We start from the raw sequence: 57,671 nt of genomic DNA on the forward strand, positions 1-57,671 counted from the left end.
GGCCAGCAGAAGATGAACAGCGACTACGCCAGCGTGACCGAACAGACCGGCATCCGCGCCGGCGACGGCGGCTTCCAGCTCGACGTCGGCGGCCATACCGGGCTGAAGGGCGGGATCATCGCCTCAACCGGGCAAGCAGTGCAGGACGGCGCAAACCGGCTGACCACCGGCACGCTGTCGTACAGCGATATCCGCAACCACGCCAGCTACAGCGCCAGCAGCGTCAGCCTCGGCGGCGGCTACAGCAGCAAGGACTTCAGTCTGAAGCCGATGGGCGGCGGCGGCGACAGCGCCGCCCCGTCCAGTGGCGTTGGTACCAGCCAGGACGGTGCGGCCACGACCGGCGGCGACAAGGTGCCGGGCAGCGAACTGCCGGCCTACAACGGCTGGAGTGCTACGCCGCCCATCGCCATGATGGCCAAGGGCAGCGGCAGCAGCACTACGCGCAGCGGCATCAGCGGCGGCACCCTCATCCTGACCGACGGTGACCCGCAGAGCCTTGCCGGACTGAACCGGAACGTGTCGACCGAGCGGGACAGCAGCAATACGCTGAAACCGATCTTCGACAAGGACAAGATCGAGGCCGGGTTTGCGATCGTCGAGGCGCTGCAGCGGGAGACCGGGACGTTCCTTAATAACCGGGCGAAGGAAGCGGACCGGCTGGAACAGGCCCTGCAGAAGGAAACCGACCCTGAGCGCAAAGCGGCACTCGCCCAGCAGTACGAAGACGCGAAGAAATGGGCGCCCGGTGGCGACTACAGCCGGGCCATGATCGTCCTGTCTGCGGCCGCAGGCGGGAACGTGACCGGCAGCAGTGCCGAGTTCCTGAAGTCAGCCGTGGTCAACACCCTGCAAAGCCTCGGTGCGCAGCAAATCAAGACTCTGGCCGATTCGCTGGATTCAGAAACCGCACGCGCTGCGTTGCAGGGTGTACTCGCCTGCGCAGGCGCCGCCGCTCAGGGAGCAAGTTGCGGCGCTGGCGCCCTCGGTGCTTCGGGTGCTGTTGTGCTGAACACGCTGCTGGACAAGGTGCTGGCGGAAGACGGTCGCCTGCAGAGCGGAGAAGAAAAACGCGCCCGCGAAGCCCTGGTCACCACGGTGCTGACGGGCATCAGCGCCACGGTGGGCTCAGGCTCCGACGCTGCCACTGTCCTGGCCGCTGCGCAAATCGAGATCGCCAACAACAAGGACACCCCGCAGGCCCAGCGCCGCATCCTCGAACAAGCCAGACAGCAACAAAAAGACCGGCTGCAGCGGATGGCGAAAACTCTGTGCGCAGGGATGAGCGCGCAGCAGTGCGCGAGCCGCCTGAACGAGCAGGAACGCAAGGAACTGTTTGAAGTTGGCATCATGGTGGCGACAATGGCACCGGGTGTTGGTGAAGCAGAAGCGGTGAAAATCCTGTTCAGCGGAACGGATTTGACCGGTGAAGAAGCAAACCGGTTGTGGGGCGTGCTTGGCATCGTGACCGGGGGCTATGGACAAAAGGCCCGCTTGTTCTCTAAGGTGAGCAAGGAGGTTGTTGAGGCAGGGGCGGCTGCGGGGCGGGCGGAGAGTCTCGCCTTCGTAAAAAATAAGAACCCACTGGTTGAGGCTGAAAAGGCAGCTTTAGAACGGATTGCACAGAATCCGAAAGGACCTGATCTTTCGAAAAAAGCCTCTAATACGATCCTCAATACACTAGCCATTGATGGATTAAAGGCAGGTAAATTGCCAGGAACCCCTATTGGTGGGCCAGGAACTCCCAGAGAAATGCCCGCAAGCAATAGCCCGAATGCCACGGCAGAGGATTTTGTAAACAAATTATTCAGGAACTCTCCAATTAAAAAGGATCCCATATCTGGGTGTGAAGGTTGCTGGCGGGCCCAAACCTCTGATAAAGCATGGGTCACTTATCGTCCAGCAGGGCAAGCAAGCTCGGCGACTTCGCCAACAACTGCCACAGTGGAAATAAATAGCCCTGCGATAAAAGAATTGAATGCAAACGCCAAAGGAATTGGGCAACAATTGAAGTTAAAATTTCCTGAGAAGAGTGAAGTGGTACGCAAATGAAAATGTCCCGCGAAGATGCAGAGAAAATGCAGTTCTATTTATATTTATTAACCTTAGATGATTACTCTCCTCATGGAATTCTGGGAGGGGAAGAAAAAAGTGATTGGAAATATGCTATTAACCTGACATACAGATGCTTGGCAAGTGGCTTATGGAAAATATGGAATACTACTTGGCTTAGTGAGCATGGTATAAATAATTACTATACTTTTTGCAGAAAGCTTTCGGAGCTTGACCCTTTTTCTCTGTCTTCTCAGGGGGAAGAATTCTGGCTGGAACCTTTTATGTGCAGCACAGAGCTAAGCATTAATTTAATTAAAAAATTTGATATTAATGGCGAAAGGGAAGATTTATGCACTATTTTTGTTGAAGAAATTGAAAAAATATTTGAGGCTGCTGGTGTCCCTTGGTGTGCAGGAGATATTTTTAAAATCCACAATTGATTTTTTAAAAAGCGAGATCAGGTGGTCAGCATCAATTCAAACGACGCAGCATGGCGCGTGACACCGCCGGCAGCGGCGACCTGAGCATCGAAAGCCTGCAGGACACCAGCAAGTACAAGAGCAAACAGCAATCGGCCAGCGCCAGCGTCACGGTCGGGGTCGGCTTCTCGGGCAGCGTCAGCGTCGGCCAGCAGAAGATGAACAGCGACTACGCCAGCGTGACCGAACAGACCGGCATCCGCGCCGGCGACGGCGGCTTCCAGCTCGACGTCGGCGGCCATACCGGGCTGAAGGGCGGAATCATCGCCTCGACCGCGCAGGCGGTGCAGGACGGCGCAAACCGGCTGACCACCGGCACGCTGTCGTACAGCGACATCCGCAACCACGCCAACTACAGCGCCAGCAGCGTCAGCCTCGGCGGCGGCTACAGCAGCAAGGACTTCAGTCTGAAGCCGATGGGCGGCGGCGGCGACAGCGCCGCCCCGTCCAGTTGCGTTGGTACCAGCCAGGATGGCACGGCCACGACCGGCGGCGACAAGGTGCCGGGCAGCGAACTGCCGGCCTACAACGGCTGGAGTGCTACGCCGCCCATCGCCATGATGGCCAAGGGCAGCGGCAGCAGCACTACGCGCAGCGGCATCAGCGGCGGCACCCTCATCCTGACCGACGGTGACCCGCAGAGCCTTGCCGGACTGAACCGGAACGTGTCGACCGAGCGGGACAGCAGCAATACGCTGAAACCGATCTTCGACAAGGACAAGATCGAGGCCGGGTTTGCGATCGTCGAGGCGCTGCAGCGGGAGACCGGGACCTTCCTGAGTAACCGGGCGAAGGAAACGACGCAGGCGAAAGCGGATCTGGACAAGGAACTCGCCAAGCCGGAAAGCGAACGGGACAGCCAGAAACTGGCCACGCTCACCCAGCAGATCCAGGACAACACGACCTGGGAAATGGGCGGAAGCGGCCGGCTGGTACTGACCGCCCTGACGGCAGGCGCCGGTGCCAACGTGACGGGGGGCGCGGTGGACATGCTGCAGGGGGCGGCAGCCAACTACCTGCAGGGACTGGCGACGCAGCAGGTCAAGGAGATCGCCGACAAGCTGGACAGCGAAGTGGCCCGTGCCGCGCTGCAGGGGCTGGTGGCCTGCGCAGGCGCCGCTGCCCAGGGTGGCAGTTGTGGTGCAGGGGCCAGCGGTGCCGCGGCCAGCGTGGTGTTGAACAACCTGCTGGATGGCCTGAACGGCAAGGCGGTTGGCAGCCTGACACAGGAAGAAAAGGAAGCCCGATCCAACCTCATCAGCAGCATTGTGGCCGGCACGACGGCTGCCACGGGAGGCGAGACGGCTGTCGCCGCCATTGCGGCAAAGCTGGAGACGGAAAACAATGCGCTGGCGCTCCCGTTTCTCTTGCCAGGTATCCCGGGCAAGCCTCAGGTCACGCCGCTACCGGGCTTGCCGGGATACGACAAGACCGAGCGTGAGCTCGGGCTGGAGCCAAGGGGGTTTGCTGAGCAGCTTGCCGAACTGATGGGCAAGGGGCTTGAGGGGATCCCGCTGACGCCGGCAAGCTGGGCACAGCATATTATTGTGGGCATTGGTGGGGCTGTTAGGGTTTATGATCCAAACAGCTACTCTGTTTCAGGAAAAGAAGTAAAAGAGGTTGTAGGTGGGAAGCCTATAGAGTTCGATGGGCAGTTCTACGCAGTTGACGGGCTGAAATTCAGTAAGAGTTACTATGAGAAGCTGTGGAAAAATGGCAGACCTGCTCCCTTTATTCAAGCGAAGGAAGTTCTGGCCAGTAACCCCAAGATCACTCCTGATCCCAGAGGTGCTGCAGGCTACTTCCGCTACGAAGGAGCCGGTTTGGAGATGGTTTACAATCCGTCAACAGGGCAGATTGGCCACATCCAACAAATAAGGTCTAAATAATGGACATTTGGGAAGTGTTGCAGGATGAGTTAGAACGTTACAGAAATAGTGTTCTCTCTGTTCGACATTGCATGAACGCTTATGAGGCTAAATGTGTGGCGCTAATTAAAGAAATTTCAAATAAACCCTTGGATGAATCTCAAGTATATTTTGATGAGCTTTATGATATACAGAGTAAGTTAGCAACTGCCAAGTATAAATATGAATTCAAGCTCGCCGATAGACTTGATGAATTTGTATATTGCTTCGAGAGGGATGATCTTTGCTCGAGGGAGTACTGGCATAAGAAATTTAGAGAAGGTGTGGAATGGCCGCGGGACGAATAGCCCCCCCCCGCCTCTGCCGGGGGCACCATGGATCTGACTCTGATTTTTCAAATGCCAGTAAATTTCCATAAGATGCATTTTTGAAATATTTCTCGAGTCGTGTTGATAATGCACTTAGGTGTGGGGGAATATTTTAATGACCCTGTGGGGGTATATTGTGGAGTGCAATGTCGGAAAGGCCATTAATGAAAACGCTTTAGGGAAAACTGCTTTCAAATAGGATAACTCTAATAGCTAATATAGGCTGTAATTATTAAATTTTATATGCCTCCCAAAAAATGGCCCCGTCTTTACTGGCCAGCCTGCCATCGCTAATGATGACGCCGGCTGTGCCGGCCCCCGTTACAAAGGTGTACTTCCTTAATGCTGTGTAGCTGTCCCAAACCTGTCCACCTGGCTATCGTGCTGGGTGGGCTGGTCTCTGCCTTGCCGTCGTTTGCGGCGATTCCCGCCATTCCCGGTGTTCCCGCCGTTGATCAGGCGCTGATCCGCCAGCAGGAACGCGAACGCGCGCAGCAGGAGCAGCGACAGCCGGTGGCGCCTGATGTGCGGCTGGAACTGCCGCGAGCCGCGGAGGCCGGGCGTTTGCCTGACGGGGAAAGTCCGTGTTTCGTGATCCGGCGGATTGTGCTGGATGGAGAGATGGCCGGGGCATTTCGCCGGGCGCTGGCGGCGGCCGACCCGGCTGCCGACCCGGCGAGCGGGCGCTGTCTGGGGGATGCCGGGATCAATCTGGTGATGAAGCGGGTTCAGGATGCCATTGTCGCGCAAGGCTATGTGACGACACAGGTGCGGGTTGCACAGCAGGATCTGGGCAGTGGCACGCTGGCGCTGACCGTGGTGCCGGGGCGGGTGCGGGCGATCCGCTTCAGTGAAGACAGCAGTCCGCGCGCCACGCGCTGGAATGCATTGCCGGTTCGTGCCGGAGACGTGCTCAATCTGCGCGATATCGAACAGGGGCTGGAGAATTTCAAGCGGGTGCCAACGGCGGACGCCGACATCCGCATCGAGCCGGTCGACGAAATCGGCGCCGCGCCCGGCGATAGCGATCTGCTGATTTCGTGGCGGCAGGACATGCCGTTCCGGGTCGGCCTGTCCGTCGATGATTCGGGCAGCAGGAGCACCGGCAGGTACCAGGGCAGTGCAACGGTGTCTTACGACCACTGGTGGACGCTGAACGATCTGTTCTATGCCAGTTTCAACCATGATCTTGGCGGGGGTGAAGCCGGACAGCGTGGCTCCCGTGGCTACACGGTGCATTACGAACTGCCATTTGATTACTGGTTGCTGGGGCTGACCTCCAGCAGCTACGACTATCATCAGGCCGTCGCCGGGGCCAACCAGACTTATCGGTACAGCGGCGACAGTCACAATAATGAAATCCGCCTGTCCCGGCTGCTGTATCGCGATGCAGTACGCAAGACGGGTGTCTGGCTGCGTGGCTGGACACGCGAGTCGAAGAACTTCATCGACGATACCGAAGTCGGGGTCCAGCGCCGCAGCATGGCTGGCTGGGAGGCAGGGCTGAACCAGCGGGTGTTTATCGGACCGGCAACGCTGGACGCCAGCCTCGGTTATCGGCGCGGGACCGGCGCAATGGGGGCGATACCGGCGCCGGAGGAAGGCTTCGGTGAAGGCACGTCGCGGCTGGCACTGATCAGTGCCGATGCCCAGCTCACGCTGCCTTTCACGGCCGGCCCGCTGTCATTGCGCTATGGCGGAACCTGGCGGGGGCAATGGAACCGCACGCCACTGGTACCGCAGGACCGGTTTTCCATTGGTGGCCGCTACAGCGTGCGGGGTTTCGATGGCGAGATGTCGCTGAGCGCCGAGCGCGGCTGGCTGTTGCGCAATGATCTGGGCGTCATGCTCGGGCAGAGCGGGCAGGAGTTGTATCTCGGGCTCGACTACGGCCGGGTGGGCGGACCGTCGACGCGGCAACTGGTCGGCACGTCGCTGGCCGGTGCCGTGCTCGGTCTGCGCGGCGCCTTTTACCGGCTGAACTACGACCTGTTCGCCGGGCAGGCATTGCGGCAGCCGGACGGCTTTCTGACCGCGCAGACCACCGCCGGCTTCAATCTGACCCTGGCGTACTGAAGCGGGGGGCGGCAAGCTGCCCCTGTTACGACTCCCCCTCCAGAACCTGCACGTTAATGCCGGCTTCTCGAAGCCAGCGCCAGACCGGCGATGATGGCGGCAATGCCGGCCAGGTGATACAGGTGCAGGGACTCGTCCAGGAACAGGACGGCCAGCAGCACGCCGAACAGCGGGATCAGGTGGATCGAGTACCCGGCCCGTGCGGCGCCGACCCGGGCCACGCCGATGTTGTACAGCAGGTAGGCGACCACGGACGGGAAGAGGCCGAGATAGGCCAGTGCCGATACCGACTGCAGGTTCCAGTGCGCCTGCAGGCCTGAGGCGCGCTCCCACAGATACAGCGGCGTCAGGATGACCAGCGCGATGGCGATTTGCGCGCCCATCAGGCCGATGCGGTTGATGTCCGCCGGAATGCCGCGCAGCCACAGGGTATACAGCGCCCAGGCAATCATGGCGCAGAAAACGATCAGGTCACCGCGGGCAAAGGCCAGGGCCGCCAGTCGCGACCCGTCGCCGTGCAGGATGATGGTCAGTACCCCGGCAAAGGACAGGGCGAGGCCCAGCGCCTGCGTCCGCTGGAGCCGTTGCTGGTAGAACAGGGCGGCGAACAGCACGATCAGGATCGGGATGAACGAATTCAGCAGCAGGCCGTTCGAGGCCGGTGTCGATCGCAGGCCGAGGTAGACCAGCGAGTTGAACGACACGACGCCGGCCAGCGAGACGCTCACTATCCGCCAGCGATACTGCCAGTAGCGGGGGAGGTCGCGCCGCATCGGGCGCAGGGCGAACGGCAGCAGACAGACAAAGGCAATGACCCAGCGCCAGAAGGACAGCGTCAGCGGCGGGACATCCTGCCGCATGGCCCGGCCGACAATGAAGTTGCCGGCCCAGAACAGCGGGGGCGGGACCAGCAGCAGCAAGCTGGTGAGTGATGCACGGTCATCCGGCCGTCCTTTTACTGCGATTGCTGCGTCATCAGACATGTTGTTTTTGTGCTTTGTATCGGGAGTGGCGGTAGCCACACCGTGGACGGGGTTTCCACGGCAAAAGGGGGCAAGCTTAACGGCTCCGGCAGCCCGGTGTCGATGTGCGGGCGCGCCGCACCCGCCCGGCGCGGCCGGGACAGGTGCGCCACTGGTCCTGACACGCTACAGCGAGCGGGCGATGATCTCGCGCATGATCTCGCTGCTGCCGCCGTAGATGCGCATGGCGCGGGCATCGACCCAGGCGCGGCCGATCGCATACTCGCTCATGTAGCCGTAGCCGCCATGCAGCTGCAGCAGCGCGTCGAGCAGGCGGCCGTGCATTTCGGTCGCGTTGAGCTTGGCGATGGCGGCGTCGACCTCGTCGAGCTCGCCGTCCATGTGCCGTGCCAGGCAGTCGTCGAGAAACACCCGCAGCATGCGTGACTGCGAGCGGGCGTCAGCCAGCTGGAAGCGGGTGTTCTGGTAGTCGAACACCCGGCGGCCGAAGGTCTTGCGTTCGCGGGTATAGGCGACGGTTTCATCCAGCAGTGCCTCGATCGACGCGCCGGCGCGCAGCGCGATGCACAGCCGCTCCTGGGTCAGTTCGTTGGCGACGTGGCTGAAGCCCTGGTTCAGTTCGCCAAGCAGGCAGTCGGCCGGCAGCACGACTTCGTCGAAGAACAGCTCGCAAGTGTCCTGCGCATGCTGGCCGATTTTCTCCAGCACCGGGCCCTTGCTGAAACCGGGCAGTCCTTCTTCGACGCAGAACAGCGACAGGCCGCGCGCGCCGAGATCGGGCTCGGTCGACGCCAGCACCACGACCAGACCGGCATTGGCACCGTTGGTGATAAAGGTTTTCTGACCGGACAGGATATAGTGGTCGCCGTCGGGCCGGGCGCGGGTGCGGATGGCCTTCAGGTCGCTGCCGGTGCCGGGTTCGGTCATGGCGATGGCGCCAATCCGCTCGCCGGCCGCCATGGACGGCAGCCAGCGCTCGCGCTGGGCGTCGCTGCCATAACGGTGAATGTACGACGACACCATGTCCGAATGGATCGAGAAGCCGATGCCGAGGCAACTGGCGCGGGCCAGTTCCTCGATCACGATGGCGGCATGGCCGAAATCGCCACCGGCGCCAAAGGGCGTCGGCAGGGTGCAGTTCAGCAGGCCGGCGTCACCGGCCCGCTTCCACAATGCCCGGGGCGTGATGCCGTCCCGTTCCCAGGTCGCGTAGTGCGGCAGGATCTCGTCGGCGACAAAACGGCGCACTTGTTCGCGGAACAGCTCATGGTCGTCACGGAATACACTGCGTGCCGGCATCATGGCGCCTTGCCGTACGGTTCGGTGGCGCTGAGCTGGCCGCGCAATACCGGTGCTGCTGCCGTGCCGGTCAGGAACAGGCTGTAGTGGTCGCCGGGCTGGGTGGCCGGCATCGACCAGTGGGCAGCCGGGCCCTTGCCGCAGCTGGCGCTGAAGGTCGCCGCTACCGGATTGACGGTGCGGGCGGCAGCGGTCGACGGCGCGACCGCATCGAACACGGTGGCGTCGCCGCTGCCGAGCCTGAGCCGGGCGCCGGCACAAGCGCCGGCCAGGTTGTAGAAGCGCAGTTCGGACTTCAGGGCATCCTGGTTGCCGCCGCTGTCGTCAATGGCGGTCAGCGCATAGCGCCCGCCCTGCTTGCCGATCACCAGGGTATTGAACGTGTCCGGCTTGACGCTCAGCGTCGCGGCGAGCTTGCCGTCGATCCTGACCTCGAACGGGCGGTTGCCCTGGACGATGGCATAGCGGCCGGCAACCGCGCCGCGTCCCAGCGACTGTTTCGAGGCGCCAGCCACCTGGGTGGCCACGGCGGTCGGCAGCGGGTTGGCCAGGCGGACAAAGGACGAGCCGGCCGGCGGCCGGGCCGCGTACAGTTGCGCCAGGACGCCTTCGGCCGCCACCGGCAGCGAGAGACTGACCACGGCGGCGGCGATAAGCGCATGCTGCAGCTTGTTCATGTCAGGATTCCTGTTTCTTGCTCAGTCGGGCCGCCAGATACCGTTGCTCCAGTTTCTTGCGGTCGACCTTGTCGGTAGGGGTAGTCGGGAAGCCGGCGCAGGCGATCAGTTCCGACGGGATCATGTAGGTCGGCAGGCGTTCGCCAAGCACGGTCTTCCAGTCATGCATGCCGTCCGGCAGCGGGTGCAGGCCGTCGTCGGCAGGCAGCGGGGCCTCGGTCTCGATAAAGCCGACCATGCGCAGTGCCGAGCCGTCCGGCCGTTTCAGCGCGATGGTCGCACCGGCGCGCACACCGGGCAGGCGGGTCAGTGCGGCGTCGACTTCGGCCAGTTCGATGCGGTAGCCGTGCAGTTTGATCTGGTCATCGATCCGGCCGCGAAACGTGACCAGCCCGTCTGCGTCAATCTGGCCGAGGTCGCCGGTATGGTAGGCGCGCTTGCCGTTGTGCCGGAACAGCAGGGTCTGGTTCAGATCGGGGCGGTTGATATAGCCGCGCATCACATGGTCGCCGGCCACGCAGATCTCGCCATCCTGCAGGAACACTTCCGCATACGGCTTGGCGCGACCGATCGGGAACGGGTTTGGCGCTGCGCGCCGCAGGGCGTCGTCGATTTCGACCCAGGTGGTCGAGCAGGTCGCCTCGGTCGGGCCGTACGAATTGATGATGCGGATGCCGGGGAAGCGCTGCCACAGCGTCCCGGCCAGTGCCGGCGTCAGCGACTCGGCGCCGAACACGAACACGCGCAGATCGGGCAGCCCGGCCTGGTTGAAGCCGGGAGCCAGCAGTTGCTGGCGGATGAACGACGGCGTCGAGGCCCAGACGCTGACCTTGCTCCGGGCCAGATAGTCGATAAACGCTGCATGGTCGGCAATGGTCTCGCGCGCGCACAGCACGCAGCTGCCGCCGGTCACCAGGGCGCCGGCAACGTTGAACAGCGAGAAGTCGAAGCTGAACAGCATCTGGTCCATGAACGCCGGCGCCGGGCCCAGCGTCAGGCAGTCGCGGATCCAGCCGGCAAACAGCGCCAGGCTGTCAGTGCCGATCTGCACGCCCTTGGGGTCGCCGGTACTGCCGGACGTGAACATGATATAGGCGATGTCCGGCTCTGCCAGCGGTGCCGGATCGGCGCAGCCGGCGGCAAAACTGCCACTGGCGGCATCATGGATCACGGCGGCGCGGACGATGTCGACGATGCGGCGCTGGCGCTCGACCGGGTTGATTGCGTCCACCGGCACGAACGGCACGCCGAGCATCAGGCAGCCAAGCATGGCGACCAGGAATCCGGCCTCCTTGTGGCCGACGATCACCAGCGGCACGCCGGCCTGCACGCCGGCGCGTTGCGCCTGGTCGATCCAGGCGTCGACCTCGTCGTGCAATGCCTGCCAGCTCAGCGTCTGCCGGGCATCGGTCACGGCGGGGAGCGTCTGGCCGTCACCGGTGTCGATGAAACGGCGCTGGTCGAAATCGAAACGCATGGATAAACCTCCGTCAGGATGCCGGCTGCGGTCAGCTGTGCGAATGTTCGGCGATATAGGCGGCCAGCACCTTGACCGACTCCAGGTGCAGGTCGATCTCGGTCGGCGGAATCTTGCAGCCGAAGCGGCGTTCGACCGCCAGCGCCACGTCGACGGCGGACAGCGAGTCGATCAGGCCGGACTCGATCAGCAGGGCGTCGTCGTCGACGCGGGTCAGGATGATGCCTTCGATCAGGGAGGCGACTTCACGTTCGATTTCTTGGATGTCCATCAATGTGCTCCAGACGGGGTGCGTCAGTCAGAATTGGAAATACAGGAACCGGGTTTCCTTGTGCAGGTTGACCAGGCAGACAAACAGGACCAGCAGGGTCGCAGCGAGCCAGGCCAGGTTCGGGCGCCAGCGCAGCACGGCCTGCGGCGCTTCCTGGGTGCGGGCCAGTGCCGGCGAGAAACGACCGAGAATCTGGTGGGCATTCGGGGCGAGGAAGGTGAGGGCCAGCAGCAGGGCCAGCAACAGCACCTGCAGATGGTGGCCGGCCAGCAGACGCCAGGCGTCTCCCGCCGGCAGCGCGGTGGCGACCGGCCACAGCGCCGGCAGGGTCTCGACACCGCGTGCGCCGGCCATGCCGCCAAGCAGCGTCAGGGCGTCGCCGATGCCGTTGGCGCGGAAAAAGGCCTGGCCGACCAGAACGGCGACAAAGGTCAGCAGCACGCAGCCGGCATGGCGCAGCCACGGACGCTGACGCGCCGCCGGCTGACGTCCGCTGACGAAGATGCGCCAGCCATGATTGACGGCCAGATACGCGGCATGCAGCAGGCCGAACACCAGAAACTGCAGGCCGGCGCCATGCCAGACCCCGGCCAGCCCCATGGTGTAGACGGTCGGCAGCACGATCATGCCGGCAAAGCCGCCGGCGGTGGCGACGCCGGCCGCGCCGACCGGCTGGCCCCTGGCGGTGCGGCGGCGCGATACCGCCATTGCCACCGGGTAATACAGGTAGGCGGTCAGATAGCGGGTCAGCGTCATGTGCCAGCGCGCCCAGAACTCGATGATGCTGCCGGCCTTGTACGGTGAATTGAAGTTCAGCGGGAAGCGGATGCCGAACATCTTGGCCAGCCCGAGCGCCATGTCGGAATAGCCGGAAAAGTCGAAGTACAGTTGCAGCGCGTAGCTGACGCTGGTGGCCCAGGCGGCCCAGAACTGCAGGTCGCCGGGCGCGGCGAAGCCATCGTCCGCATACGGGGCGATGCTGTCGGCCAGCAGCACTTTCTTGGCCAGACCGATCACGAACAGGGTGCCGCCGATGGACAGGTTTTCCCAGCGGAAGCGGTAATTCTCGCGCTGGGCGAACTGCGGCATCATTTCCTTGTGATGCAGGATCGGGCCGGCGATCAGGTGCGGGAAAAAGGTCACGAACAGTACATAGCTGAGCGGGCTGCGTTCGGTGACGATGCCGGCGCGGCAGTCGAGCAGGTAGCCGATCTGGGTGAAGGTGAAGAACGAGATACCGAGCGGCAGGATCACCGACTCGACCGTACCGACACCGACGCCGTAATCATTCAGGAAGCCGAGCAGGGCGGCGAAATACTTGTAGTGGACCAGCAGGCCGAGGTCGACGGCGAGGCCGAGCATCACCGCCAGATTCTGCCGTTTCGGCCGGTCCCTGAAATGGAAAATCGCCAGGCTGACCAGATAGTTGAACACGATCGAGCCGGCCAGCAGACAGACGAATTGCGGATTCCACCAGCCGTAGAACACGAACGAGCTCAGGCTCAGCCAGACGGCGGCCGCACGCATCCGCGTCGCGCCGAACAGATAGTAGATGGTCAGCGTGACCGGCAGGAACAGCAGCAGGAACAGGTAGGAGTTGAACAGCATCGTGCGTCGTTATTCCAGAGTGGCCAGTGCCGTTTTTTCATCGGCGGTCAATGGCAGCGACAGCGCCATTTCCGAGAACTCCCAGATCACCAGCTTCAGGCTGGACGGCCACTGCGGCTGGCGCTTGAACGCCGCCAGCAGCGCGCCGGAGAACTGCCCGCCGTCCATGCTCAGATTCCAGACTTCGCGGCCGAGCTGACGTCCCAGCCGTTCGGCGAACTGGCTGCGCAGGCCGTTGGAACTGCCGGCCAGCAGGATTTCGACCGGGGGGGCGTCGTCGAGCAGGCCGACCTGGCGGAGCGGGGTCAGCGTTGCCGTCGCCACCCGGTCCGGGGCCGGGCGCCAGCCGTCCGGGACGTGCTCGAGTCCGGCCAGCACCAGCAGGTCGCCGACCCGCGGGGCGGGGGCGGCGATCTGTTCGCGGTAACGCAATGTGCCATTGCCGCCCAGCAGCGGCCGGGCGGCATCGGCCACAACCCGGGCGGCAGCGCTGGCGCCCCGGGCATTCAGGTGAACGTCGGTGCGGAAGAAGGCCGGCCGGACCTGCGCCAGCGGCGCGCGCAGATCGACATGGCCGATGCCCTGCTGGCGCAGCGCCTGCTCCCAGCGATCCAGCCGCTGCTGCATGGCGGCGGAAACCGGCAGTCCGCACAACTGGTCGGCCTCGATGCGCGACTTGTCCGGTACGGCGACCACCAGTACCTGCACGCCGGCCTGGCGCAGGCGGGCAGTCCAGTGCCGCATCAGCGCCAGCCGTTGCCCGAACACGGCCGGATGGCCGGGCGGCGGGCGCAGGCCGTCGCGATAGAACAGCCAGTCGGGACAGCCCTGTGCTACCTGCGGACCAAGGTCGCCAAGCAGGCGATAGCGGATCGCCGCATTGCCGCTGTCGATGAGTGACTGGCCGGGCAGCTTCAATGCCTGGTTCAGCACCTTGCCGGCACTGCCGTCCAGCCAGGCCGATGGCGCCAGCTGGTCGGGACCGATATCGGCGCGCAGCAGTGCGCAAACGCCCCACGCCAGCCCGGCGGCGAGCAGCGCGGCGAATACGCCGGCGGTCGGGCGGTGCGATGGGGCGGAGGCGGAATCGTGGTTCATGTCAGCGGGCAAGCGCGGTCTTCAGCCGGGCGCGCCAGGCATCGGCGGTCATGATCGACGCGTTGTCCCACAGGCCCCGGGCATCCGGGCCCTGGGCAAAGGTCGGTTCGAACATCTGCCAGACCAGCACCTGCGGCGGGCTCTGCCTGAACGCCGGTGATTCGAGGTATTCGAGCAGCATGATCCACTGGCCGACGTTGCCGGGCTTCCAGTTGACGGTCACCGGGCGGTCGATCAGGTTCGACAGCTTTTGCGGATAGCCGAAATACGGCTGCACCATGCTGTGGCCGGTCACGTGGACCGGGGCGACGGCGGTGTCGAGCAGGCGCTGGCCATCGGCCGCCTTGCGGATGGTGAAGGTTTCGCGGCCGACGGTCTTGCGCTGTTCCGGGGTCAGGAACCGCTCGGCCAGGTCGCCATAGCGTCGTTCATTGGTGGTCGGGCCGAGCGCCAGTCCGCTGCCGGGCTGGCCGGCCAGCGTCGGCTGCACCTGCCTGATCACGGCGGCAGTGGCGTCGGCGGTGGCATCGGCGGCCGGCTGGGTCCAGTGCTGGTCGGTGCGGTAGAACACTTCCTGACCGCTGTCCTTCACCCTGCGCAGTACTGCCTCGTCATCGAAGGTGGCAATGCCGGCCTGCGACAGCTTGTCGAAGATGCCGCGATAGCGTGCCTTGACCTGTGCGCTCAGCGGTTTGTTGTCCGGCAGCTTGTCGGTATAGAACAGCGCCTTTTCCGGCAGCATCACCACCACCAGCTTGACGTTGCGCGCGGCCAGCGCATCGCGGGTTTCCTTCAGCAGCTGTACCGAGGCGTCGATGCCGCGCTGGTCGACCTGGGTCAGGCTGCCCCAGGCCGGGAACAGCCAGTTGTCCTTGCCCTGGGCCACGATGGCCGAATCGTCGGCCCGGGCGAAAGCCGACAGCACCAGCAGCGGCAGCGCCAGACGGCGCAGCAAGCGGTTGACGGAAAAATTCATCTTGTTGTTGTCCTCTCAAGCGTGGCCGGCGAACCGGCTCAGTACGACAGTGTCACGTTCATGAACAGGCCCTTGGCCCGGTCCGCCTCGCCGCCCCCGATGTTGAACCGGTACTGCGTGGTCCAGTCCAGATACGAGCGGGGCGCATTGTAGTGGTCTTCGCGGAACCAGTAGCGGAAGTTCACACCGGGACCGGCGCCGAGCGACCAGGTGGAGCCGTTGTTTTGCAGGTTCCCGGACAGGCCGTTAAACATGGCCGCCAGTTCCGAGGACGCATTGGACAGGGCAAAGTTGTCTACGCTGAACTTGTTTTTCTGCCACAGCCAGTCAGCGCCGATAACGACATACGGGAAGACGATCAGCCGGTCGGAGATGGCATCCAGCCGGATACTGCGGCCAAAGCGCAATTCAGTTGCAGCGAATCCCTGATCCTGTCTGAGCCGTCCGGATGCGGTAGCCACATCCTGATTGGTGGTGACGTTCCGCAGGCGCACGTTGGCTGCCTGATCCTGCCAGGTGTAGCCAGCCTGGACATAGCCTTCGATAGTCAGCCAGTTTGGCAGGTCGACACGCAATCCTGTGCCCTCGTAGAAGCCGTAGGTCATATAGGCGAGCCAGCCGCCATCGCCCTGATGCGTCGTGTAGCGGGTTTCCAGATTGCCGTCGCCAAGTCCTGCTTCCTGCAGTTGCTGTGCGGTCACGCCGGGTAGAAGCTCCAGTGCTCGCTGTGCGCGATAGGCACTGCTGATAGCCGCGCACTGGTATTGCTTGCTGTCCGGCGTCAGCGTGCCGCGATAAGTGCCTGTGCCGAGATTGAAACGCCGTTCCAGACCGAAAGTGAATCCGGCTTCCGTCGATGGGGTAAAACGGAAACCCAGTGCACCAACGGTGGTCGGAAAGCCGGTCAGGCCATTGTTCGTTGCATCGTTGACATCAAGCTTGCGGGGCTGCCCGGGGAGCAGTCCGTAGCACGGATTGTCCACGGTCTGCGAATTCGTCTTGCTACCGCTGTCATACAAGGTATTCGACACCCGCCCGTACACCTCGAACACCCGGGTCGACGTGTTCAGAAAGTCCGACGGCCGCCAGTACACTTCGGCCGTGCTGAATACCGCGTCGCCGGGCACGGTGACTGCCGCGCCGGCTGCGCCGGAGGCGGCCGGGCGCGAACCGCGGAAACCGGCCGATACCGTTGCGCCCCATTCGCGCGACAGGCCGGCAATGCCGGCGCGGGTGTTGTAGCGCTGCTGCGGGTCGAGTTCGAGCCGGCCGGCGTCGGCCTCGTCGATTGCCTGTTTCAGGATGCCGACCGCGCCGCGCTTGTCGCCGGTGCCGGACATGGCGAAAGCTTCGTCGAGGATGGCCGTGGGCGGCGCCTTGCCGGTGGCGCGGGCGGCGCGGAAATCTTCCAGTGCCAGCGCCGGCTGGCCAAGTCGCTGGCGCAGGTAGCCGCGCTGCATCAGCAGGGCGCTGTCGTCCGGTTTTTTGGCCAGGGCGGCCTCGATGCGGGCCGCCGCCTCGGCCTGCTGGGCACGGTTGCCGGCGGCCAGTGCCGTGGTCAGCAGGCGCTGGTTGACCTCGCGCTCCGGATTCAGTTCGACCGCCTGGCGGGCCAGGGTGATGGCTGTCTGGTAATCCTGCTGGCCATAGGCGGCATAGGCGCGCATGGCCGGGTCGCCGCTGACACTGGCGTCGGACGGCAGCGGGTCGCACGATGTGCCGTACGGGGTGTCGTGGCAGTCCTGCAGCGGCGGCGGATACGCACTCAGCGTCAGTGGCCTGGCCGGCGCCCGGGCCGCGCGAGCCTGTTTGCGGCGCTTGCCGGCATCGACGTCGTTGCCCGGCAGGGATGACAGCAGACTGGTCGCGCGGGCACCGTCGCCGGAGGCGATGGCGGCATCGGCGGCAATCAGCTGCACATTGCGGCGCTGGTCGTTGTCCAGCCAGTCCTGCTTCAGCGCGGCATCGAAGTCGGCATTGGCGTCACCGGTCTTGCCCTGACGCTGGCGCAGGTAGGCGCGCATCACCAGCGACATGGTGCTTTCGTCATCGGCGACCAGCGCATCGCTGGCGGCGGCTTCGGCTTCCGGCAGGTGATTGTCCAGCATCAGCGCGGTCATCAGCAGCAGCCGGTGGCTGGTAATGTCCGGCGCCAGCGAGACGGCTTCGCGCGCCAGCGGTACCGCGTCGCCGGGGCGGTCGTTGATCAGTGCCTGGTAGCCGGCTTCGGCCGGCCGGATGGCCAGCCGGCGATGCAGCGTCTGCTGGCGGGCCACCAGGTCAGTCTTGTTGCGCGCGCCGAGTGCCAGCGACGTGGTGACCGCGCGGTCGGCGGCATCGTACTGGCCCTGGGCTTCGAGCGCGTCCAGCCACAGCAGCGCCCAGGCGCCCTGGCTCGGGTCGGTGCGGAATGCCTGTTCGGCGTCGCGGGCGGCGGCGGCATGATTGCCGGCATTGAATTCATCGTAGGCGCGGGTCGCGATCGGGAAGCCCTTGCGATAGGCCGGGGTATCGGTCGGCGCCGCACTGCCGCCGGTTGCGGGCGCGGCGGCCAGATTGGTCCTGGCCTCGCGCAGTGCCGGATTGCCATGGCCTTCGCGGATGGCACGGTCGGCCACCTGCAAGGCCTGGGCGATCTTGCCCTGCTTCTGCAGCGAATAGACCAGCAGCAGGTACAGGCGGTCGGTATCCGGCCGCAGCTTCAGCGCGGCCTCGGCCTTCGCCTGCGCCTGCGCATACAGGCCGCGGTTGTAGGCACGGTAGCCTTCGTCGGCCAGACGCCAGGCATCCCCTGTCAGCGGTGCGGGGACCGGGGCGGCATGGCCGGCCAGTGGCGTGATCGCACAGGACAGGGCAATCAGCACGGCGGCATGCAGGCAGGTTTTACGCAGGGTCATGCGCCGATCCTGTAAGAGCGGGAGGCCGTATTGCATTCCCTTGTCGATCTTGTATCTGGCATAAAATTTTCTTGGCGGCAGGAAAATGCCGGAACGGGGCCGTCACGCAGGGGAGAGGCGCCGGGCGGGTATCCGATTTGTCCGTCATTGTGTCGTCCAGGCCATTATTGCTTAGGTATAGACGGAGACCGGCCCTGTGGTGTGCTCCGGCATGCGAAGCGCTTGATTCCCTGGCAATGCGGGAAAACAATGGGCTCGAAACAATCAATGCAGTCTAGATTAAGCAGGTGAAGACGGGTTTTGATGCGGGGGAAAAAAGCTTTGTTCGCCCGCTCCGGACCGGTGATCCCCGCGCTGGAAAGCAATAATTGTCGCACCCTGTGTCCGGCCCGGCCACCGGCAGGAGCATGGCGGGGCGGAGACCGGCAGATTTGATCGGGAATACAAAAGCTTTATCTGACAGTGAATGCTGGATTGTTGATGACAGTTTCATTGACAATGCCCGTCCACCAAGATCCTGCTGGAAATCGGAGAGTCTGGAATGCGAATTTGCCATGGCATGGCAATCCTGTTGTCCGGCGCGTTGCTGGGAGCAAGCATGACGAGCATGGCCGCCAGGGGACCGGACATGCCGGTGGTCGGCATGGTCTGGCAACCGGACTACCCGACCCGCAACCCGCAGGGCAACTGGGAGCAGCTGGGCGTGCGGAAACTGCTGGTGCAGTGGAGTGCGGCCGGGGACTACAACTTCGTCGATGGCTGCAACAGCACGACGCCGATCACCGATCTGCCGGACTGGTCGCGGATTGCCGCCGAGCCCTGGGCGCAGGACGTGATCCTGGGACTGGCTGGCGATTTCGACGAACCCAAGGCGCGGCGCAGTCTGGAATTGCTGGTGGAGCGGTCACGCTGCCTGGCGGCATTGATGACGCCTCTGCGCGTCAGTGGCTGGTATTTTCCGGTCGAGGCCGATCCGACCTGGACCGGCGTGACCAGACTGGGCCCGCTGCTGAACCAGCTGCCGCGCCCGCTGTGGATCAGCGTATACGACAACTCCAGTATTGGCGCGGATGCGCTGGCTGACTGGCTGGATACCTGGCTGCCGGCCGATGTCGGCGTGTTTTTCCAGGATGGCGTCGGGGTCTATGCGCGCGATGCCTCCGTGGCAATGGATTACCTGAAAGTGCTGCAGCGGCGACTGGGCAAGGACCGGGTGCGTCTGATTGCCGAGATATTCCGCCCGGCGCTGGGCGGCGGCTTCCGCGCCGCCACGGCGGACGAAATGCTGCCGCAGTTGCGTGCCTATACGGGTGAGCAGGTGTATCTGTTCGAGGGGCCGCATTATCTGACCCCGCCACAGGTGCTGGAGGTCAAACGGGCGTGGAACGAGGCGCCTCGCTAGACCTCTCCGGATCTTCCGGCCGGGGGGCCGGTGCGGCTGCGGGTTGACCGGCATCCGGATCCGAGGGATCGGGGCCTCGGGTCGGCCCCACTGCCGGCGGTGTTTTCCGCCAAAGGGCCATATTGCCTTTGGGGTATTTTTTGTAGATGCCCCTTTCGACAAGTACCTGCTGACTTTTGATATTGAAAGTAAAGCCGTAGGGATTTTGACCGTTGATGTGGTAACGGTAAAAGGCCTTGATGGACAGCGCTGGTGCATACTCATTCGTATAGGCCCTCTCGTACTGGCCAATTGCCAGCTGGCTGCCATTCAGCTGGTTCAGACAGGAAAAGGTAGTGAAATACAATGATTTCCGGTCCGTGGGGTCGGTGTCGGCCAGGGTGATGAACAGGATGTCACCATTGATACGATGGTAGATCTGGCAGGATTTTTTTCGTGGAGGCAGCAGGGGATTGGTGATTTCTGAATAACTGACATCAGCAATGATTTCACCTTCCGCATAGAACCGGCTCTGGTAACTTGGCTGGCCATCCTCGATATGGCGCGTCTTTATGATTTTTCCGGAGGGGTTGTAGCAATATGTTGATGCACTTTGTGTGCTGCCGGTCGAGGTGATGATGTCAGAAAAATTATCTTCGCCAAGATAGGAGAAGGTACGTACCGTATCGCCTATCGTTTCTTTGACTACATGACCTTCCGCATCCTGTTCCAGCTTGATTTCTCTGGGATAATCCAGCCCGGCCCTGTCGACGGCGTTGACGTCAGTGTTGGTGATTTCTGATAGTTTGCTTCCCGTGATGTCATAGTAGTAATTGCTCCTGTTACCTCCCGTCGCGGCCGTGGTCGTTACTTTGCGGAGATTGCCGCTTGTATCCTGGGTAAAGGTTTGCGAAATGATGTTTTTAGCGTATTCATTTTCCAGCATCAGATCGCCAGTAACCTTCCATTCAGTCAGAAATCCTGTGCGATCGTAAGTGTAATTTTCTGTGCAATTGATGGTCTGGACCTGAAGTTTGAGCGTCTGCAGGGTGTTTCTTTTATTGTAGGTGGCGTTGTAAACTGTGATGGGTTTGGTGTTTTTTCCATCGGAAAAAACATATTTCACCTCGGTGATCAAACCGTAGGCACCATATTTTTTTCGCAGCTGGATACGGGAATAATAATCTTCCGTGATCCAGCAGTAGCTGTCGATATTGGTCACAAATCCATCAGTGTTGCGCAGAAATTTTGAGCGCGATCTGAGCGTGTCATTGACCAGAATTTCGATCTGGTCAATGCTGCCATCGGCAGCGGTGTAGGTATAGGTTTTCCTGATATTCAGCGGGTCGTCAGTGGAGGCAGAGTGAGTGAGTATGATATCGATGGAAAGGGGCTTTCCTCGCACGGTTGACAGAATTCGCGTTTCGCACTTTTCAGGTGAAATATGACTGAGCACATCCTGGTTGACATCATCCCGGGACAGATTGCCAAAGGTATCGTAGCCGAGCGTCCGGTTGTACGAAGTATTGACATTGCTGCAATAGCTCGAGGCCAGCAGCCCGGTCTTTTCCTGATAAGAGAAGGATCGCACCCCCACATTGGTGGTGCTGGCGGGCGTTTGCCTGACGTGGCGGCTGACGACCTGACCCAGGCTTGCATTGTAGGTATAAGAAAAGACGCGTCCATTCTGATAACGGACTTCGCGCGGCTGGGTCAGGCTCGTGGAGCCGGAATAGTCGTTGGTCGATTGAACCAGATTGACCGTGGAACTGGTCAGGCGATCGATGCCATCATAACCGGATGTCCCCATCACCTTGCGGTCGACCGTCAGGCGTGTTGCCAGCTCCGCCGTGCTGTGCGGGGCGTAATCTATCTGTTGCGTACCACTGACGCTGCCTTTCTTTGTCATGGCACGGTCAAAGGCATCGTAGGTGTATGTCAGATTTTCATCGATGTCGGATGTCGTGGTTATCTGCCTCCCATATCCGTCATAGGTAAAGGAGTCTGTCTGGTCTGCCTGTGTGTTTAGTGGATTTTTGAACAGATTGATTCTTTTTTGCGTCACAAGCTGATTCTGCGCGTTGAAAAAAGAAATCTGTCTGTACAACCCGGCTGACTGGGTGGCGCTGGCGGTATTGTTGTAATAGTCATACACATAGCTGAGCTGGCTTTTGTCCGGAGATTTTTTCTTGATCAAGTCATCATAGATATTCCACTGATATATCGTTCTCTCCGTGGAGATCAGTTTCTTTTCCAGGGTGTAATCGTAATCAGTTGATTCGACGAGTTGCATGAGATTGTTGTAGGTGTTTCTTTTCATTTCAAAAAACGTGGCAATGATTTTTTTGTCGATTTCCTGTTCCGTAATATAGTATTCGCTCACGATGTTTCCGAACCCGTCCATGGTGGCCTTTTTCTTGAAGGCTTCTCTGGTAGTCTGTGTCGTGACGGCGCTGTTTGCCGCCGAATAACTTGTGCTGTCCGTGGCGATCTCCGTACCGAGCGGTCCCCATGGGTAGTGTTTTTTTACCACCCGGCCCAGCGCGTCATATTCATAGGTGGTGGTGAGATTGTTTTCATCCGTACTGGACCACGTTGCCCCGGTCCGGGACAGGTGGCTGGTGCTGGTTGATTTCGTACTGCCGTCAAATCCGGTTATCGTGCTGCTTATGGCTACGGTGGCTTGCTGTGATGGATTCGTCCCCAGGCTATAGGCAGTAGAAGTTCTGGTCGTCAGGTAGATGACTATCGGCTTCCCCTTGTCATCTTTGCCCGGTGCCGGTTTGCTGACTTCCATGGAAATCAGCGCACCAGTAAAGACAGGATCCTTCTCTTCGTAGCCATATTTTTTCTGCAGCAGATAGTTCCTGGCGGAAACATCCGGGCTGGAAGTGTCATAAAAAACTTCCTGTGTCCTGACCACCATAGGGAGTGTGGAAATCTGCTTGTACTGGTATTCGTATTTTTTCACGGGGCTGGTGACGGTACCCGCCTCTTTGCCCGGTGTGATGGTCATGCTGGAAATGTAGTTGACGAAGCCATTCGGGTCGGCCGGACATAAAACGGTGTCGTCCAGTGTTTGTCCTTCGGCAGGATAGTAAGTGTAACGGGTGACAATGCCTTCGATGCTGGTATGGGTGGAGAGATTACCGTCACTGTCATACGCATGGTATACCGTGCTGGTTGTGCTCACCAATTCCTTCTTGTCCCCAATGCCGAGGCGCGTCAGGTGTGTCTCTGTAGGGAGCGAAAAAGCGGGCGACTGCGCATCGATACCCTGATCTTGTCCGGTATTGAGTGCATAGGAATAGGAAGTCAGCTTTCCATTGCGTGGCGTGAAGGGGGTCTGGTCCGGTTCCAGCGGGGTAAGACTGATGGGAAGATAGAAGTTGTTGTAACGGCGGCTTATGATTCTTGTCCCGCCTGTGGAGGCGGCGATTTCAAATTCGAAAGAATGGTTTTTTTCCAGGTTGTCAACACCTGTGGTCCACGCTTCAGTCAATGGATAACCCAGGTAATTGGCCAGCATGTAGGCATAGTTTGTTTTGATGGAGATTTTTTCTGTTTTGTCTTTTGTTTTCTGGTTGAACCAGAAGGTGTCGCGGACGCTGACTGCCATGACGCTGGCCGGGATGCCGGGCGGCCCGGCCAGCAGGGTATAGGTCAGGGTTTCATTTTGATAATAGCTGAGGATGGAAGTGAATCCGGACAGGCAATAATAACTGGTATTGTGAATCTGGGATGTCATTTCGTACAAGAGCGTCAATGTCTTGCCACTGCCTTCCAGTACCTTGAGCAGTGCGCGCACCGGGCTGGTGGCAGGGTCGCTGAATTGCAGGTTCAGTGTGCATTGCGGGGTAGTGACAATATGGGTATTGCTGGCCCATTTGCTGCTGACCAGCGTGGCGCCGCTGCTGTCGGTAATGGTGAAAGCGTTGTCTGCATTCCAGGCAAACAGGATCGCCTTGCCGTTGGGGGCCGTGATTTTGCTGACACGCCCGTTTTGAATGGTTTCGATGCTGCCGTCTTTGTTGATGACACGATAAGTGTCGGCTGAGTCTTTGACAAAATTGAAATTCCTGGTCACCTTGTATTGCAGGGTGACCGTGCTGCCACTTTCGCTCAGTATTCTGTAGCGGTTGCCATTCGACAATACCAGAGTGCGTGTGCCATCGGCATTGCTGTCGATATGCGCCAGACTCATCTCCCAGCCAACGCCAAACCCATAGTCGATATTGTTGAACTGGTTGAAATAAAGAATGAAATTCAGGATGGGACCCTGAATGCTGTTTGAGGGCAGTGTGGCAATCGGGATCGTGCGGATATACATGCCGGTGCGCGGTTCGACACCATCGGCAAACCAGTCGATCATGTTGAATACATTGGAATCAAATAGCATGAAAAATCTCCTGGCAAGACAGGAATCATGTAATGAGCACGCAAAGAAACGAGGTTGCCGCTTGGCCGCGGCACCTGTGAGGGAGTCTTGTTAAGTATTTATGATGGCGAATGAAAATCCAGCAAGCTCATCCATTAACTGATGAATGGTGTGTGCCAGCCAGTCTGATTCAGGGCAGCAGACAGGGCTGCATCAGTGCGGCGATCCAGTTCATGAAGACATGGACCCGCCTCGGCAGATGGCGGCGATTCGCATACAGCAGCGAGACCGGCATCGGTGCCGCACGCCAGTCAGGCAGTACTTCGACCAGGCGGCCGCTGGCAAGGTGCTCATGCACGCTGAATGCGGGGGCCTGGATCAGGCCGAGACCGGCCAGGCAGGCTGCCTGATAGGAGGTCGAGTTGTTGACGGTCAGTGCGCCGGTCATGGGCAGATGGCGGATTTCGCCGCGGATGGCATCGACGTACTCGAAACCGGCAGACCTGGTGCCCAGCGTCGACACGTAGTGGATCAGCCGGTGGCCGGTCAGGTCTTCCAGCGTGGCGGGCATGCCGGTACGGGCCAGGTAGTCGGCACTGGCGCAATTGAGCAGCCGGACATGCCCCAGCGGGCGGGCAACCAGGCTGGAGTCGCGCAGGGTGCCGACGCGGAGCACGCAGTCGAACCCTTCGCGCACCGGATCGACACGCCGGTCGGTACTGCTGAGCTCGATATCGAGCTGCGGATGCTCATGCAGAAAGTCCGGCAACTGCGGCATGACGATCTGGCGGGCGATGCCTGCCGGCATGTCCACGCGCAGCCGTCCGCTGAGAACCGACGCGTCACTCTGGAACAGGCCCTGCAGCTCGTCGACATCAGCCAGCAGATCCTTGCTGCGTTCATAGAACGCCTGACCGTCCTGGGTCATCTGCACCTTGCGCGTGGTGCGATGCAATAGCTGGGTGCCAAGCCGGCTTTCCAGTTGCTGGATGGCAATGGACACGCTGGCCTTGGGCAGTCCCATGCTCTCCGCTGCGCGGGTAAAGCTGGCCAGCTCCGCGACGCGAAGGTAAATCTGCATGGCATCGAGCAGGTTCATTGCCACCTCTTGCTGTTTGTCACGAATGAACAGTCTAGTCAGAAAATGCGCATTTATCAGGCATGCATCAATCAATACACTGATTTCAGCTGAGGAATTTCAGCAGAGGCATCAACGCAAAGGGAGCAAGGAACATGGATAGCCGTATCGCACTCGTCACCGGTGGCAGCCGGGGGCTGGGAAAGAATACCGCGCTGAAACTGGCGGCAAAGGGCGTGGACGTGGTGCTGACGTATCGCAGCCGCCAGGCCGAGGCCGACGAGGTGGTGGCTGCGATCGGGCAGCTGGGCCGGCGAGCAGTTGCGCTGCCGCTGGATGTGGCGGACAGCGCGTCATTCGCCGCTTTCGCCGCACAATTGCGCACGGTGTTGCAGACGCACTGGCAGCGGACCGATTTCGACTATCTGGTCAACAATGCCGGCATCGGCATCCATGCCGCCTTTGCCGAAACGACCGAGGCGCAATTCGACCAGTTGGTGAACATCCAGTTCAAGGGGGTGTTTTTCCTGACCCAGACGCTGCTGCCACTGATCCGCGATGGCGGGCGCATCGTCAACGTGTCCACCGGCCTGACCCGTTTTGCCTTGCCCGGCTTTGCCGCCTATGCGGCGATGAAGGGGGCGGTTGAAGTGCTGACCCGTTACCAGGCCAAAGAGCTGGGGGCGCGCGGCATCGCTGTCAATGTGGTGGCGCCCGGTGCGATCGAGACCGACTTTGGTGGCGGCGTGGTGCGCGACAATGCGGCGATGAATGCCGGGATCGCCGCGCAGACCGCGCTGGGCCGGGTCGGGGTGCCGGATGATATCGGCGGTGTGATCGCCTCGCTGCTGTCGGACGACAACCGCTGGATCAACGGGCAGCGGATCGAAGCATCGGGCGGCATGTTCCTGTAGCCGTCAGGGCGGCGAGAAGAAACTGAAGCTGCCATGCTCGACGCGCTTGGCCTGGTACATGGCGGTGTCGGCATGGCGCAGCAGGCTGGTCATGTCGCTGCCGTCGCGCGGGAACAGGCTGACGCCGACGCTGGCGGACAGCACCATGGTGGTGTCGCCGATACGCGCCGGCACGCTCAGTGTCGCGCGCAGCCGTTCGAGAAAGGCCGCGACATGGCTGACGCTGCAGCGCGGCAGCACCAGCACGAACTCGTCGCCGGACAGGCGGCCCACCAGGTCCGAATCCCGGACCACGCTGCGCAGACGCTCGGCCACGATCCGCAGCAATTCGTCGCCACAGGCGTGACCGAGTGCATCGTTGACCTGCTTGAAACGGTCAAGATCGACGAACAGTACGGCCAGTCCGGCCTGTTCCCGCGCCATTTCCACCAGCATCTGGCTGGCCCGGCTCAGCAACTGGCTGCGGTTGGGCAGGCCGGTCAGGGCATCGTAGAAGGCCATCTGGCGGATATGCCGGTGCGCCTCGTCGCGCTCGATCGCCAGCAGGCACAAGTGGGTACCGATGGCCACCAGCTGGCTGTGCAGCGGGTCCGGGCCGCGGCAATCGCGGAAATACAGGGCGAACGTCGCCACCACCCGTCCGTCGCGGTGGTGGACCGGCACCGACCAGCAGGCATGCAGCCCCAGTGCCAGCGCCTGCTGGCGGTAATCGGTCCACAGCGGGTCGCGGGCCACATCGGTGACCAGTACCGCCTCGCCGCGAAAAGCGGCCGTGCCGCATGAACCGGCCGATGGCCCGGACGGCATGCCGTCCAGCGAGCGCAGATAGGATGCCGGCAGGCTGGGGCCCGCCAGGGGATGCAGCATGCCGTCCCGGTCAACGCGCAGGACGGAGGCGATGGCATCGGGGGCCATGCGCTCGATCTCCCGGCACAGCAGGGTCATCACGTGCTCAAGCGGCTGTTCGCGAACCAGCGCTTCCATCACCACGCATTGCAGGACCTCGTGCAGCTTGGTGCGGGTAATGTCGGTCAGCACGGTGACCATGTGGCGGATGCTGCCGTCCGGGTCGAAGACCGGGCTGGAATCCAGGTGTGCCCACAGCCGCTGGCCATTGCGCCGGGTCAGCAGCAGGTCGGTTTCATGGCGCTGGCCGAGGCGGATCTTCTTTACCGCCTTGCGGAAGCGATATTCGGACACGCGATCCGATACCAGGAACTGGCGGATGGGCCTGTCGAGCATCTCCGCGCGAGCATGGCCGGACAGGCAGGCAAAGGCCTCGTTGACATAGCGCACGCGCGTTTCGCCATCCGTGATGCAGAGCGCCGCGCCACTGGCATTGACGGACTGCAGCAGCAAACGGCATTCGGCGTCCCGGAATGCCTCGCGGGGCGCAGAATGCCTGGTGCTGGCAGGGACCGGCACTTGCGTGATGACTCCCCGAGTGATTTCTCCCGACGCCAATCTGATTCCTTGCTCGATGAGGGGCTTGCCGGTTCAGGTCAGGACCGGGTCGCCCGAAATATGCACCGGGGTGGTACACACATAGCCAATGCCATAGGCGCTCAGTATCGACAGCGGTTTGATTCCGCTGGGAGACAGTTTCGAGCGCAGTCGATGAATCAGGACTTCGAGCCGGTGCGGGTCATAAAGATCGGGGTGCCCGCCCAGTGAGGTCACCAGGTCCTTGCGCGGCACCGGCAGATGCGGGCTGCAGGCCAGACGGTGCAGCACGCGGAATTCGGCTTCGGTCAGATGGATGTGCTGTCCCCCCGGCGCCTGGACTTTCCGGCTGCCGGGCAGCAGGCACCAGTCTTCGTCGGCGGTGACGGAATGCTTGTCCCGGGTAACCAGCCGCCGCCCCAGCGCAGCCAGTGTGGCGCCGAGTTCGGACAGCTTGACCGGCTTGGTCAGGAAGTAATCGGCCCCCTGGGTCAGCCCGCTGATCCGCTCCTGCAGGCCGACGTGGCCGGTCAGTATGACGATGCCCAGCATCGGCCAGCGCCGGCGCAGATCGGGCAGGGTGCTCATGCCGTCGCCATCAGGCAATCCGACGTCGAGAATCAATATGTCGGGCGAGTGCTGGTCCGGTGACTGCAGATATTCCTGCATCGTGGCGAGGCGATCGAGCCCGACGACATGGTGGCCGCTGTCGGCCAGATAATCCATTAGCGCCAGCCGCCACTCCTTATAGTCTTCTACGATCAAGATATTCATATTTGGGTGGGGGCATGATTTATTTTTCTGTCGAGTGGGCCTTGCCGTGCAGGAGGTTTTACATCTGTACCGCATATTTATACGGTATAAAAAACGACATATGCTCACGAATACTCACAAATCGACGGGTCGAAGCGGGAGAAAAGGCTTTATGCCGGGGCAGGGTTGATGCAGGTCAGCCCGCGGGGCCTGTTCCCCTGATCGGGTCGGCCGGCATGGTATCCGCATCGGGTGAGGTGCGCGCACAAATCCCCGCGGCAGCGAAAGCATGCCGTGGGGACGCCGGTCAACTGGCGGACGGCTGGTGCAGGCCGAAGCGTGATCAGGCCTCAGTTGCCGCTGCGCGACCAGCGGGTCTTGTGGCCGAACTGCTGCCGGTTGTCGGTGAACTTGAGCTGTTCGAGCGCCAGGCGCCAGACCGGCGCGGTGTGCAGTCCGGCCTGGGGATGGCGCCCGATATAGCACTGCAGCGCCCGGTCGCGCAGGTCCTGCTCGAGCAGGATGGCGCGGGCGGTGAACTGCAGGCCGCAGATCTCGTGCACGGCCTGTGGCTGGCCGCTGATGGTGCCGGCCACCTGCGGCCGGTCACGCATGTGACGGCCATGCCGGGTCTCGCCGCTGCTCAGGATCAGCAGTGCGACGTCGGCCTGGTCGAATGCATAGAAGCAACTGGCTGCCCACGGGCCATTGGCGTCACAAGTGGCGAGGCTGAGCACGTGGTGGCCGAGGATGAAGTCGCGGATCGTCGCGGGCAGGGGCGGCATGGCAGGACCTGGTTCCGGCTCAGTCGCGCCGCATCGGCACGAAGCGGACGCCGTTGCGTTCGGTCTCCGGGCCGCTGACACAGAAGCCGAAGCGCTCGTAGACCGGCACCGCATGCAGCGACGAGTTGACGGTGAAGGCGCCGTACTCGCCCGGGCGGCGTGCCTCCGCGAGCGCATGCTCCCACAGGGCACGGGCGATGCCGCGCCGGTGCTCGTCGGGGGACACGAACAGGTGGTGAACGTGAGTGCGGTCGCGCAGCGCGATCACGCCGCGCAGGGTGTCGCCGCGGGTGGCGGTGTAGTAGCGGAAAGCCGGGTCTGCAATCAGGGCGGCAATCGAGGACGGATGCAGTGAATACAGGAACGGACCGACCTGCTCGTCATCCGGTGTGGCGACAAAATGGCTGGCCAGTGACCGGATCAGCGCGCTGATGCTGTCGACCCGGGAAGATTCGGCAAGGCCGATGCGCAAGGTGTCCGGCATGGTTCAGATCCTGGATAAACGCCCACTGTACCAGTTTGCCCGCTGGCCACGGCGAACGGCTGCGTTCCGCGCGCCCGGCCGGGCGCGCGGTGCTGCCTAGACGGCGGCCGTATGCAGGTGCTGCGCCACGCAGGCCAGTTTCTCGCAGGTTTCGGTCCATTCCCGTTCGGGCGTGGACAGCGGCACCAGTCCGGCGCCCGCCTGCAGCCAGCAACGATTGCCGTCGCGGTACACCGAACGCAGCACCAGGGCGGCATCGAGCGCGCCATCGCTGTCGACGATCATCACGCAGCCGCTGTACAGCCCGCGCGGCTGTGCTTCGTGGCGGCGAATGCTGTCCAGTGCCTCGCGCTTGGGAATGCCCGAGGCGGTCACGGCCGGGAACAGTTTCTCGAACGCATCCCAGGCATGGCAACCGGTGGCAAGCTGGCCACGCACCCGCGATGCCAGATGCTGCACGCTGCCGCGCCGGCAGACGTCCATGAATTCGCTGACACCGAGCGAGTCGGTATCGCAGAAGGCCGACATCTCGCTCATTGCCAGCTTGACCGACACCGCATGCTCGGCAATCTCCTTGGCATCACCGAGCAGTTCGCCCTGCAGCCGTGCGTCCTCGCCGGTCTCGCCGGCCAGGGCGCGCGTGCCGGCCAGCGGCTGGGTGCTGACCTGGCCGCGGGCATCGACCTCCACCACCGTTTCCGGGCTGAAACCATAGGCCTGGAAATCGCCGTCACGCAGCAGGAACGAGCGTGCCGGCGTGTTGGCGCGGCGTCCTGCCAGGTAGCTGGACACCATATCCAGTGATGACGGCACTTCGACTGCGCGCGACAGGATCACCTTCTGGTAGTCACCGGCCTGCATTTCACCGACGGCGGCGGATACCTGCTGTTTGAAGCGGGCTTCGGCCTCGCGGTTTTCCAGTACGCCGATCGCCTTGCCCAGGGGGGACCGGGTCGGGATGTCCCCGGCCATGACCAGGGCAGCCAGCCCGGGCAGGGCCGCGGGGTCGAGGCTGCGGATCAGGGCCAGCCCGTCGCGCAGGCGGATCTCGCTCTGCGGGATGGACAGGCGCAGCAGCGGCTCGCCGTCGCTGGTGGCATGAATGCCATAGGCCAGGTGTGCAAACTCGAACGTGGCACGGCCATAGGCCCGCCAGTCAGTGAACGGAATGTCGGCAAGCGCCTCGGCGATGCCGGCGCACGGGCGACTGCCTTCACGCGAGGTGCCGTTGCTGTGATGCACCGTTCCCCGGGCGTCGACGACCAGGCTCAGTGCCGCATCCATGCCGATACTCCACTCGCCGCGACACTCGTACAGCGTGTAGTGCCGGGTCGGCAGCTTGCCGGCCAGCCGGGCAGCCAGCTCCAGCGGCGCGCTGTTCACCCTGATCTGCTGCTCGGCGTAGCGGCGGAGAGGGGGCGCGCGGTCTGCGGCCATGGCCAGCGCGACCAGGCGCCGCCGGTCGATCTTGCCGACCGGTGTCAGCGGCCAGGCGTGGAGGGTTTCGATCTGGTCCGGCAGCATGAGGCGGCCCAGCCCGCGCGCACTCAGCGCCTGATTCAGCGCCAGACCGTCGGGTATCCGTTCCCCCGCAGGCTGCACGAAGGCGCAGATCCGCTCGCCAAGCAGCGGGTCGGGAACCGCGACCACGATCGCCGCCTGCACGCCGGGCAGTGCGCACAACTGGGACTCGATGTCGGCGATGGCGATTTTTTCGCCGCTGCGCTGGATCTGTTCCTTCAGCCGGCCTTCGACGATCAGGTTGCCATCGCCATCCCGGCGCACCAGATCGCCGGTGCGGTAGAAGCCATCGGCGGTAAAACTGAGTGCATCCTGCTCCGGCGCGCGGTAGTAGTGCCGGATGGTATACGGCCCCCGCGTCTGCAGCTCGCCGGCCATGCCCTCGTTGACCTCGCGGCCCTGCTCGTCGACGATGCGCAGCCTGTCCCAGGATGACAGCGGGCGCCCCTGGGTATGGAGAATGGTATTCAGCGGATCATCCAGCCGGGTGAAGCACAGCAGGCCTTCCGCCATGCCGAACACCTGCTGCAGGCACGCGCCGGACAGGCCGGACAGCTGCCGCGCCAGCGCCGGCGCCAGCCGCGAGCCGCCAACCTGCAGGACGCGCAGACTGGACAGGTCGCTGGTTTCCCATTCCCGTGCCTGTGCCCACAACTGTGCCAGCGGCGGCACCAGGGCCAGATGGGTGACCCGCTCGCGTGCGATCAGCGGCATGGCCACATCGCAACTGGCGGTGGCCGAAAGCACGACCGTGCCGCCGCAGGCCAGCGTTCCGAACACGCCCGGGCACGCCAGGGTGAAATTGTGGGCGGCCGGCAGCACGGCCAGGTACACGCTGTCGCTGCCCAGCGCGCACAGCGCTGCCGAGGCGGTGAAATTGTAGAAATAGTCGGCGTGGGTGCGCGGAATCAGTTTCGGCGTACCGGTCGTGCCGCCGGACAGCAGCAGCACGGCCACCTCGCCGGGCGCCGGGGCCGGCCAGCGCGCCGGTTCGCCATCGACGTCGCCGAGCGCCCGGAAGGACGACGGGCCCTCACCGGGATCGCCATCGACAATCACCTGCAGCGCCGGGCGGGTGGCCGCGATGCTGGCTGCCAGCGGACGATAGTCGAAGCCGTGTGCCGTCGCGGGAATGAAATAGGCCGTCGGCTCGGCGAGGCGGCACAGTGCCTCGATCTCGCGCGAGCGCTGGGTCGGCATTGCCAGTACCGGGATGACGCCAAGGCGGAACAGGGCCAGGCAGACCGACACGAAGCCGATGCCGTTCGGCAGTTGCAGCATTGCGCGGTCGCCACGGCGCAGGCCGAGCCGGTGCAGGCCGGCCGCCAGGCGTTCAACCCGGTGGTCGAGTCCGGCGAAGGACAGGCGCTGCTCACCGTCGACCAGCGCCGTATGGTCGCCATAGCGGCGGGCCCAGAGCGGCAGGCATTCGCCCAGTGGCGGGGGCGGGGCGTCTGGAACCGGGTAGCGTGTTTTTTCCATGGGATCACCTGTCTGGATAAAAGGTTAGGGATTCAAAGTGATGCATGACCTGGCCGAGAAAGGCGCGCGGTCGCCGGGTCACATGGAAGTGGTCACCGGCCACGGTCACCGGCGGCCCGGCATGGCGCAGCCACGCCTGCCATGCCTGCACCTCGTCGCGGCTGGCTTCGCGGTCATGGCTGCCATGCAGCAGCAGCGACGGGGTGTGCACAGCCGGCGACGGCGGGGCCGGAGCATGGCGATAGCGCTCGGTGGCGCGAAAATCGGCGCGCAGCAAGGGCAGGAACAGGGCACGCAGTGCCGGGGTGGAGAGCAGTTCCGCGCCGCAGCCACCAATTTCGACCAGCTGTTCGACAAACGCCTGATCGCCGAGGTGGCTGAGTTGCCGCCTGCCCCCGAGATGCGGGGCGTGGCAGCCTGACAACACCAGGCCGGCCGGCGGCGTACCGTTCTGCTCCAGCCGGGCGCAGGTCTCGAAAGCGACCTGGGCGCCCATGCTGTGTCCGGCCAGCAGCAGCGGCCGTGGGTCTGGCAGGGTGCGGATGGCGTCGGCGAGCTGATCGGCCAGCTGGTCGATGTGCTCCGCGCAGGGCTCGCCCATGCGGTGGTCACGGCCCGGATAGGTGACCAGCGTGACGTCCAGCCCCAGATCGTCGAGCGGGTGCCAGTCGCGAAAGGCGCCGCGGCTGGCGCCGGCAAACGGGCACATCAGCAGATGCAGGGCAGCGGGCTCGCAGGCAGTGACCAGCGGGCGCAGCAGGGCAGCGCTCGCGGTCATGCCGTCGTCGTCCCGGCGGGCGGCGCGAGCAGCGCAGGGGCCGCAATCACCCGTGGCGCCGGCAGGCTGCATTCGCGGGCCGGGCCGGCGCAGCGCAGGGTCTGGCGCCACAGGCGGGCCAGCGCCAGCTGATGGGCGGCATCGAGGCCGGCCGGCAGTGCCTCGCCGTCAAGATGCCGGCGCAGTGCCTGCAGCAGGGTACCGACACCGGCCGGACCATCGATTTCGAACGCCTGGCGCCAGTCTGCCGGCGCCGGATGCAGGATCAGGGTGGACGGGCGGGCAAGATGGGCGCCGCCCGGGCCGGCGGCGGCGTGATAGAGACTGTGGCTGGCCTCGCGATGTTGCGGATCGTGCAGCGCCGGGGTCCACAGCACCGGCCCGTGGCTGGCTTCCAGCGACAGGTAGCCGGCCGGCCAGCCCAGCGTGAGCTGATGCATGACCAGGCTGTGCAGGTCGGGATCATCGGGGTCCAGATAGGATTGCAGCCTCAGGGTGGCCATGCCGCCGGCCAGTTGCAGCCGCAGGGTATGGAAGGCCGGGTCGTCGCCGTCAGGCAGGCGCTCGACCGTGGCGGTGTCGGTGCCGCTCGCCAGCAGCAGCAGGTCCAGCGATGAATACAGCAGCTGCCGGCTGGTGACGAGATGCGCGAAGCGGGGGGCTTCGCCGTCGAGCAGCCGGCGCACGCGCTGCGCACGGTCGATCCAGCAGCGGCCGGCCGGGGTGTGCGGATAGAAACTGTTGACCCAGTAGACAAGGCGGCGCTGTGCTGCCAGCGCCTGCAGCGGGGCGATGTCGTCCGGGTGCAGCGGATGCTCCTGCAGCACATGCATGCCGCGTTGCAGGAAGGTTCTGGCCAGGGCGCTGCCGGCACCGCCGGCCACGGTGGATCGCACCACCACGCAGACCATGTCGATATCGTCTGGTACCTGTTCCGGCGCGGTATACAGCGGAATGCCGAAAGCGTGCGCCAGTTGCCGGGCCCGGGCGCTGCCGGTGGCCAGCAGTCCGGCCAGCTCCAGCCCGGGCTGCGGCTCGATAAAGGCATTCAGGTACAGTTCGCCGAACTTGGCGCCGGCAACGAGTACCCGCCGGTTCCGGGTGGTCGGGGTGCTCATGCGGTCTCCCTGATTTCGTGGTGCTGCCGCCACTGCCCGAACAGCGTGGCGACCTGTTGTGCCAGCCGGTCGTCCATCACCAGTTGCCAGTGATCGCCGTCCAGCGTGTGCCGCTCGGCCCCGGCCGCCCAGTCCTGCCAGTCGTGCCCGGCGGGTTGCCACGCGGTCGGGCGGTCGGCCGCGCTCAGCCACAGGCACGGGATCGGCAGCGGCGCCGGCCGCGGGTGGCAGACCAGCAGCGCCAGCAGGTATTCGATGCGCTGCAGCCACTCGTGCGTCTGCGCCGGGTCCGGTGCGGCGGGCAGCAGGCCGGCCGCCGTGGCGTTGTGCAGGAAGCAGGCGAGCTGCTGTCCGGGGTCCCGCTGCGCCAGGTCATCGGGCAGCGACACCGCGATGCGCCCCTGCGCCAGCAGGCGCAGCAGGGCCGTGCGATCCGGGCAGCGGAAATCCTCGCGGCAGACCGGGTCGAGCAGGACCAGCGATACCGTTTCTCCCTGTTCGTGCAGCAGGCGCGCTGCCTCGGCGGCCACGAAGGTGCCGTAGGACCAGCCGAGCAGCGCATACGGGCCGTGCGCCTGCTGGCGGCGTATCGCGGCGACATGGTGTGCGGCCAGTGCCGTCAGCGTGTCCGTGCGCGGCGCGTCTGTCGCCTGCAGGCCGAACACCTGCCGGTCCAGCCGCCTGGCCAGTGGCAGGTAGGCGCCGACTTCGCCATCCGAGGCATGGAACATGAACAGCGACCCGGCATGGCGTCCCGATGCCAGCAGCAACGGCATGTCGCCGCTGCCGCTGGCCGGCAGTGGCTGCAGCGTGGCGCAGAAGTCGGCCAGCAGCGGATGTGCAAACAGGTTTTGCAGGCTGGCGCCGTGCACCCCGTCGCGATGGAGTCGCGCGACCATGCGGGTGGCGATCAGGCTGTCACCGCCGCACAGGAAGAAATCGCTGTCGCGGCAGATGTCCTGCGACAGCAGGCTTTGCCAGGCCGCGATAACCTGCGCCTCCAGTGCCGGCTGCGCCACGGCCGTGGCCCGGCCCGGCCCGGGGGCGGCCACCTCCGTCGCTTCGCCCTGCGGCAGTTGTTCGCACTGGCGCAGTTGCAGCGCGGGCAGGCTGATGCCGGGCTGAGCGCGCAGCCAGCGCTCGACCTGGCGCGTGTCCAGCCGGGCGACGTGTTCGGCCCGGGCCAGCACCAGATGCTGGCGCATCGGCGAGCGTTCCTGCTCGGGCCAGTTCAGTTTCAGGGCAAAGCCGGCCTCGGTCAGGGCATCGCGCCACTGCGGCAGGTCGAGCATCGGCTTGTCGTCGTCGACGCGGAAATCCTGGTAGCCGTTGAGACTTTCGATAAAACCGATGCTGGCCATCTGCAGCACGCTGTCGCGTTCGGTTGCCTCGATCAGCAGCAGCCAGCCACCGGGTTTCAGCAGGCGTCCGAGGCGACGCAGCGAATGCACGACATGGCTGGCATCGTGCAGGACGTTGACGGCGACGATCAGGTCATAGCCGTCGTCGGCATGGGCGTCGTAATCGACCGGCCGGTTGATGTCGAACAGCGCGTAGCCGACTTCGGGCCGGTCGGCAAAGGCCTGTCTGGCACTGTCCAGAAACAGGGTCGAGACATCGGTGAAGCGATAGCTGTGCAGGCGGCCGGCCAGCGCCGGCAGCAGGTGACGGGTGGTCGCCGCCGTGCCGGCGCCGACTTCCAGCACCCGCAGATCGTCGCGTTCGCCGGCCAGTGCCGCCGCGAGTTGCGCCGCGCTCCGGTTCAGGCAGTCGCTGACCGGATTGTCGCTGTACAGGCAGCGTGCGATCTCGTCGTCATCGTCGAACAGCAGGGCCAGCGGCGACTGTGTGCCCGTGAGCAGCGCATCGTGCCGGGTGATGCAGGTTTCCAGATAGCGGCCCAGCGTGCGACTCCAGCCGGCCTGTGGCAGCGGGGCGGCCTCGGGCTGCGGCTGCAGCGGGCGCAGGCAGACGAAAGTATCGCCCTCGCGCCGCAGGTCACCGTGCGCGCACAGCATGGCCAGCCACTGCCGCAGCAGCCGGCCATATTGCGGCAGTGCCTGCAGGCGGGCGTGGACTTCCGCCACGTCATGGGCCTGGCCGGCCTGGCTGAACAGGCCGTGACGGTGCAGTGTGCCGGTGATGCCGGTGCGGGCGCGGGCTTCCAGCCAGGTCCAGGTGGCATCCACTTCCGCCGACTGTGCCGGGTCCAGCGTTGGCAGCAGTAGCGGCGTCAGGGGCGAGAAGGCCGGGGTGATCACCGGGACACTGTCGTCCGCGACCAGATCCAGCATGATGGCGTGGCCGTCGGCAGCGGGTCTGGCCGCTGCCCGGGCAATGCCGGGGCAGCGGCACAGCAGGTCTTCCAGCGTGCGCAGGTCGGGGCTGTTTGCGTCCTGTTCGCTCAGCGGCCAGCGCTGGCGGGGGAAGTCATCCAGCCTGCCATCCTCGTGCTGGCGCACGAGTCCTGCCCGGATCATGCGTGCCGGCTCGGCGACCAGACCACGCAGCAGGGCGCAATAGTCGTCGAACATGGCCGCGGCCGTGCCGTCTGCCAGAACGTCATCCATGCAATACCAGCTGAAAACCAGTTCGCCGTTGATCTCCATGACCTGGTGATCGAGCCAGACCTGCGGCGTCTGGGTAAAGACGTGGACCGGATCGCCGAGCAGGCCGGTCATGGCCTGGTCGATGCTCTGACCGTCCAGCGACATGCCGAGCATGCTGGTGAACACGACCGGCATCAGTGGCTGCCGGTTTTGCGCCCGGCCCCGGCCCAGCTCGCGCATCAGTTCCACACCATTGACCTGGCTGTGCGCCAGGTGCTGCCACAAGCGCTGCTGCGTCTGGCGGATGCTGTCCTGCAGCGGAGACGCATGGGCCAGATCGAAGTCGATCAGCAGCACCGAGGTGAAATCGCCGATCAGGCCGGGAACCTGCGGGTGGTCCGGGCGGCGGTTGAAGAAGGTCAGATTGAGGGTAAAGCGCGGGTGCCGGCTCCAGCGCTCCAGCGTATGGGCGAACAGGGTCAGCAGCGCGGCCGACGGCGTGACACCCCAGGCCTGCCACTCTGTTTTCAGCCGCTGCCAGTCCGCCTGCGGCAGGCGGGCCTGGCAAGGGGTAAAGGTCGGCGGCATGCCGCTGCGCACCCTGCATGCCGGCAGCCGTGGCGCCGGCGGCAGCTGTGGCAGCAGGTCCTGCCAGTAGCGCCATGAAGCGCGCCAGGCCGGTTGCCCGCGTCGTGCCTGCTCCGCCAGCACGTAGTCGCGGAACCCCAGTTCGAGCGGCGGCAGGATGTCGCCACGATAGGCATGGGCCAGATCGTCCATCATGACCTTGAAGCTCTGCACATCGAACAGCAGCAGGTCCAGGTTCATGTGCAGGCGGTAGCGGCGGTCGTCGATTTCGCTGATGACCAGCTCGAACAGCGGCCAGCGGTCGGCCGGCAGGACGCGGCTGGACAGTGCGTCCCGGGTTTCGGCCAGTGCCGTTTCCTGCTGTGCCGGGGTCAGCGCGCGCAGATCGTGGCGTTGCGGCCGATAGTCCGGCACCCGGGGCAGGATGCGCTGGCGGCCATCGGCGTCGATCACCATGCGCAGCATGTCATGGCGCTGTATCAGGCTGTTCCAGGCGCGCTCGAAGCGCGGCAGTTCGAAGCGCTCGTGCTGCAGATCCCACTCGAACACCACATGGCAGGCCACCCCGCCATAGTCGATCAGGTCGGTGCGCCCCAGCCAGTACGCATGCTGGATCGGGGTCAGCGGGAAGGGATCGAAGCGACGGGCCGCATCGTGAACCAGCGGGGCGGTCGCGGCCAGGTCTGCCTGCGGGGCCGAGGCAGCGATCAGGCGCGCCAGCCCGGCCAGCGTCAGTTCGCGATAGGCGCTGCCGGCATCGAGGCGGATGCCGAACTGGCACTGGACTGCGCTGCCCAGCTCAAGGAACAGCAGCGAGTCGAGACCCAGTTGCAGCAGATCGCGTTGCGGCGTCAGCTGCGCCGGATCATCGAGACGCAGCTGGGCTGCAACATGGGCGCCGAGCCAGCGGATCAGGGCATCGGTGTCATGCGGATCGCAGCCGGCTGGCGGGGGGAGGCTGGCCGATGCGCTGGCCGGGGGCAGAGGCCGGGATGCGGCCGTCGTGGCGATGCCCAGCCATTCACGCCGGACCGGATCGAGTCGTTGCGGCACGACCCGCATCGCCAGCCGGTAGGGCGCTCCGCGCATTACCGCCTGTTCCAGGTGCCACAGGCCCTCGGCCGTACCGAGGGCGCCCATGCCGTCGGTGGCGAGCCGGTCCAGCAGGGCGGCATCGGCGGCATGACCCACGTCGGCCCAGGCGCCCCAGGCCATGGAAATGACGGTCAGGGCACTGCCGGCAGGAGCGGACTGCGCCAGTCCGTCCAGATAGGCGCTGGCCAGGGCATGCGCGCCCTGGCCCGCCGCGCCCAGCGCGGCGGCAGCGGAGGAATAGAGCAGCAGATAGCGTCCCTGATGCGCAAGCAGCCAGTCGTGCAACTGGTGTGCGGCTTCCGCCTTGAGTGCCAGTACCGGTGCCAGTCGTTCGGGGGTGAGCAGGGCCAGCGGCACATCGTCGAGCCGGCCGGCGGCGTGAATGACCCCGTCGATGCCGCCATCGGCCTGCAGCTCGTGCAGTGCGGCGGCCAGATGCATCGGGTCCGCCACATCGCAGCGCAACCAGCGCAATTGGCAGGCATGGCGGCTGCTGACGGCATGGCGGAAATCGGGCCAGTCAGAGGCAGCGTGTGGCGCCAGCAGGGCAATGCGCGTTGCGCCCTGCCGTGCCAGCCATTCGACGCTGATCCGGCCCAGCCCGCCGAAGGCGCCCGTGACCAGATGCCAGCCCTCGCTGCACAGGCTGCCGGCCGGCAGGGCCGGCGCCATATGCGTCTGCAGCGCCAGGCGGGGCTGCAGTGCCTGCCCGTCGCGCATGGCGATCCAGCATGAGCCGGCTGCCGCGCCCACGGCGGCCGGCAGCGCCGCCCAGTCTGCGTCGAGGGCAAGGTCGATTGCCACGATCTGCCGTCCGGGCTGCTCGATCGCCGCCACGCGCAGCAGGCCCCATGCCGCACGGTGTGCCGGCTGGACCCGGTCGCCATCGCGGAGTGCCCAGGCGGCCCGGGTGATCACGAACAGCGGACGGCGCGCCGGATCGGCCAGCGCTTCCAGCAACGGACCGGTCATGTCCCGCGTTGACGGCGATGCCGGGTCCAGCGGCAGCAGGATTCGCGCCGCCTGCGACGAAAAGGTGAACCCGGCCTGTTGCAGCGCGTCAGTCATCGCCGCGCAGGCGTCTGGCAACGAAAAGTCGCCGTGATCGGGGACCGGGGCCAGCCCGGACGGGACCCACTGCCAGTCGTAATGCGTGTCCGGCGCCGGTTGCGGGCCCGGCAGCCCGGGCTGCGGCGCGGTACCGGTCAGGGAACGCCAGCATCCGGCCGCGTCGCAGCCCTCGATTTCAAGCCGGGCCTGGCCAAAGGCCGCCCCCTGCCAGTGCAGCCGTACCTGCGACAGCCAGTCCGGCGCGCTGGCCGGCATGTCCGCCGGCATGCCGGGCCGGCCATCGCCATGGCGGTGTGACAGCACATCGCTGACCTGGCGCAGCCGTTCCTGCCAGGCATCATGCTGGCCGGCGCAGTCGGACCAGTCCGCCAGATAGCAGCCGTCGCGGGTCAGTGCCTGGCCGAGCCGCGCATCCGGGTCGCTGTCGCCCGGCGCGGCCAGTCTGGCAGACATGCCGCCGGCGACACGGGCCAGCAGGATGTGTTCGCTGATCTGCGCGGTCGGGCTGCCGTCATCCGGCAGCCAGTCGGTCCGGGCAAAGCCGGCCGCGCGGCACTGTGCCGCCCAGTGTGCCGTGGACAGGAACAGGCCGCCCCCGCGGGCATCCTGGTCATGCAGTGGCAGGACCAGCGGGCCGAACACGAAATCGAACAGCCGCATCGGCCGGGTGATTTCGCGCATCAGCAGGCGGCCGCCGGCTTTCAGCAGCGGGCGCAGGTTCGCCAGGGCGCGGCCGACGTGCTGGGTGGCGTGGATGACATTGGCGGCGATGATCAGATCGTAGTCGCCGGCAGCGAAGCCCTGGGCGCCGGCGTCCTGCTGCAGATCGAAGCGGCGATAGTCGATAAAGGCGTGGTCGCTGAATTTCTGCCCGGCGCGGCGCAGGAAGATCGGCGAGATATCGGTAAAGTCATAATGCAGTGCAGGCTGCCCGGCCAGTTCCGGCAACAGCCAGGCCGTGGTGCCTCCGGTGCCGCCGCCGACCTCCAGTATCCGGAACGGCTGCGGCGGCCGGCGGTCGGCCTGCCGTTCCCGCATCAGGCCGGTCACCACGCCAGCGGCAATCTGGTTGAAGTAGCGGCCGAAGCTGAATTCCTGATACAGCACCTCGACGCCGCTCGATGCGCCGTCGGGGAAAATCACCGCCACCGGTTCGAGCTGACCGCTCATCATCGCGTACAGGCTGTCGCCCGCCCGGGCCAGGGTGTCGGCAATGACATCCAGTCCTTCGCAGTAGCTGCGCAGTTCCAGCAGCAGCGTGTCACGCCGGGCGTGGGGAACCGGTTGCGCCGGCAGGTAGCACTCGCCGTCACGGCGGTAATAGCCATCCTCGACGCAGGCATCGAGCAGGCGGACCAGCAACTGCCGGTGGCGGGGCAGCAGCCGTCCGCTGCGCAGGATGCCGGTGGCGGACACCCCGTGCGCAAAGGCGTCGCCGACGCAGCGCTGCACCAGGGTATCGACGTAGATGGCATGCAGCAGGGTCACGCCGTCATACAGCGCCTGCAGCCGTGGCAGATCCAGGCTGGCGGCGGCGTGAGTGGCGACGCGGCGGCCGGCGGCGAGGGCCGCGTCGTCGGCCGTGCCGGGTCCGGTTTCTGCCGGTTCGGCTTCGCGCCAGTAGCGCGTGCGGTCGAACGGATAGCAGGGGGCATGCACCTTGCGGCCTCCCGTGGCCAGCAGGGTCTGCCATGGCAGACCGACCCCGGCGGCATACAGCTGCCGCAGCGCCAGTCCGCTCAGGGCCGGTGCCGGTTGCTGCCGCCGTGCGCTGGCGATCCAGTGGGCGCGATCCGCAGCTTCGCGCCGGCCGATCCCGGTCAGCGATGCATCGGGCCCGAGTTCCAGGCACACGCCGACGCCGTGGTCCAGTGCGCAGCGCACCGCCTGGTCATGGCGCACCGGCTCGCGCAGATGCCGGCGCCAGTAATCCGCTTCATTCAGCCGGTCGGCATCCACCACCGTGCCGAGCAGGGTGGAGATCAGCGGCAGTCGGCCGGGCGCAGCGTGGAGCGGGGCGGTCGCGTGCTGGTAGGCATCCAGAATCGGGTCGAGCAGGGCCGAGTGGGCCGCGCCGGCCACGCTCAGCCGCTGATGGCGGATCTCCCGCGCGTCGAGGACGGCGGCCAGCGCGTCGATGGCATCGCGCAGACCGGAGAACACCAGATGGCGCGGGCCATTGCACACGGCCAGATCCAGCCCCAGTTCCCCGGCCAGCGGCAGCAGTGTCGCCTTGTCGGCGAACACGGCCAGCATGGCCCCGCCGGCACATTGCTGCATCAGGGCGCCGCGGCGCTGCACCAGCGGCATGATCTGCTCGATGCTGTAGTGACCGGCGACTACCGCCGCCGCATATTCGCCCACCGAGTGACCGAGCACCATGTCCGGTTCGAGACCCAGCGCCTGCCAGTGGGCGGCCATGGCCAGCCCGAAGGCGACGATGGCCGGCTGGGCGTAGTCCATGCGTTCCAGCAGGGCGCCGTGCTGGCCGGACATGACTTCGCGCAAGGGCGGATCGAGCGGCACATCGCAGGCGGCAAGGCAGCGTTCGAGGCAGGCGGCAAAGGCGGGCGAGCCCTCGGCCATGGCCCTGCCCATGCCGGGCCAGTGCGATCCCTGGCCGGTGAACAGCCAGAGCTGCCTGCCGGCGACGCCGTGACCGGTCTGCAGCAGGATGTCGCTCTCGCCGGCGGCATGGGCGTCCAGCGCGGCAGCGGTTTCCTCGCCCAGCGGCACGGCCAGCCGGAAAGCCAGGTCCAGTTGTCGCCCGTGCAGCGCGGTATGTGCCAGGTCGCCGGGCGGGGTGTGGCGCATGGCTGCGGCATGGGCGGCAGCCAGTCGTCGCAGGGCGCCGTCGCTGGCCGCACTCAGCAGCAGCGTGCCCTGGCCGCTGGGTGTGTCGTCACACGCAGCGTTGGCGCGCAGTGCCTCGGGGAGGGCGGCCACGATCATGTGGCAGTTGGTGCCGCCGATGCCGAACGAGGACACGCCGGCCAGACGTTCGGCACCGGTCCATGGCGTGGCGGCGGATGGCACATGGAACGGACTGGTTTCCAGGGCCAGTGCCGGGTTGGCCTGGCGGAAATGCAGGCTGGGCGGAATCATCCCGCGTTCCACCGCCAGTACCACCTTGATCAGGCTGGCAATGCCGGCCGCCGTGTCCAGGTGGCCGAGGTTGCCCTTGACCGAGCCCAGCGCGCAGCGCGGGCCGCCATGGCGACCGGCAAAGGCACCGCGCAGCGCTTCCAGTTCGACCGGATCGCCGAGCGGGGTTGCGGTGCCGTGCGCCTCGATCAGACCGATCTGCGTGCAGTCGACCCGGGCGAGCATCAGGGCTTCGCGGATCACCTCGCGCTGGCCGGCCACCGACGGCGCGGTATAGCCGACCTTGCGGTTGCCGTCGTTGTTGACTGCGCTGCCGCGCAGCACGGCCATGACCGGATCGCCGTCGCGCAGCGCGTCGCCCAGCCGGCGCAGGGTCACCACACCGACGCCATTGCCGGGGAAGGTGCCCTGTGCCCCGGCATCGAAAGGCCGGCAGTGACCGTCCGGCGAGAAAATCATGCCCGGCTGGTGGAGATAACCGGCCTGCTGCGGAAAGGAGAGTGCCACGCCGCCGGCGATGGCCATGTCGCATTCGCCGGCGCGCAGGCTTTCGCAGGCCAGATGTACGGCGACCAGCGAGCTGGAGCAGGCGGTCTGCACCGACAGCGCCGGGCCGCCGAGATTCAGCTTGTAGGCGACGCGGGTGGCGAGGTAATCCTTGTCGTTGCCCATCAGCGACTGCAGCCCCCTGACCTGTGCCACCTCGGCAATGCGCAGCGGTTCGCGGCCCGGATAGGTACTGACCCGTGCCGAGCCGAACACGCCGGTCTTGTGCGGCACGTCCCGTGGTGCGTAGCCGGCGTGTTCCAGTGCATGCCAGGCGGTTTGCAGGAACAGCCGCTGCTGCGGGTCCATCGACTCGGCCTCCTGCCGCGAGTACGAGAACAGCGCGGCATCGAAGGCATCGGCCTCGTCGAGCACGGTGCCGACATTGACGAAATCCGGCGCGTCGACGGTGGCGGCATCCAGCCCGGCATCCAGCAGCGCCTGGCGCGAAAAGCGGCGGCTGCACTCGCGCCCGTCGAGCAGGTTCTGCCAGAAAGCCTCGCTGTCGGCCGCCTCCGGGAAGCGGCAGGCGAGGCCGATGACGGCAACCGGTTCGCTGTCCGGGTAGTACTGCTCCAGCAGGGTCTCGATATCAGGGGCCGGGCAGGGGACGGAAAGGGCGTTAGCCATGTTGGGCATCCTGAAGGGGAGGAGTGGCGGAAGTGGTGCGGCGAAGCCGGCGGCACAGCCGGCTGGCCGGCCACAGGCTGAGAAGGGCCAGCGCGGCGAGCAGGGCCAGAACCGGGCGATAGCCGGTGTCGTGGGCCAGACGCAGCGAGGCCATCGAGGCAAGCATGGCGACGGCCATGTCGGTGGACTGGAACAGGGCGTAGTCCGACGCGGGCTGGTGCGGACGCACCAGTCCCATCAGCGCGTTGTACAGGGTGACGAAACCGATGGCGGCGGCGACATTGACCAGCCCGAACAGCAGCAGCCAGGCCGATGGCCTGAAGTGCGGATAGCCGAGGGCGAGCAGGGTGGCCAGCGCGGCATGCAGCACCATCACCGGCAGCAGACTGCGCCAGGCGCCAATGCGCCGGGCCAGCAGCCCGCCGAGCAGGATGCCAAGGCCACTGGCCAGCGTGCTGTACAGGGTGATGGCTTCGCCCAGCTCGGTCAGGCTCAGTCCCTGGTCGACCAGCAGCACGGTCTGCAGGCCCAGCAGGCCGCGCATCGCCAGGTAGTAGATCGCCGTCAGCGCCAGTGCCGGCCACAATGCGCGCAGGCTGTGCAGGTCGAGCCTGGCCGGTCGCTGGCCGGCCATCGGCCGGGTCGGGCGCCGCAGCAGCAGGGGCGGCACCAGCAGCAGCAGCGACAGCGCTGCCATGGCGAAGAAACCACGCTGCCAGCCGGCGTGCTGGGTGATGGCCAGAAAGGCAAAGGCACCGAACGGGATGCCCAGATAGCTGCCGCCAACCTGGGCGGCATTGGCGAACGGCCGGCTGCGGTCATCGGTGGTGCAGATGGTGATGCCGTTGGCGTAGATGCCATGGCTGGCCGACAGCAGGGTCAGCAGCGTCAGCGCCAGCACGATCGTGACCACCGAGTGGTCCGGCGGCAGCAGGCCGATGGTCGCCAGCAGCGCGGCCATGCCCAGCTGCAGCAGGACCAGACTGCCCTGATAGCGGTTGCCGAGCAGCGACAGCGCGTGGCGTTCGCACCATGGCGCCCACAGGAATTTGCCGACCCACGGCAGCAGGGTCAGCGACAGCCAGCTGAGCTGGGCCAGATCCAGGCCGGCATGGCGGAAATAGCCGACCACGCCCTGCAGGACCAGGGCGGTGACCATGCCCTGGTGCAGGTAGTAGCACCAGTAGGGAAGATAGCGTGTCATCGGGGGGGCTCCTGCCGGCGCTGGCGGCGCGGCAAGCGCCGCTGCGGTTCCGTGCCGGTGGATGGTGGCTGGCCGCCGAGACGGGCCGCCAGCGCTTGCGGGGACGGATGGGCGAACAGGTCGGTGACCTGCAACTGGCCATGGCCGGCCTGTTGCAGCCGGACATGCAGTTGCACCAGCTTCAGCGAGGTCGCACCGGCATCGAAGAAATTCTGCCGTGGCAAGATCGGCTGGCCGACCACCTGCCGGAAATGGGCGCACAGCTGGGCCACGCGTGCCGCGTCGTCGACCGACGGGGCGGCCGGCGGCCGGTCGACCACTGCCACAGGGGCCGGGCCGGCCGGCCGCAGCGGCGTTGCGCGCGGCAGCAGCGTGTCCAGCGCCAGCTGCCAGGCGTCGTCGTCGACTGCCAGCCGGCGCAGCAGGGCGCCGTATTGCTGGAACATGGTGCGCAACTGTGCCGGCTCGAACAGCGCCTCCACCGCATCCCAGTTGAAGCGGAGCTCGCCTTCGGATTCATAGACCTGGTGATCCAGCCAGACCTGTGGCGTCTGCGAAATGCCCCGGCGCGGCGTCAGCCACGACGCATGGGCGAGAAAACGGCCATGGTCGAAGCCGAGCGCGCTGGTGAATACCACCGGCATGGCGACGGCGGCCCGGCCCTGTCGCTGCGCCAGTTCGCGCATCAGTTGCAGTGCGGAGACCTCGCGATGCGCCAGGTCCTGCCACAACTGGCGCTGCAGGCCCTGTGCGCTGTCCAGCCAGTTGCCGGCCGGCTGCCAGGCGAGCAGCAGCAGCGAGGTGAAATCGCCGAGCAGGTGTTCGATCTGCGCATGCACCGGCTGGCGATCGAACAGGGTCAGGTTCAGGCACAGCGCGCGTTGCGCGCTCCAGGCCGACAGGACGGCGGCGTAGGTGGCCAGCAGCAGCGCCGACGGCGTCAGCCGGGCCGCGCTGGCGCGTGCTTTCAGTGCCTGCCAGTCGGCGGCCGGCAAGTGGTCGGACAGGCGGACGAAGTCCGGGACGCCGACGCTGGCCGGATCGCAGCGCAGCGGCAACTGCGGCGGTGGCGGCAGCCGGTCCAGGCGCTCGCGCCAGTAGGCCAGCGAGGCCTCACTCGCCTGCTGCCCGGCAACATGGACCCGGTAGTCGCGGAAACCGATTTCCAGCGGTGGCAGGGTGCAGGCCGGTTGCAGATAGCACTGTTCCAGCTCCGCCAGCAGGATCTGCATGCTCAGGCCGTCGAGCAGCAGATTGTCCAGGCACAGATAGAGCCGGAAATGACCGTGTGCGTCTTCTGCCGCCTGCAGATCGAACACCGGCCAGCGGCCAGGGTCGAGCACCTGGCGCGACAGGCGCCGGTACAGATCGTCGGCATCGTCGAGACGGGCAAAGCGGTGGCGCGGCAGTACGAACGGCGGCACCGTGGGCAGCACTTGCAGCTGGTCGTCGCGCACCACGGCGCGCAGCATGTCATGGCGCTGGATCAGCCGGTTCCAGGCTGTCTCGAAACGGCCGACATCCAGCTTGCCGGCGTCGAACTCGACAAAGAACTGCGATCCCACGCCACCGAGGGCAAACCCCGGCTGGCGGCCGACCAGATAAGCCTGCTGCACGTCGGTCAGGGCGAACGGCAGGTGGCGCGATGCCGGGTCGGGACGCAGCGCCGTGGCGGCCGGCGGCGGCCGATGCTGCAGCGTGGCGGCGAAGGCGGCCAGCGTCGGGGCCGCGAACAGGTCGCCCAGTGTCGCCTCGTAACCGGCCCGTTCCAGTTCGCCGATCAGGCGTGTGGCCAGCAGGCTGTCGCCGCCAAGCTGGAAGAAGTCGCTGTGACGCTGCAGGTCGGGGACGGCCAGCAGCGTCTGCCAGATTGCGGCCAGCGTCAGTTCGGTCGCACTGCCGGGGGCGTCCTGTCCGGCCGGGCACGCCGCCGGCGGAGTGCAGCGGGCGATCAGCGCCTGATGATCGATCTTGCCGTTCGCGGTCAGCGGAAAGGCATCAAGGAAATACAGCCGCTGCGGCAGCATGTAGGCCGGCAGTTGCGCCGCCAGTGCTGCGCTCAGCTTGCGCGGGTCCGGCCGTGACAGTGCCGCTGGCGCGCGCAGGACAAAGCGCTGCAGTTCGTCCACCCGGTCTGCGCGTTCGCCGTGCAGGCCCCGGGCCTGGAAGTGTGCCTGCCAGGCGGCGGCGTCCATCAGGCTGGCGGCGGCGGGAAGGCCGTCCGTCGCCAGCAGATCGGCACTGACCAGAGCCAGGGCCGACGGGGCGTGTCGTTCCAGCACCAGCAGCAGGGCACCCGGTGCGGCCAGCCCGGCCAGTTGCGTCAGCCCGTCGGCCCCGAGCCGGTGCAGGGCGTTGTTCGCCCAGACCACATCGGCGGTGTGGGCCAGCGCTGCCAGTTCGGCGGCGCTGGCGTGACGGGCGCTGGCATGCGGGTATGCGGCCAGACCGGCGCTGGCACCCCGTACCCGGTCCCGGGAGTCGTCGAGTGCGATATAGCTCAGCTGGCCGGCATCCAGCCGTTGCAGCAGCAGGTGCCCGCCCAGAGCGCTGCGTGCGCCGATCTCGATCAGCCGCAGCGGGCGGCGCAGGGTCTGCGCCAGCCCGGCCAGCACACCGGCGAAGGCCACGATGGCGCGCCGTGTGCCGGCGCTGTCCAGCAACCGCCGTTCGGGTGCCCAGAACGGATGGTCGAGCAGGGTGTGGGCCGGCTGCCGCCCGTGCAGGATGTCGGCCAGCGTGGCGTGGTGGTCGCCCAGGGCGTCGGCCATGGCCTGCAGCGGACTGTCGGCCGGCGGCTGCCAGCCCGCTGCATCATGGCGTGGTCCGCGCCGGCAGGCGTGGCCATCGCGGACCAGCCGGCCGTCGGCGCACAGCAGTTCCAGCCAGCGGCTGAACAGTCCGTACCAGGCGGCGCTGGCGCCGTAGTGCATCGCGACCAGCCCGGGATCGAGCGGGGTGCGGAAATCCACGCCGTGGCGCTGCAGATGGTCGTGCAGGAAATCGGCCACCAGACGGCGAATGGCATCCTCACCGGGGTTGGCCGGATCGTCGGCCAGTGGCGTGAACAGACTGCCGTAGTCGCCGGGCAGCGCCGGGTCGGCCTCCCGCCGGCTGCACAGTGACGGGCCGGCACCGACCACGAATGCGGCCAGTGATTTTTCACGCTCGCCAAGGGTGAGCGCAATGCCTGCCCGTACGCCATCGAGGCGGTTCAGCACCGCATCGATCTCGCCGAGTTCGATGCGATGGCCACCGATTTTCACCTGCCTGTCGCGCCGGCCGAGGAATTCCAGCGTGCCGTCGGGCCAGTAGCACCCCAGATCGCCGGTGCGATACCAGCGGTCGTCGCCCTTGCCGACAAACTGCTGCGCCGTGCGCTCGCGGTCATTGAAATAGCCAAGCGCGACGCCGTCGCCGCCGATCCACAACTCGCCCGCCACCCAGTCCGGGCAGTCGCGCCCGCTGCCGTCGACCACGCGGTAGCGCTGGTTGGGCAGCGGAAAGCCATACGGAATCGAGCGCCAGTGGGGCTGCACCTCGCCCACCTCATGCGCGTTGGACCAGATCGACGCCTCGGTAGCGCCGCCCATGGCGACCAGTTGCCCGTCGGCGCGGAAAGCGCGATAGCGGGCCGGCAGGTCCAGACCGATCCAGTCGCCGGACAGCATCACCAGCCGCAGCCGCGCCGGCGCCTGCCGCGCAAAGCCTTCGCTGTAGGTCAGCAGCATGTCGAACAGTGCCGGAACACTGTTCCAGACACTGATCCGGTGCCGTTCGATCAACCCGCACCAGGCTGACGGATCGCGCCGCTGCCCCTCGTCCACCAGTACCAGAGTGCCGCCGGCGGTCAGCAGGCCGAAAATATCGTAGACCGACAGATCGAAATGCAGGGCCGACAGGGCCAGCAGGCGATCGTCGGGGCCCAGCCGGTAGCGCCGGTTCAGCGCGGCGCAGGTATTGAGTGCGCCGCGGTGGGAAATCACCACCCCCTTGGGCGTGCCGGTGGAGCCGGAGGTGTAGATCACATAGGCGGGGCTGTCCGCTGCCACCGTGACCGGTGCGGGAATCGGGGCATGGCGGATGGCGTCCTGCCAGCACAGCCGGCGGGCCGGGTCCTGCTCCCCGGGACCGGGCGTGCTGTCGTCATCGCGGCTGGCCAGCACCAGGGTGATGCCGGCATCGGCATGAATCTGCCGTCGCCGGGCGGCAGGCTGTTCCAGCGGCACCGGCACATAGACCGCCCCGGCGAGCAGCACGCCCAGTACGGCCACTACCTGTCCCGTCCCCCTTGACTGGCTGATCGCCACCCGGTCACCGGCGCGGATGCCGTGTGCGGCCAGGGCGCCGGCGCAGCGTCGTGCCATGTCGACCAGCTCGTCGTAGCGCAGCGGGTGGTCACGGTGGATGACGGCAATGGCGCCCGGCGCTCGGGCGGCCCGCTCGATCACGCCCTCGTGCAGCAGGCCGGACGGCCGCGGGCCGGCCGTGGCATTGACCCGTGCCCGCTGTTCGCACTGTGCGGCGGGCATCGGATCGGGCAGCGGTTCGTGCCAGGCGCGGGCATCGTTGACCAGGTGACGGACCTGCGCGATATAGGCGTTGAACAGGGTGTCGACCAGACCGGCGGGGAACAGGGCTTCATTGCTGTCCCACTGCAGCCACACCGACGAGCCGTGCTCGAAGGCCAGGTGATCGATCCAGACCTGCGGGGTCTGCGAGATGCCCCAGCCCGGCTCGCCGAGGGCGGCGGCGGTATTGTCGCCATACAGCGGGCGGCCCAGATTGCTGGTGAACACCAGCGGGGCGCCGTGCGGATGGCGCTGTTCCTTTTTCAGCTCGCGCAGCAGCTCGACACCGGACCAGTGCCGGTGTTCGCAGGCATCGGCGAAGGTGTTCTGGTTGGCCTGCGCCAGCGTGTCGAACGCCGCGCCTTCGCCCTGCACGTCGAGCAGCAGGATGCTGGTGAAATCGGCCATCAGGCGTTCCACGGCCGGATGCAGGGGCTGGCGATCGAACAGGGTGAGGTTAAGCAGCAGCCGCGACTGTCCGCTCCAGCGCGCCAGTACCGAGGCGAAGCAGGTGGCGAGGGCCAGGGTCGGGGTGACGCCGCAGGCGCCGGCATGCTGTCTGAACGCCTGCCAGTCGGCGTGCGGCAGTTCGGCGCGGCGGCGGCTGATGCGGACCCGGGCCAGTTGCGCGGGCTCCTGTGCCAGCGGCAGGGACGGGGCGGCCGGCAGCGAGGGCAGCTTGTCACGCCAGTAGCGTTGCGCCTGTTCGCGGGCGGCAGCGGTGTCATGCTGCAACTGGGCCAGATAGCTGCGGAAATCATAATCGGCGTCAAGCGGCGGCAGCGGCTGCCCTGCGACCAGCGCGGCCAGTTCCTCGAACAGCAGGGTAAAGCTGGCCGCGTCGAGCACCAGCAGATCGAGATTGACGTGCAGCCGGTGGCGGCCGTGTGGCAGCAGCGACAGCTGGAAGTCGAAGGTTTCCCCCCGTTCGACCGCCAGCAGCCGGTGGCCGAGTCGTTCGCGCTGTTCGAGCAGGGTGCGCTCGCCTTCATCCTCATCCCGCGTACGCAGATCATGGACGGTCACGCCCTGCCAGACGGGGGCCGTGCACCAGTGTTGCCGGCCATCGGCGCTGAAGGCGACCTGCAGCATCGGGTGGCGGGTCGTCAGTGTCCGGATGGCCCGCTCCAGCGCCCCGGCATCGAGCCCGGCCCCGTCAAACTCCTGGTACAGATGGCAGCCGACGCCTCCCAGCGGCTGCCGGGAGGACCGGCCGACCAGATAGGCGTGCTGCACCGGCGTCAGTGCAAACGGCGCGCCGTCGCGCATGCCCGGCCAGACTGTCGTGACGGGGAGAATGGCCGGCGGCTGGGCACCGCCCTGCAACAGCCGGCTCCAGCCGGCCAGCGTCGGTTCGCGATACAGGTCGCGCAGCGTCAGGTGGTAGCCGCGTGAACGCAGCCGGTTCAGCCACGCCATCAGGTGCATCGAGTCCAGCCCCAGCTGCAGCAGACTGGCCTGGGCGTCGAGCTGCCCGGGTGCCATTCGCAGTTCGCGGGCCAGTTCCTGCCGCAGCGAGTCGCTGTCGACAGAAGAGGGAGGGAGGATCGGGGCCGGCAGGGATGCGCGGGGGTCAGACATGGTATGCCGCCTCTGGTCATGAAGGGGGGGCAGTCGAGCGGGGACGGAGGTCACGGACCATGGGCACGGCAAAATGGTCCACGGGTTTCAGCCGGACAATGTCAGTCGCTGTGGGGGCTGCGGAACCGCTCGAATGCAGAATCTGGAATCGCCTTACGCAATTGGCATGGCGCTGGGTGCTGAATGATAATTATTCCCTGACGGGATTCCACCCGGATCGGGCCTGCCCTGGCCCGTATCGGTCCGCAGGAGAAACGGGCCGCAAGGGCCGTCCGGCTGGCGCAGACGGTCTGCTGTCAGCGCCGTTTCAGTGTTGACGGGTTGACGCCAAATTGCTTCTGAAATGCGGCTGCGAAATGGCTGGCATTGGTGTAGCCAAGATCTGATGCAACTGTCATTACCGGGGTGTCGCGGGCCGACAGCCGCCGGCGGGCTTCATGCATGCGCTCCTGCTGGAACAGCCCGTAGACGCTGTTGTTGAACAGCAGACGAAAGCCGCGCTTCAGCTTGAGGACACTGAGGTCGGCCTCCCTGGCCAGCGCGGCGATGGTGGGTGCCTGACTGAGATCACCCAGCAGGCGGTCCCTTGCGCGCAGCAGGCGCTGGCGATCGACCAGACTGAGGTCGGCCGGACACTGGCGCCGCGCGGCGGCGTGGCCTTCCAGTGCCAGGCCGACCAGGGTCAGGCTTTGCCCCATCAGCCACAGCGGGCTGCGCCGGGCGCCGTCATCCGCCCCCAGTTCCATGACGTGCAGCGCCCGGCTCAAGCCCTGCGCCGTCGCCCGCATTTCCGCATTGTGGCCGCATGGCGCATAGCAGCGCCCGCTGCCGAGTTCCTGCTTCAGCGAGCGTTCCAGCTCCGGGGCCCAGCTGGCAAACAGGTCCGGCCGGACCGAGACGGTCACGCTCTCGAACGTTGCGGCGTGGCTGGCACGGCCCCGGCAGCCGGGGTTGTAGTTGATGCAGCCGCCGCCTTCGGCCAGCGCGTGCTCAAGCTCGCCGCAGCCGCCATGGAACGAGTAGCTGGAGCTGCCCTGAAGCGCGCACGAGAAGTGGATCCTGTCCCAGTCGTCGTGGACGTTCACGGTCATCGGTTGCCGGAGTTCGCCTTTCCAGACCAGCACGTCGACGCCGTCCTGCAGCGCAATGCGCAGCAGCCGGCAGCCGGTGTCCGGTGTGGCGTGTCCGACCGGCTGCCCGGCCAGCAGGGCCGATATCGAGGTGGAAGGCGGTTGCGGCGATGGCATGCGTGTCCAGCTCCTGTGCGGCATACCGATCCGGGCACAAGTTGGACCGGTCCGGGCGGTAATGCAAATGAGAATCTTTTATTATTCGCGCTCTTTCAATGACAGTCGAGCGGAGTTCGCTCCCGACGGGGATTCCGCCGGAAGGGCCTGCGCCACCCGGCCACAAAAGGAATGAATTGCATGCTGTGCCAAACAGACCGCGGAACAGGGGAGCTGCGCACATTGTGGCGTGTAAATCCACTAGTCATGGCGCTGTCGATGGCCCTGCTGCCGGCCTCCGGGCTTGCCCTGGCCGAGGCCCCGGACATGGTTGCGGTTCCGGTGCAGGCCGGGCGTGACGGGAGCGGCAAACCGGTCGCTCACGACGCCGGAGCGGGCCATGATGTCCCGGTCGAACTGCCGGCCCTGACCGTCACTGCCCGCCAGGGCGTGGAGCGGGCGAAGGACATTCCTTTCGGTCTCAGCGTCATCAGTGGCAGGGAGCTGGAGGTTCGCCATCTGCTGACGCTGGATGACGCCTTGCGCAGCATGCCGGATGTCAATGTCAATTCGAATGGCGGACCCAATTCCGCGAACGTCATGATTCGCGGCGTCGGTTCGCTGAATGCGGTCAGCATGGACGACGGCTCGGTGGCGCTGAATGTCGACGGCGTGACGATGTCGATGCGCAATATGTCGCTCGGCACACTGGATATCGAGCGGGTCGAGGTGCTGAAGGGGCCGCAGGGCACGCTGTTCGGCGGCAACAGCCTGGCCGGTGCGGTCAATGTGACCACCCGCCGGCCGACGCGCGAAATGGAAGGCCATGTCCGGGTCGAATACGGGCAGGAGCGGCAGCATCTCGAGGAGGCGGTCATCAGTGGGCCGCTGTCCGGTCAACTGAGCGGCCGTTTCGCCATCCGCAACACCGGTTCGGACCTGTGGGTCGACAATACGCAGACCGGCCAGCCGCTGAGCAAGCCCGGTGATCTGGCGTTCCGCGGCAGCCTGCTTTGGGACGTGACCGCCGGCACCAGTGCGCTGCTGATCGCCGAGCGGCAGCAGATCAGGCGCAGTCCGAGCCTGACCATCCTGCGGCCGTATGGCGAGCCGCCGAAGCTGGATTTCACGCCGAATCTGTTCGACGACGACAAGAAGACGATGGCGCGCTATTCGCTGGAGCTCAATCATGACCTGGGCGCCAGCCGGATCACCTCGATCACGGCCTATACGACTACCGATTTCTTTACCGTCGGAGGCTACGACCGCCGGATCATGCAGGCGCTGATGGGAGGGACGCCGGAGGCAAGCGTCAAGGAGGATTCGTCGGCGCAGCGGGGGGTGAGCGAGGACCTGCGCTGGTCCTCACTGCCCGGTGCGCCGCTGTTCTGGGTGGCCGGCCTGAACCTGTCGCACGCCGACCGGCACTTTGATACTTACTATATGCCTGGTTACCGGCAGGACCGGCGCTATCGCGTTCGCAGTTCCGCGGTCTATGGCGAAGCGACCTATCCGCTGACCGACGCCCTGAAGCTGACCGGCGGGCTGCGGCAGTCGTGGGACCGCAAGTCGTATGACGCCACCTATACCCAGGGCAGCAGCAGCGGCGACAACCGCGAACTGGACGACCACTACACCACCGGTCGCGTGGCGCTGTCCTATGCGCTGACGCCGGCGAGCAACCTGTATGTGGTGCTGTCACGGGGCTATCAGTCGGGGGGCTTCAGCGATTACTCGGCGACGGTGGCCGGCGGCGAGCCGTACAAGCCGGCCCGGTCGAATACCGCCGAGCTCGGTTTCAAGACCGAATCGGCAGATCGCCGCTTCAGCCTGAACGCGGCACTGTTCGCGACCCGGGTCAGGGATGCCCACCTGCTCGGCTACGACTACAAGACCTATTCCACCAATACCGTCAACGCCGACAGTGACAGCAAGGGCGTCGAGCTCGAGGGGTACTGGCGCTTCGGCGACGGCTTCGAGCTGTCCGGCGGACTGAGTGTGATCGACGCCACGATCACCAGCGATGCCCTCGGTGTCAGCGGTGGCGATGTCCGGGCGGGCAACCGCACGCCGGACGTGCCGCGCTGGGGGGGCAACCTGGCGCTGTCGTACCGCAAACCCCTGCCGTCCTTCCTTGGCCTGCCGTCGCCGGCGGTCAATGCCCGGCTCGGCTACCAGTATGTCGGTGCCCGCCCGGCCGATCCGCAGAACCACTTCGATCTTGGCAGCTACCGGCGGGTCGACCTGCGCGTCGGGCTGACGGCGGGCAATGCGGAAATCTATCTGTACGGCAACAACCTGCTGGACGAGCAGTACGACCTCTACGGCTATTACAACAATGCCACCGCCACCTTTGGCTCGCCGGTGCGCGGCCGGACGGCCGGTATCGGTCTGAACTACCACTTCTGAACCTGATGCTCCGGCCGCAGGCCGGCCGGGGCGCACGAGGAATCCCCATGTCCCGATCCTCCCTGTCCGCCGATGCCGGCGGCGATGGCCTGTCTCCTGCCGGTGATGTCTGGCACCTCATGCAGCCGGTGCGCGGGCAGATCCGCCTGGCCATGGGTCTGTCCGCGCTGGGCACGCTGTCCGGGCTGGCGTCACTGGCGCTGCTGGCGCTGGTGGTTCATGCGCTGCTGCGCGAGCCGCAAGCCTGGCCGTGGCTGCCGATGTCCGGCGCCATTGCCTGTGGCGTCGTCAGTTATCTGCTGCGACTGAACGCGTTCAACCAGTCGCACTATGCCGCGTTCCGGCTGGAAGCCGTGCTGCGCGCCCGGCTCGCCGCGCACCTGGCGCAACTGCCGCTGGGCGAGGTGTATCGGCATGGCGCCGGCGCGCTGTCCAAGGTCATGCAGGACGATGTCAAGGCGCTGCATGTCTTTGTCGCCGACAGTACGCCGCTGCGAACACGGGCGCAGGTGGCGCCGGTCATGACCGCGCTGGCTCTGCTGTGGCTGGACTGGCGGCTGGCGCTGGCGGCGATGGCCGTGCTGCTGACCGGCATGGCGGTCCTGATGCTGGCGACGCGGAATGCCGCCGATATGGGGCGCCAGTACCACGAGGCTCGCGAGCGGGTCAGCGCCGCCATCATCGAATTCGTCCAGGCCATGCCGGTGGTCCGTACCTTCGACAGCGGCCACGTCGCCTTCGGCCGTTTCCAGCGGGCGCTGGATGCCTATTACGGCGTGCTGACCCGCTGGTACCGCGAGGCCGGATTTCCGGCGCGTTTCTCCTTTGCCATCCTTGGCCCGCTGCCGACGCTGATTGTCCTGCTGTGGCTGGGCTGCTGGCTGATCGCCGGCGACCGGCTTGCCCCCGACACCTGGGTCGCCGTGCTGCTGCTGGGCACCGGCATGGCCGAGTCGGTCATGCCGATGATGATGCTCCGGCACATGGTGGCCCGCGCGATGCTGAGCGCCGCACGGATCCGGGAGATCATGGCCTTGCCGGTACAGCCGCAGCCGGCGCAGGGCCGGCAGCCGGCAGATGCCGGCATCACCTTCGACCAGGTCGGCTTTTCCTACCGGACCGGTCACGGCGAACCGGCATTGCGCGACGTGAGCTTCCGGGTGCCGCCGGGTACGGTGACGGCGCTGGTGGGCCCGTCCGGCGCCGGCAAGAGTACGGTGGCGCGGCTGATTCCGCGCTTCTGGGATGTCGATGACGGTCGTGTGCTGCTGGGGGGAGTCGATGTGCGGGATATCCGCGCCGATGTGCTGATGCAGCAGGTCGCCTTCGTGTTTCAGGATACCTTCCTGTTTGCCGACACCATTGCCAACAATATCCGCCTCGGCCTGCCGCAGGCCACGATGGACGAGGTGCGGGCCGCCGCCACCGCCGCCCAGGCACATGAATTCATTTCCGCCCTGCCGCACGGCTATGACACCCCGGCGGGTGAGCGCGGGGTCCGGCTGTCCGGCGGACAGTGCCAGCGCATCACCATTGCCCGTGCCATCCTGCAGAACCGCCCGATTCTGGTACTTGACGAGGCAACGGCGTTTGCCGATCCGGAAAACGAGGCGGCGCTGGTCGTCGCGCTGTCGGCACTGATGCGCGGCAAGACCGTGCTGATGGTGGCGCACCGCCTGTCGACCATCCGCGATGCCGACCAGATCCTGGTATTCGATCGCGGCACCCTGGCCGAATCCGGTCGCCATGCCGCCCTGATGGCGCAGGACGGTGTCTACGCCCGGCTATGGCGCCATTACCGGCAGGCCCGTGAGTGGACCTTGCCGGCGAGCCCGCTGGCGTTTCCGGCCGGCATGGCCGGGGAGACCCTCTCATGAAAGCGGATACCGGGCATTCGCCGCGCCTCGGCGCATGGCGGGACAGCTATCACCGGCTGCTGCGCAGCGCCGGCCGGCAGGCGCCGGCCCTGCGCCTCTGCCTGGCCGGCCTGCTCGCTGCCGCTGTCGTCCAGGGGCTGGCGCTGGCCTGCCTGTTTCCGCTGTTCGCTGCGGTTTTCCACCTGCGCGAGCCCGGTGACATCCTGTTCTGGCTGGGGCTGATGTCGGGACTGGCCCTGGCCGCCACCGTGCTCCGCTGGCATGCGCAGGGTTTCGAGTACAACGGCCGGCTGGCGTCCATGACCCATCAGCTGCGCGGCCGGCTGGGCGAACAGCTGCGGCGCATGCCGCTGGCGTCGCTGCAGGATCGGCGCGCCGGGGAAATGAACGCACTGCTGCTCGGCAATGTGGACGAACACTTCAATTACACCCCGCTGCTGGTCAATCTGATCCTGCTGGCCACGGTGACGCCGCTGGTGACCGCCCTGGCGACGCTGCTGGTCGACTGGCGTCTGGGGCTGGCACTGCTGCTGGTGTTCCCGGCCATCGTGCCGTTCTACCGCTGGCGCCGTCCGGCGTCCGGCCGCCACATGCGGCAACTGGCGCAAGCGCACCAGCGCACCAGCGCCGATCTCGTTGAATACACCCAGGGGCTGCCGGTGCTGCGCGCTGCCTGCAGCGCCGGCGACCGGGCGGCGACACTGCAGGCGGGCTTGTGCCAGTTGCAGCAGATCCAGACCGAGGCTCATCGCCGGGGCAGCAAGGCCGAGGTGCTGACCGTCAGCGTGGTTGAACTCGGTCTGCTGCTGGTGGTGGCCATCGGTGTCAGCCGGGTGGTGACGGGCACGCTGGACCTTGCCGTGCTGGCCGCGGTCATGGTGATCGTGGCGCGCTTCTCCGAACCGCTGGCGACTTTTGTCAGTTACACCATGGCGCTGGACCTGATCGAGTCGGCGCTGGAACGGATCGATG

Annotated in this window: 31 protein-coding genes and 1 pseudogene (1 of these 32 running past the window's edge); 10 read left to right on the top strand and 22 right to left on the bottom strand. The window is 65.5% G+C overall.

The window, feature by feature from the left end:
* The 5 genes and pseudogenes from DFO50_RS19205 to DFO50_RS13005 all read left to right on the top strand — a co-directional run.
* Positions 1-2,052 (top strand): annotated as a pseudogene (locus DFO50_RS19205) (hypothetical protein); the annotation flags it as partial.
* A 2-nt stretch (positions 2,053-2,054) separates the two neighbouring features.
* On the top strand, positions 2,055-2,495 hold the full coding sequence (locus DFO50_RS18930) for a hypothetical protein (RefSeq protein ID WP_146745086.1): 441 nt from the start codon (positions 2,055-2,057) through the stop codon (positions 2,493-2,495).
* 50 nt (positions 2,496-2,545) lie between these two features.
* Positions 2,546-4,423 (top strand): hypothetical protein, encoded by a 1,878-nt coding sequence (locus DFO50_RS13000; RefSeq protein WP_112692679.1) that lies wholly within the window; start codon positions 2,546-2,548, stop codon positions 4,421-4,423.
* On the top strand, positions 4,423-4,749 hold the full coding sequence (locus tag DFO50_RS18935; protein WP_146745087.1) for a hypothetical protein: 327 nt from the start codon (positions 4,423-4,425) through the stop codon (positions 4,747-4,749). The genes DFO50_RS13000 and DFO50_RS18935 overlap by 1 nt, the downstream gene beginning before the upstream one ends.
* Positions 4,750-5,112: 363 nt before the next feature.
* Positions 5,113-6,846, top strand: coding sequence for a ShlB/FhaC/HecB family hemolysin secretion/activation protein (locus DFO50_RS13005; RefSeq protein WP_112692680.1), 1,734 nt, complete (start codon positions 5,113-5,115; stop codon positions 6,844-6,846).
* Between the two features lie 53 nt (positions 6,847-6,899).
* On the opposite strand, the gene DFO50_RS13010 is transcribed toward DFO50_RS13005, so the two are convergent.
* From DFO50_RS13010 to DFO50_RS13050, 9 genes are all read right to left on the bottom strand, one after another.
* On the bottom strand, positions 6,900-7,766 hold the full coding sequence (locus tag DFO50_RS13010; RefSeq protein ID WP_233495260.1) for a DMT family transporter: 867 nt from the start codon (positions 7,764-7,766) through the stop codon (positions 6,900-6,902).
* A 228-nt stretch (positions 7,767-7,994) separates the two neighbouring features.
* Positions 7,995-9,131, bottom strand: coding sequence for an acyl-CoA dehydrogenase family protein (locus DFO50_RS13015; protein WP_199489831.1), 1,137 nt, complete (start codon positions 9,129-9,131; stop codon positions 7,995-7,997).
* Complete coding sequence (locus tag DFO50_RS13020; protein ID WP_107889990.1) at positions 9,128-9,805, bottom strand: alginate O-acetyltransferase AlgF; 678 nt, start codon at positions 9,803-9,805, stop codon at positions 9,128-9,130. Before DFO50_RS13020 ends, DFO50_RS13015 begins: the two co-directional genes overlap by 4 nt.
* 1 nt (position 9,806) lies before the next feature.
* Positions 9,807-11,282 (bottom strand): AMP-binding protein, encoded by a 1,476-nt coding sequence (locus tag DFO50_RS13025; protein ID WP_112692681.1) that lies wholly within the window; start codon positions 11,280-11,282, stop codon positions 9,807-9,809.
* Positions 11,283-11,313: 31 nt separating this feature from the next.
* The gene (locus DFO50_RS13030; RefSeq protein ID WP_107889988.1) at positions 11,314-11,553 is read right to left on the bottom strand and encodes an acyl carrier protein; all 240 of its coding nucleotides are present in this window, start codon (positions 11,551-11,553) and stop codon (positions 11,314-11,316) included.
* Between the two features lie 27 nt (positions 11,554-11,580).
* On the bottom strand, positions 11,581-13,161 hold the full coding sequence (locus DFO50_RS13035) for an MBOAT family protein (protein WP_112692682.1): 1,581 nt from the start codon (positions 13,159-13,161) through the stop codon (positions 11,581-11,583).
* 9 nt (positions 13,162-13,170) lie between these two features.
* Positions 13,171-14,259 carry a cell division protein FtsQ gene (locus DFO50_RS13040; protein ID WP_112692683.1) on the bottom strand — a complete coding sequence of 363 codons (1,089 nt, stop codon included), beginning with the start codon at positions 14,257-14,259 and terminating at the stop codon, positions 13,171-13,173.
* A 1-nt stretch (position 14,260) separates the two neighbouring features.
* Positions 14,261-15,235, bottom strand: coding sequence for a twin-arginine translocation pathway signal (locus DFO50_RS13045; protein WP_107889986.1), 975 nt, complete (start codon positions 15,233-15,235; stop codon positions 14,261-14,263).
* Positions 15,236-15,273: 38 nt separating this feature from the next.
* The gene (locus DFO50_RS13050; protein WP_112692684.1) at positions 15,274-18,132 is read right to left on the bottom strand and encodes a tetratricopeptide repeat protein; all 2,859 of its coding nucleotides are present in this window, start codon (positions 18,130-18,132) and stop codon (positions 15,274-15,276) included.
* 541 nt (positions 18,133-18,673) lie between these two features.
* On the opposite strand from DFO50_RS13050, the gene DFO50_RS13055 reads away from it, so the two are divergent.
* Entirely contained in the window at positions 18,674-19,534 is an 861-nt protein-coding gene (locus DFO50_RS13055; protein ID WP_112692685.1) for a hypothetical protein, read from the top strand.
* Here the strand turns inward: DFO50_RS13055 and DFO50_RS13060 are convergent.
* Together DFO50_RS13060 and DFO50_RS13065 are read right to left on the bottom strand one after the other, a co-directional pair.
* Positions 19,503-23,912, bottom strand: coding sequence for an RHS repeat protein (locus DFO50_RS13060; protein WP_112692686.1), 4,410 nt, complete (start codon positions 23,910-23,912; stop codon positions 19,503-19,505). The two genes, DFO50_RS13055 and DFO50_RS13060, sit on opposite strands and share 32 nt — an antisense overlap.
* Before the next feature lie 169 nt (positions 23,913-24,081).
* A complete protein-coding gene (locus DFO50_RS13065) occupies positions 24,082-24,990 on the bottom strand; it encodes a LysR family transcriptional regulator (protein WP_112692687.1) in 909 nt (302 codons plus the stop codon).
* A gap of 134 nt (positions 24,991-25,124) precedes the next feature.
* Here DFO50_RS13065 and DFO50_RS13070 point away from each other — a divergent pair, with 134 nt between their 5' ends.
* Complete coding sequence (locus DFO50_RS13070) at positions 25,125-25,883, top strand: SDR family oxidoreductase (RefSeq protein ID WP_112692688.1); 759 nt, start codon at positions 25,125-25,127, stop codon at positions 25,881-25,883.
* Positions 25,884-25,886: 3 nt separating this feature from the next.
* Here DFO50_RS13070 and DFO50_RS13075 read toward each other — a convergent pair whose 3' ends face one another.
* From DFO50_RS13075 to DFO50_RS13125, 11 genes are all read right to left on the bottom strand, one after another.
* The gene (locus DFO50_RS13075) at positions 25,887-27,242 is read right to left on the bottom strand and encodes a diguanylate cyclase domain-containing protein (protein WP_146745088.1); all 1,356 of its coding nucleotides are present in this window, start codon (positions 27,240-27,242) and stop codon (positions 25,887-25,889) included.
* Between the two features lie 138 nt (positions 27,243-27,380).
* Positions 27,381-28,175: a response regulator transcription factor gene (locus DFO50_RS13080; RefSeq protein WP_112692689.1), complete on the bottom strand. Its 795-nt coding sequence runs from the start codon at positions 28,173-28,175 to the stop codon at positions 27,381-27,383.
* Between the two features lie 254 nt (positions 28,176-28,429).
* Complete coding sequence (locus DFO50_RS13085) at positions 28,430-28,864, bottom strand: pyridoxamine 5'-phosphate oxidase family protein (RefSeq protein WP_158537461.1); 435 nt, start codon at positions 28,862-28,864, stop codon at positions 28,430-28,432.
* Between the two features lie 19 nt (positions 28,865-28,883).
* On the bottom strand, positions 28,884-29,348 hold the full coding sequence (locus DFO50_RS13090; protein ID WP_028499370.1) for a GNAT family N-acetyltransferase: 465 nt from the start codon (positions 29,346-29,348) through the stop codon (positions 28,884-28,886).
* A gap of 96 nt (positions 29,349-29,444) precedes the next feature.
* Positions 29,445-32,351 (bottom strand): salicylate synthase, encoded by a 2,907-nt coding sequence (locus DFO50_RS19885; RefSeq protein WP_112692691.1) that lies wholly within the window; start codon positions 32,349-32,351, stop codon positions 29,445-29,447.
* 4 nt (positions 32,352-32,355) lie between these two features.
* The gene (locus DFO50_RS13100; RefSeq protein ID WP_112692692.1) at positions 32,356-33,129 is read right to left on the bottom strand and encodes a thioesterase II family protein; all 774 of its coding nucleotides are present in this window, start codon (positions 33,127-33,129) and stop codon (positions 32,356-32,358) included.
* Entirely contained in the window at positions 33,126-34,247 is a 1,122-nt protein-coding gene (locus tag DFO50_RS13105; protein ID WP_112692693.1) for a Gfo/Idh/MocA family oxidoreductase, read from the bottom strand. Before DFO50_RS13105 ends, DFO50_RS13100 begins: the two co-directional genes overlap by 4 nt.
* Positions 34,244-43,831, bottom strand: coding sequence for a type I polyketide synthase (locus DFO50_RS13110; RefSeq protein ID WP_199489832.1), 9,588 nt, complete (start codon positions 43,829-43,831; stop codon positions 34,244-34,246). The genes DFO50_RS13105 and DFO50_RS13110 overlap by 4 nt, the downstream gene beginning before the upstream one ends.
* Positions 43,824-45,035 carry an MFS transporter gene (locus DFO50_RS13115; protein WP_028499367.1) on the bottom strand — a complete coding sequence of 404 codons (1,212 nt, stop codon included), beginning with the start codon at positions 45,033-45,035 and terminating at the stop codon, positions 43,824-43,826. The genes DFO50_RS13110 and DFO50_RS13115 overlap by 8 nt, the downstream gene beginning before the upstream one ends.
* Positions 45,032-51,187 carry a non-ribosomal peptide synthetase gene (locus tag DFO50_RS13120; protein WP_112692695.1) on the bottom strand — a complete coding sequence of 2,052 codons (6,156 nt, stop codon included), beginning with the start codon at positions 51,185-51,187 and terminating at the stop codon, positions 45,032-45,034. The genes DFO50_RS13115 and DFO50_RS13120 overlap by 4 nt, the downstream gene beginning before the upstream one ends.
* 296 nt (positions 51,188-51,483) lie before the next feature.
* Complete coding sequence (locus DFO50_RS13125; RefSeq protein ID WP_107889965.1) at positions 51,484-52,434, bottom strand: AraC family transcriptional regulator; 951 nt, start codon at positions 52,432-52,434, stop codon at positions 51,484-51,486.
* 246 nt (positions 52,435-52,680) lie between these two features.
* Here DFO50_RS13125 and DFO50_RS13130 point away from each other — a divergent pair, with 246 nt between their 5' ends.
* The 3 genes in view from DFO50_RS13130 to DFO50_RS13140 are tightly spaced (at most 47 nt apart) and all read left to right on the top strand, a layout consistent with a single transcriptional unit that may run on beyond the window.
* Positions 52,681-54,822, top strand: coding sequence for a TonB-dependent receptor (locus tag DFO50_RS13130; protein WP_199489833.1), 2,142 nt, complete (start codon positions 52,681-52,683; stop codon positions 54,820-54,822).
* Positions 54,823-54,869: 47 nt separating this feature from the next.
* Positions 54,870-56,699: an ABC transporter ATP-binding protein gene (locus DFO50_RS13135; RefSeq protein ID WP_199489834.1), complete on the top strand. Its 1,830-nt coding sequence runs from the start codon at positions 54,870-54,872 to the stop codon at positions 56,697-56,699.
* A protein-coding gene (locus tag DFO50_RS13140; protein WP_112692696.1) for an ABC transporter ATP-binding protein crosses the window boundary here: on the top strand, positions 56,696-57,671 show its 5' portion. 824 nt of this gene lie beyond the right edge of the window; 976 of the gene's 1,800 nt are visible here — the first part of the coding sequence; the start codon lies at positions 56,696-56,698; the stop codon falls past the right edge of the window. Before DFO50_RS13135 ends, DFO50_RS13140 begins: the two co-directional genes overlap by 4 nt.

The sequence above is a fragment of the Microvirgula sp. AG722 genome (genome assembly GCF_003269145.1).
In the GTDB taxonomy this organism is placed as follows: Bacteria; Pseudomonadota; Gammaproteobacteria; order Burkholderiales; family Aquaspirillaceae; genus Microvirgula; species Microvirgula aerodenitrificans.

Coding starts and splice junctions, on each gene's coding strand:
- DFO50_RS18930 (WP_146745086.1), top strand. CDS start 2,055: ATGTCCCGCGAAGATGCAGAGAAAATGCAGTTCTATTTATATTTATTA.
- DFO50_RS13000 (WP_112692679.1), top strand. CDS start 2,546: ATGGCGCGTGACACCGCCGGCAGCGGCGACCTGAGCATCGAAAGCCTG.
- DFO50_RS18935 (WP_146745087.1), top strand. CDS start 4,423: ATGGACATTTGGGAAGTGTTGCAGGATGAGTTAGAACGTTACAGAAAT.
- DFO50_RS13005 (WP_112692680.1), top strand. CDS start 5,113: ATGCTGTGTAGCTGTCCCAAACCTGTCCACCTGGCTATCGTGCTGGGT.
- DFO50_RS13015 (WP_199489831.1), bottom strand. CDS start 9,131: ATGATGCCGGCACGCAGTGTATTCCGTGACGACCATGAGCTGTTCCGC.
- DFO50_RS13020 (WP_107889990.1), bottom strand. CDS start 9,805: ATGAACAAGCTGCAGCATGCGCTTATCGCCGCCGCCGTGGTCAGTCTC.
- DFO50_RS13025 (WP_112692681.1), bottom strand. CDS start 11,282: ATGCGTTTCGATTTCGACCAGCGCCGTTTCATCGACACCGGTGACGGC.
- DFO50_RS13030 (WP_107889988.1), bottom strand. CDS start 11,553: ATGGACATCCAAGAAATCGAACGTGAAGTCGCCTCCCTGATCGAAGGC.
- DFO50_RS13035 (WP_112692682.1), bottom strand. CDS start 13,161: ATGCTGTTCAACTCCTACCTGTTCCTGCTGCTGTTCCTGCCGGTCACG.
- DFO50_RS13040 (WP_112692683.1), bottom strand. CDS start 14,259: ATGAACCACGATTCCGCCTCCGCCCCATCGCACCGCCCGACCGCCGGC.
- DFO50_RS13045 (WP_107889986.1), bottom strand. CDS start 15,235: ATGAATTTTTCCGTCAACCGCTTGCTGCGCCGTCTGGCGCTGCCGCTG.
- DFO50_RS13050 (WP_112692684.1), bottom strand. CDS start 18,132: ATGACCCTGCGTAAAACCTGCCTGCATGCCGCCGTGCTGATTGCCCTG.
- DFO50_RS13055 (WP_112692685.1), top strand. CDS start 18,674: ATGCGAATTTGCCATGGCATGGCAATCCTGTTGTCCGGCGCGTTGCTG.
- DFO50_RS13060 (WP_112692686.1), bottom strand. CDS start 23,912: ATGCTATTTGATTCCAATGTATTCAACATGATCGACTGGTTTGCCGAT.
- DFO50_RS13065 (WP_112692687.1), bottom strand. CDS start 24,990: ATGAACCTGCTCGATGCCATGCAGATTTACCTTCGCGTCGCGGAGCTG.
- DFO50_RS13070 (WP_112692688.1), top strand. CDS start 25,125: ATGGATAGCCGTATCGCACTCGTCACCGGTGGCAGCCGGGGGCTGGGA.
- DFO50_RS13080 (WP_112692689.1), bottom strand. CDS start 28,175: ATGCGGTACAGATGTAAAACCTCCTGCACGGCAAGGCCCACTCGACAG.
- DFO50_RS13085 (WP_158537461.1), bottom strand. CDS start 28,864: ATGCCGCCCCTGCCCGCGACGATCCGCGACTTCATCCTCGGCCACCAC.
- DFO50_RS13090 (WP_028499370.1), bottom strand. CDS start 29,348: ATGCCGGACACCTTGCGCATCGGCCTTGCCGAATCTTCCCGGGTCGAC.
- DFO50_RS19885 (WP_112692691.1), bottom strand. CDS start 32,351: ATGGAAAAAACACGCTACCCGGTTCCAGACGCCCCGCCCCCGCCACTG.
- DFO50_RS13100 (WP_112692692.1), bottom strand. CDS start 33,129: ATGACCGCGAGCGCTGCCCTGCTGCGCCCGCTGGTCACTGCCTGCGAG.
- DFO50_RS13105 (WP_112692693.1), bottom strand. CDS start 34,247: ATGAGCACCCCGACCACCCGGAACCGGCGGGTACTCGTTGCCGGCGCC.
- DFO50_RS13110 (WP_199489832.1), bottom strand. CDS start 43,831: ATGGCTAACGCCCTTTCCGTCCCCTGCCCGGCCCCTGATATCGAGACC.
- DFO50_RS13115 (WP_028499367.1), bottom strand. CDS start 45,035: ATGACACGCTATCTTCCCTACTGGTGCTACTACCTGCACCAGGGCATG.
- DFO50_RS13120 (WP_112692695.1), bottom strand. CDS start 51,187: ATGTCTGACCCCCGCGCATCCCTGCCGGCCCCGATCCTCCCTCCCTCT.
- DFO50_RS13125 (WP_107889965.1), bottom strand. CDS start 52,434: ATGCCATCGCCGCAACCGCCTTCCACCTCGATATCGGCCCTGCTGGCC.
- DFO50_RS13130 (WP_199489833.1), top strand. CDS start 52,681: ATGGCGCTGTCGATGGCCCTGCTGCCGGCCTCCGGGCTTGCCCTGGCC.
- DFO50_RS13135 (WP_199489834.1), top strand. CDS start 54,870: ATGTCCCGATCCTCCCTGTCCGCCGATGCCGGCGGCGATGGCCTGTCT.